At 60.8% G+C, this 57671-nt stretch carries 45 protein-coding genes and 2 tRNA genes (1 of these 47 only partly in view); 13 read left to right on the top strand and 34 right to left on the bottom strand.

Annotated elements, in window-relative coordinates; translation table 11 throughout:
- The first annotated feature begins 278 nt into the window (after window positions 1-278).
- Window positions 279-866: a TIGR00730 family Rossman fold protein gene (locus tag J2Y86_RS20655; RefSeq protein WP_253435602.1), complete on the top strand. Its 588-nt coding sequence runs from the start codon at window positions 279-281 to the stop codon at window positions 864-866.
- 68 nt (window positions 867-934) lie between these two features.
- Window positions 935-1126: a hypothetical protein gene (locus J2Y86_RS20650; protein WP_017336270.1), complete on the top strand. Its 192-nt coding sequence runs from the start codon at window positions 935-937 to the stop codon at window positions 1124-1126.
- A gap of 225 nt (window positions 1127-1351) precedes the next feature.
- Here J2Y86_RS20650 and J2Y86_RS20645 read toward each other — a convergent pair whose 3' ends face one another.
- The 11 genes from J2Y86_RS20645 to rnr all read right to left on the bottom strand — a co-directional run bounded on the left by J2Y86_RS20645 (window position 1352) and on the right by rnr (window position 18273).
- Entirely contained in the window at window positions 1352-2242 is an 891-nt protein-coding gene (locus tag J2Y86_RS20645; protein WP_253435599.1) for a transglutaminase family protein, read from the bottom strand.
- On the bottom strand, window positions 2242-4728 hold the full coding sequence (locus J2Y86_RS20640; RefSeq protein ID WP_253435595.1) for a circularly permuted type 2 ATP-grasp protein: 2487 nt from the start codon (window positions 4726-4728) through the stop codon (window positions 2242-2244). Before J2Y86_RS20640 ends, J2Y86_RS20645 begins: the two co-directional genes overlap by 1 nt.
- An 88-nt stretch (window positions 4729-4816) precedes the next feature.
- On the bottom strand, window positions 4817-8092 hold the full coding sequence (locus J2Y86_RS20635; protein WP_253435592.1) for a DUF2126 domain-containing protein: 3276 nt from the start codon (window positions 8090-8092) through the stop codon (window positions 4817-4819).
- A gap of 377 nt (window positions 8093-8469) precedes the next feature.
- Window positions 8470-10773: a YgiQ family radical SAM protein gene (locus J2Y86_RS20630; protein ID WP_253435589.1), complete on the bottom strand. Its 2304-nt coding sequence runs from the start codon at window positions 10771-10773 to the stop codon at window positions 8470-8472.
- 191 nt (window positions 10774-10964) lie between these two features.
- A complete protein-coding gene (gene dnaB, locus J2Y86_RS20625) occupies window positions 10965-12359 on the bottom strand; it encodes a replicative DNA helicase (protein ID WP_007947521.1) in 1395 nt (464 codons plus the stop codon).
- A gap of 120 nt (window positions 12360-12479) precedes the next feature.
- Window positions 12480-12926, bottom strand: coding sequence for a 50S ribosomal protein L9 (rplI, locus tag J2Y86_RS20620; protein ID WP_003197251.1), 447 nt, complete (start codon window positions 12924-12926; stop codon window positions 12480-12482).
- A gap of 19 nt (window positions 12927-12945) precedes the next feature.
- Window positions 12946-13839, bottom strand: coding sequence for a hypothetical protein (locus J2Y86_RS20615; RefSeq protein WP_253435585.1), 894 nt, complete (start codon window positions 13837-13839; stop codon window positions 12946-12948).
- A 36-nt stretch (window positions 13840-13875) separates the two neighbouring features.
- Window positions 13876-14106, bottom strand: coding sequence for a 30S ribosomal protein S18 (gene rpsR, locus J2Y86_RS20610; protein WP_002551829.1), 231 nt, complete (start codon window positions 14104-14106; stop codon window positions 13876-13878).
- 28 nt (window positions 14107-14134) lie between these two features.
- Window positions 14135-14557 carry a 30S ribosomal protein S6 gene (gene rpsF, locus J2Y86_RS20605; protein ID WP_003217491.1) on the bottom strand — a complete coding sequence of 141 codons (423 nt, stop codon included), beginning with the start codon at window positions 14555-14557 and terminating at the stop codon, window positions 14135-14137.
- Between the two features lie 318 nt (window positions 14558-14875).
- Window positions 14876-15643, bottom strand: a complete 768-nt coding sequence (gene rlmB, locus J2Y86_RS20600) for a 23S rRNA (guanosine(2251)-2'-O)-methyltransferase RlmB (protein ID WP_253435582.1) — start codon at window positions 15641-15643, stop codon at window positions 14876-14878.
- Entirely contained in the window at window positions 15640-18273 is a 2634-nt protein-coding gene (gene rnr / locus J2Y86_RS20595; protein WP_253435579.1) for a ribonuclease R, read from the bottom strand. Before rnr ends, rlmB begins: the two co-directional genes overlap by 4 nt.
- 226 nt (window positions 18274-18499) lie before the next feature.
- On the opposite strand from rnr, the gene J2Y86_RS20590 reads away from it, so the two are divergent.
- The 4 genes from J2Y86_RS20590 (at window position 18500) to J2Y86_RS20575 (ending at window position 21772) form a co-directional block, all read left to right on the top strand.
- Window positions 18500-18586, top strand: a tRNA-Leu gene (locus tag J2Y86_RS20590).
- A gap of 166 nt (window positions 18587-18752) precedes the next feature.
- Window positions 18753-18839 (top strand) — tRNA-Leu (locus J2Y86_RS20585).
- A 357-nt stretch (window positions 18840-19196) separates the two neighbouring features.
- On the top strand, window positions 19197-20207 hold the full coding sequence (locus J2Y86_RS20580) for an extracellular solute-binding protein (RefSeq protein ID WP_253435576.1): 1011 nt from the start codon (window positions 19197-19199) through the stop codon (window positions 20205-20207).
- Window positions 20207-21772 (top strand): ABC transporter permease, encoded by a 1566-nt coding sequence (locus J2Y86_RS20575; RefSeq protein WP_253435573.1) that lies wholly within the window; start codon window positions 20207-20209, stop codon window positions 21770-21772. The genes J2Y86_RS20580 and J2Y86_RS20575 overlap by 1 nt, the downstream gene beginning before the upstream one ends.
- Window positions 21773-21895: 123 nt before the next feature.
- Here J2Y86_RS20575 and J2Y86_RS20570 read toward each other — a convergent pair whose 3' ends face one another.
- The 12 genes from J2Y86_RS20570 to J2Y86_RS20515 form a co-directional block, all read right to left on the bottom strand.
- Window positions 21896-23830, bottom strand: coding sequence for a methyl-accepting chemotaxis protein (locus tag J2Y86_RS20570; RefSeq protein ID WP_253435570.1), 1935 nt, complete (start codon window positions 23828-23830; stop codon window positions 21896-21898).
- Window positions 23831-23980: 150 nt separating this feature from the next.
- On the bottom strand, window positions 23981-25270 hold the full coding sequence (locus J2Y86_RS20565; protein ID WP_253435567.1) for an adenylosuccinate synthase: 1290 nt from the start codon (window positions 25268-25270) through the stop codon (window positions 23981-23983).
- 55 nt (window positions 25271-25325) lie between these two features.
- Window positions 25326-26513 (bottom strand): ATP phosphoribosyltransferase regulatory subunit, encoded by a 1188-nt coding sequence (locus tag J2Y86_RS20560; protein WP_253435564.1) that lies wholly within the window; start codon window positions 26511-26513, stop codon window positions 25326-25328.
- A gap of 314 nt (window positions 26514-26827) precedes the next feature.
- On the bottom strand, window positions 26828-27697 hold the full coding sequence (gene hflC, locus J2Y86_RS20555; RefSeq protein WP_059405812.1) for a protease modulator HflC: 870 nt from the start codon (window positions 27695-27697) through the stop codon (window positions 26828-26830).
- Window positions 27697-28866, bottom strand: a complete 1170-nt coding sequence (hflK, locus tag J2Y86_RS20550; protein ID WP_253435561.1) for an FtsH protease activity modulator HflK — start codon at window positions 28864-28866, stop codon at window positions 27697-27699. Before hflK ends, hflC begins: the two co-directional genes overlap by 1 nt.
- 96 nt (window positions 28867-28962) lie before the next feature.
- A complete protein-coding gene (gene hflX / locus J2Y86_RS20545; protein WP_253435558.1) occupies window positions 28963-30264 on the bottom strand; it encodes a ribosome rescue GTPase HflX in 1302 nt (433 codons plus the stop codon).
- Between the two features lie 12 nt (window positions 30265-30276).
- Complete coding sequence (gene hfq, locus J2Y86_RS20540; RefSeq protein WP_007902656.1) at window positions 30277-30537, bottom strand: RNA chaperone Hfq; 261 nt, start codon at window positions 30535-30537, stop codon at window positions 30277-30279.
- A gap of 94 nt (window positions 30538-30631) precedes the next feature.
- A complete protein-coding gene (gene miaA, locus J2Y86_RS20535) occupies window positions 30632-31603 on the bottom strand; it encodes a tRNA (adenosine(37)-N6)-dimethylallyltransferase MiaA (RefSeq protein ID WP_084319340.1) in 972 nt (323 codons plus the stop codon).
- Window positions 31603-33513 (bottom strand): DNA mismatch repair endonuclease MutL, encoded by a 1911-nt coding sequence (gene mutL, locus J2Y86_RS20530; protein WP_301308769.1) that lies wholly within the window; start codon window positions 33511-33513, stop codon window positions 31603-31605. Before mutL ends, miaA begins: the two co-directional genes overlap by 1 nt.
- A complete protein-coding gene (locus J2Y86_RS20525; protein WP_437180691.1) occupies window positions 33510-34889 on the bottom strand; it encodes an N-acetylmuramoyl-L-alanine amidase in 1380 nt (459 codons plus the stop codon). Before J2Y86_RS20525 ends, mutL begins: the two co-directional genes overlap by 4 nt.
- Before the next feature lie 48 nt (window positions 34890-34937).
- Window positions 34938-35408: a tRNA (adenosine(37)-N6)-threonylcarbamoyltransferase complex ATPase subunit type 1 TsaE gene (gene tsaE, locus J2Y86_RS20520; protein WP_253435555.1), complete on the bottom strand. Its 471-nt coding sequence runs from the start codon at window positions 35406-35408 to the stop codon at window positions 34938-34940.
- Window positions 35396-36895: an NAD(P)H-hydrate dehydratase gene (locus tag J2Y86_RS20515; protein WP_253435535.1), complete on the bottom strand. Its 1500-nt coding sequence runs from the start codon at window positions 36893-36895 to the stop codon at window positions 35396-35398. The genes tsaE and J2Y86_RS20515 overlap by 13 nt, the downstream gene beginning before the upstream one ends.
- Window positions 36896-36958: 63 nt before the next feature.
- Between J2Y86_RS20515 and queG the strand changes: the two genes are divergently transcribed.
- On the top strand, window positions 36959-38038 hold the full coding sequence (gene queG, locus J2Y86_RS20510; RefSeq protein ID WP_253435532.1) for a tRNA epoxyqueuosine(34) reductase QueG: 1080 nt from the start codon (window positions 36959-36961) through the stop codon (window positions 38036-38038).
- On the opposite strand, the gene J2Y86_RS20505 is transcribed toward queG, so the two are convergent.
- Both J2Y86_RS20505 and orn read right to left on the bottom strand, forming a co-directional pair.
- Window positions 38020-38631, bottom strand: coding sequence for a trimeric intracellular cation channel family protein (locus J2Y86_RS20505; RefSeq protein WP_017336246.1), 612 nt, complete (start codon window positions 38629-38631; stop codon window positions 38020-38022). The two genes, queG and J2Y86_RS20505, sit on opposite strands and share 19 nt — an antisense overlap.
- A gap of 229 nt (window positions 38632-38860) precedes the next feature.
- The gene (orn, locus tag J2Y86_RS20500) at window positions 38861-39403 is read right to left on the bottom strand and encodes an oligoribonuclease (protein WP_008035288.1); all 543 of its coding nucleotides are present in this window, start codon (window positions 39401-39403) and stop codon (window positions 38861-38863) included.
- Between the two features lie 107 nt (window positions 39404-39510).
- On the opposite strand from orn, the gene rsgA reads away from it, so the two are divergent.
- Entirely contained in the window at window positions 39511-40542 is a 1032-nt protein-coding gene (gene rsgA, locus J2Y86_RS20495) for a small ribosomal subunit biogenesis GTPase RsgA (RefSeq protein WP_150632404.1), read from the top strand.
- Between the two features lie 158 nt (window positions 40543-40700).
- Here the strand turns inward: rsgA and motB are convergent, their stop codons facing one another.
- Both motB and motA read right to left on the bottom strand, forming a co-directional pair.
- Window positions 40701-41729: a flagellar motor protein MotB gene (gene motB, locus J2Y86_RS20485; protein WP_253435528.1), complete on the bottom strand. Its 1029-nt coding sequence runs from the start codon at window positions 41727-41729 to the stop codon at window positions 40701-40703.
- Between the two features lie 3 nt (window positions 41730-41732).
- Window positions 41733-42584, bottom strand: coding sequence for a flagellar motor stator protein MotA (gene motA, locus J2Y86_RS20480; protein ID WP_253435525.1), 852 nt, complete (start codon window positions 42582-42584; stop codon window positions 41733-41735).
- 166 nt (window positions 42585-42750) lie between these two features.
- On the opposite strand from motA, the gene J2Y86_RS20475 reads away from it, so the two are divergent.
- From J2Y86_RS20475 to asd, 3 genes are read left to right on the top strand one after another with little or no spacing between them, the layout of a single operon-like run.
- Entirely contained in the window at window positions 42751-44289 is a 1539-nt protein-coding gene (locus J2Y86_RS20475) for an HDOD domain-containing protein (RefSeq protein ID WP_253435521.1), read from the top strand.
- Window positions 44290-44328: 39 nt separating this feature from the next.
- Entirely contained in the window at window positions 44329-45144 is an 816-nt protein-coding gene (locus J2Y86_RS20470) for a rhodanese-like domain-containing protein (RefSeq protein ID WP_253435518.1), read from the top strand.
- Between the two features lie 18 nt (window positions 45145-45162).
- Window positions 45163-46023, top strand: coding sequence for an archaetidylserine decarboxylase (gene asd / locus J2Y86_RS20465; protein WP_027922000.1), 861 nt, complete (start codon window positions 45163-45165; stop codon window positions 46021-46023).
- Window positions 46024-46080: 57 nt separating this feature from the next.
- Here asd and J2Y86_RS20460 read toward each other — a convergent pair whose 3' ends face one another.
- Window positions 46081-46482 (bottom strand): lectin OAA family protein, encoded by a 402-nt coding sequence (locus tag J2Y86_RS20460; protein ID WP_031318316.1) that lies wholly within the window; start codon window positions 46480-46482, stop codon window positions 46081-46083.
- 199 nt (window positions 46483-46681) lie between these two features.
- On the opposite strand from J2Y86_RS20460, the gene J2Y86_RS20455 reads away from it, so the two are divergent.
- The gene (locus J2Y86_RS20455; RefSeq protein WP_253435515.1) at window positions 46682-48469 is read left to right on the top strand and encodes a molecular chaperone; all 1788 of its coding nucleotides are present in this window, start codon (window positions 46682-46684) and stop codon (window positions 48467-48469) included.
- A gap of 120 nt (window positions 48470-48589) precedes the next feature.
- Here the strand turns inward: J2Y86_RS20455 and serB are convergent, their stop codons facing one another.
- Window positions 48590-49804: a phosphoserine phosphatase SerB gene (gene serB / locus J2Y86_RS20450; protein WP_214380401.1), complete on the bottom strand. Its 1215-nt coding sequence runs from the start codon at window positions 49802-49804 to the stop codon at window positions 48590-48592.
- A gap of 135 nt (window positions 49805-49939) precedes the next feature.
- Between serB and J2Y86_RS20445 the strand changes: the two genes are divergently transcribed.
- The gene (locus J2Y86_RS20445) at window positions 49940-51472 is read left to right on the top strand and encodes an AhpA/YtjB family protein (protein WP_253435511.1); all 1533 of its coding nucleotides are present in this window, start codon (window positions 49940-49942) and stop codon (window positions 51470-51472) included.
- A 240-nt stretch (window positions 51473-51712) separates the two neighbouring features.
- Here J2Y86_RS20445 and J2Y86_RS20440 read toward each other — a convergent pair whose 3' ends face one another.
- The 5 genes from J2Y86_RS20440 to parE all read right to left on the bottom strand — a co-directional run.
- Window positions 51713-52426 carry a PqiC family protein gene (locus tag J2Y86_RS20440; protein WP_253435508.1) on the bottom strand — a complete coding sequence of 238 codons (714 nt, stop codon included), beginning with the start codon at window positions 52424-52426 and terminating at the stop codon, window positions 51713-51715.
- A 177-nt stretch (window positions 52427-52603) separates the two neighbouring features.
- A complete protein-coding gene (parC, locus tag J2Y86_RS20435; RefSeq protein WP_214380398.1) occupies window positions 52604-54871 on the bottom strand; it encodes a DNA topoisomerase IV subunit A in 2268 nt (755 codons plus the stop codon).
- A gap of 7 nt (window positions 54872-54878) precedes the next feature.
- Window positions 54879-55403 (bottom strand): retropepsin-like aspartic protease family protein, encoded by a 525-nt coding sequence (locus J2Y86_RS20430; protein ID WP_253435505.1) that lies wholly within the window; start codon window positions 55401-55403, stop codon window positions 54879-54881.
- A complete protein-coding gene (locus J2Y86_RS20425) occupies window positions 55400-56389 on the bottom strand; it encodes an esterase-like activity of phytase family protein (protein ID WP_253435502.1) in 990 nt (329 codons plus the stop codon). The genes J2Y86_RS20430 and J2Y86_RS20425 overlap by 4 nt, the downstream gene beginning before the upstream one ends.
- On the bottom strand, window positions 56389-57671 hold the 3' portion of the coding sequence (gene parE / locus J2Y86_RS20420; protein WP_253435498.1) for a DNA topoisomerase IV subunit B. The gene runs 622 nt beyond the window's last position; 1283 of the gene's 1905 nt are visible here — the last part of the coding sequence; the start codon falls outside the window, past its right edge — the gene reads right to left on this strand; the stop codon is at window positions 56389-56391. Before parE ends, J2Y86_RS20425 begins: the two co-directional genes overlap by 1 nt.

The raw sequence follows: 57671 nt of genomic DNA, 5'->3' as shown, positions 1-57671 counted from the left end.
AGTTCCTATGACCTGAATCAAAAATTGTATACAACTTTAGCGCTATGACACCAATCGAAACAATCTACCAGCCAGACGTCTAGGGCGGCCCTATCATCAGGTCGTCATCACTTATCCGGAGCGTCTGTCATGTCCATCAACAGCTTTTTGTGCAGTTTGCTCGCCGCTTACGCCTGCGGCGCCAGTGGCACCTGTGAAACGTCCCAGCGCGAAGTTTAGACCTTGGAGCGTCGCGCCTCTGCCTTTACTCTGTGGCCATCCTGACCCTGGAGCAAGGCATGTCTTTAGCATCCGTTTGTGTATTTTGCGGTGCCAGCACCGGCACCAACCCGGCTTATCGTGAAGCCGCTGTCGCCCTCGGGCGGGCATTGGCCGAGCGCAAGCTGACCCTGGTCTACGGCGGCGGCGCCGTCGGGCTGATGGGAATCGTCGCCGATGCCGCGCTGGCAGCCGGCGGTGAAGTGATCGGGATCATCCCGCAAAGCCTCAAGGACAAGGAAATCGGCCACAGCGGCCTGACTCGCCTGGAAGTGGTCGACGGCATGCACGCGCGCAAAGCGCGGATGGCCGAACTCAGCGACGCGTTCATCGCCCTGCCCGGCGGCCTGGGCACCCTGGAAGAACTGTTCGAAGTCTGGACATGGGGCCAGCTCGGCTACCACGGCAAACCGCTGGGGTTGCTGGAAGTGAACGGTTTCTACAGCAAATTGACCGGTTTTCTTGATCATATCGTCGGCGAAGGCTTCGTTCGAGAAGCACACCGTGACATGCTGCAAGTGAGCGAATCGCCGCAAACCCTGATCGATGCGCTGGATGCCTGGCAGCCGACCGTGGTGCCAAAGTGGACAGAGCAAAAACCCAGCTAACGGCTCGGCACCGATACAGGGCAGAATATGCGCCGCTCAACCTCACCTTCGACCCCAGAGGATCGCCCATGGCTAAACCTAATTATTCCTTCGCCAAACGTCAGAGAGACTTGGCCAAGGAGCAGAAGAAAGAGGAAAAGCTTCAGCGCAAGAAAGCTACAGCTGAAGAAGAAGCCGCCGCACTGAACCCGGAAACAGACGGTGAAGTGGCCGCAGAAAGTGATGTTGAAGCACCGAAAGATCAGGCGCCCGACGCCTGAGACCCTCAGGGCCCGATGATCTGATCAGGCCCACCGGATCTGTGTCCAGGGTCAGCAGTTACGCTGCTGACCCTCACAGTCCAGTCTGAAACACCCCCCATTCGAAAGTCCTTACACATGTCCCCTGTGGGAGCGGGCTTGCTCGCGAAAGCGGCGGCACATCCAACACCGCTGTGGCTGACAGACCGCTTTCGCGAGCAAGCCCGCTCCCACATTAGATCTGCGCTACTCCAGTGGCATCACGGTGACACGCACTTCCGGATCGTGATTACCTCCCCCCAAAATCACCCCCCGCAACGGCGAGACATCCGAAAAATCCCGACCCCAGGCCAAGGTGATGTGTTCGAGCGCCGGCTGCACGTTGTTGGTCGGATCGAAATCCACCCAGCCCAGCGCCGGGCAAAACACCGAAACCCAGGCGTGAGAGGCGTCGGCGCCGATCAGTCGCGGTTGACCCGGCGGTGGTTGGGTCAGCAGGTAGCCACTGATGTAACGAGCCGCCAACCCACGGGAACGCACGCAAGCGAGCATCAAGTGAGCGAAGTCCTGGCAAACCCCGCGCCGGCGCTCCAGCACTTCCACCAGCGGTGTCGCCACTTGGGTCGCTTCGGCGTCGAAGGTGAACTCGCTGAAGATTTTCTCCATCAGCGCCTGAACGCCGAGCAACAGCGGGCGGCCCGCCGGGAAACAGCTTTCCGAGAACTCGACGAAGTTGCGCTTCAAATGCACATAGGGCGATTCGAATCGGTAACGGCAAGCTTCCAGCAATTCAGAAGAAAGTGGCTGACTGCTGTAGGTCAGCGCGTTGCGGGTTTCCTCCCAGGCCAGTGATTGATTGAAATCGAGCATTGGCCGGGACAGCACCTCGACGGTGAGCCGGGCGTTGACCAATAACTCATCGTGTGGCCGCTCAAACGCCAGCCGGGTCAGCGGATTGCCAAACACATCCAGCTCATCCCGGCGCGACGTCGGGTCGGGACTGATGTGCAATTGCTGCTCGGTACAGCGCTGCCAGGCACAGGCCCGCGGCCAAAGATGCGCCAATTGCTGGGCGAGGGACACCGGGCTGTCGTAGTGATAATGGGTGTCGTGGAAAATCTGGTAACGGGCGCTCATCAGACGGACACCGTGCGCTGGCTGACATCGTCGACATGGGCGAAATGGCGCAACGCCAGTCGATCCGACACTTGTCCGCTGGCGTCGGCGATCTCCTGGAGCAGATCGGCCAGCCCATCAATGGCGGCACGAACGCTGGCGTCGCCGAACAGCGAATTCTCCAGGCACCCCAGGTCGAAGCGCGCCAGCCGCTCGACCAATTGCGGCAGACCCGCTTCGCGCGGCACACCGAAATCATCGTTCAAACGTTTAAGGGTGCGGGTCACCAGCTTCAATTGGAACAGCACCGCGTGCGGGTTCTGCTCGTCGAGCAGCAACAGGTCCAGCACCGGGATCAATTGCGCCACCGCCAGATACCGCGAACGGTAGGTGATGCTGCTGTTGCCCAGCTCCAGCAGCCATTCCAGTCCGGCCTGATCGAAGGCGCCGCTGCCGCGCAGGAACGCCGCCAGGCTGCCGCTGAGAAACTGCAGGCGCTCGATCCGCCGGCCGATCATCAGGAAGCGCCAGCCTTCGTCCCGGGTCATGTCGTCGAGGGCAAAACCGGACAGCGCCGCCAGCGACATCAACAGACGGTTGAGAAAATCCAGCAATTCGCCGAAATCCGGCTCCCCGGTTTCCAGCTCCATGGCCTCGCGCTGCAACTCCACCAGCGCCTGCCAGTTTTCCCGCGAGAGCTTGCCGCGCACCTGCGAAGCCGCCCACTGCAAGCGCTGCAGGTTGGAACGCAGGCTGAACGGCCAGTCATCGCCGAGCAACGCCGCCAGTAACCGCTCAGGCAATTCACCTTCATCCGGCAACAACATCAGCCGCTCGCCGAGATCGACCGCCGCTTCCAGGGCTTGCGGGTCGTCGCCATCGACATAGCGCGCCAGCATGATCCGCAACAAACGCGCGCTGTCATCACAGCGTTCGCAGTAACGGCCGAACCAGAACAGGTTTTCCACCACCCGCGACGGCAAATACGGATCGCGCCGCACCAGGTCGTGCACGCCGATGCTGCGCTGGGCTTTCCACTGTTCACCGCTGGGCGGCCGATCGCCGAGCACCCAAGTGTCCTTGCTCGCGCCACCGCGTTGCATCGAGACCACTTCAGCGTCAGCCTCCGCGGCCACGCGGGTCAAGCCACCGGGCAGCACTCGATAGCCGTCGCGACTGGCCACCGCATACATGCGCATGCCGATGGCCCGAGGCTGTAACTGACCGTCCTCAGCCTGCCAGATCGGCGCCTGGGACAATTGCGCCAGTTCTTGCGCCACATAGGCGTACGGTCGCGCCTGCATGCGCTCAGCGAGGCTCTGGCGCTGCTTTTCACTCAAATCACGGCCAAATACCGGCGCGAAGCTCTGCGAAGGGAACGCCGGTTTGATCAGCAACTCCGGCAACTTTTCCAACGCCTGTGCCAGCACCGGCGCTTCGCCGCACCACCACGTCGCAATAGAGGGCAGGGTCAGCTCTTCGCCGAACAGGAATTGGTTGATCCTCGGCAGGAAACCCAGCAATCCCGGCGACTCGAGAACGCCGCTGCCGAGTGCATTGGCCACCAGCACTCGCCCCTGCCGCACGGCTTCGAGCAGGCCCGGCACGCCAAGCGCAGAGTCGGTGCGCAACTCCAACGGGTCGCAGAAGTCGTCGTCGAGCCGGCGCATGATCGCGTGGACCCGCCGCAGGCCGCTCAAGGTTTTCAGGTAGACCGTGGCATCGCGCACCGTAAGGTCGCCACCCTCCACCAGTGGATAACCGAGCTGCCGTGCCAGGTACAAATGTTCGAAATAGCTTTCGTTGAAACGCCCCGGTGTCAGTAATACCACCAACGGCGCTTCATCATCGCTCGGTGCCTGGCGGGCCAGGGTTTCCTGCAGCGTGCGGAAGAACCCGGCCAGATGCTGCACCTTCAAATCACGGTACAACTCGGGAAAGGCCCGGGACACGATCGTGCGGTTTTCCAGAGCGTAACCCGCGCCGGACGGTGCCTGGGTCCGATCCGCCGTGACCCACCAGCGCCCGTCGGGCGTGCGCGCCAGATCCACGGCATACAGATGCAGAAAAGCCCCGTCAGGCGGCGTGATGCCCTGACAGGGCCAGAGGAAATTGTTGTGACCGAACACCAACTCGGCGGGCAGCAAGCCTTCCGCAATCAGCCGCTGCGGCCCGTACAAATCCGCGAGCACAGCATTCAACAGGCGCGCCCGCTGAGCGATCCCGGCTGACAACAACGCCCACTCATCAGCGGAGATCACATGCGGCAGCAGGTCCAGTTCCCACGGCCGGTCCGCGCCCTTGGGGTCGGCGTAGACGTTGTAGGTCACGCCGTTTTCCTGAATCTGCCGGGCCAGCAACGCCTGACGCTGTACCAGTTGCGCGGGCGTGCTGCGTTGCAACTGGTCGAACAGCCGACGCCAGTGCGGGCGCACCGCGCCGCTGTCGTTGAGCAGTTCGTGATAAGTGCCCGCGGTCAGCGGGTAGCGGTCTAGCAGGTCAGGCATGGAAAGCTCGGCAGACAGCAAGGAACGGTCAGACTAACGCAGGCTCATGACGCCCGGATATACGAAAAATCCGAGCGTCGCGTACGGTTTAGAAACGTCGCAAATCGAGAGTCATCGGCAGCTCGTCGTTAATTTCCAGAATCGGTATAGGAAGTTTCCCAGGGCTGTGTCCGATGCGGAAGAAACGCGCCATCCTCCGACTCTCGGCTTCATTGGCGTTCACCGGCAAACTGTCGTAATTGCGCCCGCCGGGATGGGCGACGTGGTACTGGCAGCCACCCAGAGACCGCTGCATCCAGGTGTCGAGCAGGTCGAACACCAGCGGCGCGTGGACGGGAATGGTCGGTTGCAGGCAGTTGGCGGGCTGCCAGGCGCGGAAACGCACACCGGCGACGAACTCGCCAACCCGCCCGGTGGGCTGCAAGGGCACCGGAACGCCATTGCAGGTCAGCAAATAACGTTGCGGTGGCAGGCCGGTGAGCTTGACCTGCAGGCGTTCAAGGGACGAATCCACATAGCGCACCGTGCCGCCGACGGCGCCCTCCTCGCCCAGCACATGCCACGGTTCCAGCGCCTGACGCACTTCCAGTTCAATGCCGCTGACGGCGTAATCGCCGACCTTGGGAAAACGGAATTCCAGATGTGCGGCAAACCATTCGGCCCGCACCGGATAACCCGAGGCGTTGAGATCCACGATGACGTCCGCGAAATCCTGCTCGATAAAGTGCGGCAACAGGAACCGGTCGTGCAATTCAGTGCCCCAGCGCGCCAGTTTCGGCGGCGCATATGGCTCGCGCCAGAATCGTGCGACCAGCGCTCGCAGCAACAACTGTTGCGCCAGACTCATGCGCGCATGCGGCGGCATTTCAAAGGCACGCAACTCCAGCAAGCCGAGGCGCCCCGTCGCGCCGTCCGGTGAATACAGCTTGTCGATGCAGAACTCGGCGCGGTGGGTGTTGCCGGTCACGTCGATCAGCAGGTTGCGCAACAACCGGTCCACCAGCCAAGGCGCGCATTCCTCACCGGGTTGGGGCATTTGGGCGAAGGCGATTTCCAGCTCGTACAACGCATCGTTGCGGGCTTCATCGACGCGCGGCGCCTGGGACGTCGGGCCGATGAACAATCCGGAAAACAGGTAGGACAAGGACGGATGGTTGTGCCAATAGCTGATCAGACTGCGCAACAGATCCGGACGGCGCAGAAAGGGTGAGTCAGCCGGTGTCGCGCCACCCAGTACGAAATGGTTACCGCCGCCAGTGCCCGTGTGTCGGCCATCAATCATGAATTTCTCGGTGGTCAGCCGGGTCTGGCGCGCTTCTTCGTAGAGAAACTCGGTGCGCTCGACCAGTTCGTCCCACGTGGCGGACGGCTGCACGTTGACCTCGATCACGCCCGGGTCTGGAGTGATACGGAAGTTGCTCAGGCGTGGATCGCTCGGCGGCTCATAGCCTTCCAGCAACACCGGGCAGCGCAACTCCTGCGCCGTGGCCTCGATTGCGGTGACCAGCTCCAGATAATCCTCGACCCGCTCCAGCGGCGGCATGAACAGGTACAACCGCCCTTCCCGCGCCTCGGCGCAGAACGCGGTACGGGTCAGCCAGTCGGCGGATTCGTCGACCTCCAGATCCCGCTCGACCGCGTCGGCAGGTGCTCCCGGGCTGTTTAATTGCTGCGTATCCGGCAGCGCAGGGAATTCCTGGTTGGGGTCATTGGGATAGATGAACGGAAACTCGGCGGCTTTCACCCACGGCTGCGAACCCAGTGGCAAGCGATAGCCCAGCGGCGAGTCCCCGGGCACCAGGCGGCAATGCTCGTCGCGCAGATACCAGCGACCGCTTTGCCACTGATCGCCCTTGGCGGTGCGCGCCAGCGGCAGGACCTGGCCAATCACTTTATCCAGGCCCTGACTGAAGACTTTCCGCAGACGGGCTCGTTCGAGCGGCTCTTCGAGACGTGAGTCTTCGGCGCTGACGTTCTGCGGCAACGTACCTTCGCGCCAGAGGTAATAGAAATTGTCTTCGTAGGCAGGGAACACAAAACGCGTCGGAATTTTCAAACGTTCGGCGACACTCGCCAGAAAGCGCCCGGCCAATTCACCATCGGCGCCGTAGTCTTCCTGCTCATCGGCAATCAGCGCGCTGTTGTGCCAGATCGGCACGCCGTCGCGGCGCCAGTAGCAGTTGAGCGACCAACGCGGCAGTTGCTCGCCGGGGTACCACTTGCCTTGACCGAAATGCACCAGGCCCTTGGGCGCGTAACGCTTGCGCATACGCTGGAACAGTTCGGCGGACAGGCGACGCTTGTCCGGCCCGAGCGCGGCGGTGTTCCATTCGTCGCCGTCCGGATCGTCGATGGAGACGAAGGTCGGCTCGCCGCCCATGGTCAGGCGTACGTCGCCTTCCAGCAGATCGGCATCGATCTGCCGGCCCAGTGCCTGGATCGCCAGCCATTGATCTTCGGTGTAGGGCTTGGTGACCCGCGGCGCCTCCCAAATCCGCTCCACGGACATTTCGTGGGTGAATTCGCACTCGCACGGTTCCACCAGGCCACTGATCGGTGCCGCAGAGCCCGGATCGGGACTACACGCCAACGGAATGTGTCCTTCGCCGGCAAACAGCCCTGACGTCGCGTCCAGGCCGATCCAGCCGGCACCCGGCAAATACACTTCGCACCAGGCGTGCAAATCGGTGAAGTCCACCTCGGTGCCAGAAGGGCCATCCAGACTTTTGACATCGGCGGTGAGTTGAATGAGATAGCCGGAGACGAAACGCGCCGCCAGTCCAAGGTTGCGCAGCAATTGCACCAGCAGCCATGCCGAGTCGCGGCAGGAACCGGAGGCGTGTTCGAGGGTGTGTTCAGGCATCTGCACGCCCGGTTCCATGCGGATCAGGTAGCCGATGTCTTCGCTCAGACGCTGGTTCAGCGCGACGAGGAAATCCACGCTCGGCAGCAGCGTGCGGTCGATGCCGTCCAGGTAGGCCTGGAACTTCGGCGTCAGGGGCAAGGTTTCCAGGTACGGCGCCAGCTCCTTGCGCTCGTCCGCGGCATAGGCGAACGGAATTTGTTCCGCGTAGGGCTCAAGGAAGAAGTCGAACGGATTGAACACCGCCATTTCGGCCAGCAGATCGACTTCGATCCGTAGTTCCTCGGTTTTCTCCGGGAACACCAACCGCGCCAGGTAATTGCCCTGGGGGTCTTGCTGCCAGTTGATGAAATGCTGCTCGGGCGAGACTTTCAGCGCGTACGACAATATCCGCGTGCGACTGTGGGCGGCCGGACGCAGACGAACGATCTGCGGCCCGAGCTCGACGGCGCGGTCGTAGCGGTAATGCGTGACGTGGTGCAATGCGACATGAATCGACACGGCGTGCCTCCTGCGAGCCATAAGCGTATTCGAAAGCGCGCAAGACTTATGCCATGCAGCAGCGCTGGCGCTTTCTCCGAGTGCTTGAGGCAGTACAGCACCAAAATCGGGCGATGCGGGGAATTGGTTTGGGGGAGTTGCACGTTAATGTGGCGGCGAGTGCTGTCAGGAAAGTTTTAGAGTGACGGTACTGGCCCCTTCGCGGGTAAGCCTCGCTCCTACAGGTTTTTCTGTGGACGCAGGATTTTGTGAACGACAGGGATCCCTGTAGGAGCGAGGCTTACCCGCGAAGGGGCCAGTCGCCCGGGCAAAACTTTCAAGCCTTAAACGCAAAACGCCAACCCGAAGGTTGGCGTTCTGTTATCAGCGGTCAACGTTTAGCGCGGTACAACCGGCTTGCGCGCAGGCTTCGGCCCTTTGCCCTTGGCCGCATCCTTGCGCTCCTTCGCCGCTTGCTGGTTTCGGGCGAATGCCGCTGCCTTGGCCTGTTCGCGCTTGTCCCACGGGTTCCCGCCATCGCTGGCGCGCGGTGGCAGTCCGGTGTGCTGGGTCAGGATCTTGGTGGTCTTTTCCCCTGCAACCTTGTGGCTGCCGGCCGGCGTCGAGTTCTTGCGACGGGCGCTCTGGTAACTGTCGGTCGCCGGTTGATGCAACGGGATCAACTGGTTCTTGCCCGGCCCGATCAGGTCGGCGCGGCCCATGCGGGTCAGCGCTTCACGCAATATCGGCCAGCCTTTCGGGTCGTGATAACGCAAGAACGCTTTGTGCAGACGACGCTGCTCTTCGCTCTTGACGATGGTCACGGCATCGCTCTTGTAAGTGACCTTGCGCAGCGGGTTCTTGCCCGAGTGGTACATCGCGGTGGCGGTGGCCATCGGCGACGGGTAGAACGCCTGCACCTGGTCGGCACGGAAACCGTTGCCCTTGAGCCACAGGGCCAGGTTCATCATGTCTTCGTCGGTGGTGCCCGGGTGGGCGGCGATGAAGTACGGAATCAGGTACTGCTCTTTCCCGGCTTCCTTGGAGTACTTCTCGAACATGCGCTTGAATTTGTCATAGCTGCCGATGCCCGGCTTCATCATCTGGTTGAGCGGACCTTCCTCGGTGTGTTCCGGGGCGATCTTCAGGTAGCCACCGACGTGGTGGGTCACCAGCTCCTTGACGTATTCCGGCGACTCGACCGCGAGGTCGTAACGCAGGCCGGAAGCGATCAAAATCTTCTTCACACCCGGCAAGGCACGGGCGCTGCGATACAGCTGAATCAGCGACGAGTGGTCGGTGTTCAGGTTCGGACAAATGCCAGGGAATACGCACGACGGTTTGCGGCACGCGGATTCGATTTCCGGGCTCTTGCAGGCGATGCGGTACATGTTCGCGGTCGGGCCGCCGAGGTCGGAAATGACGCCGGTGAAACCCGGAACCTTGTCGCGGATCTCTTCGATTTCGCGAATGATCGACTCTTCGGAACGGTTCTGGATGATCCGGCCTTCGTGCTCGGTGATCGAGCAGAACGTGCAGCCGCCGAAGCAGCCACGCATGATGTTCACCGAGAAGCGGATCATGTCGTAGGCCGGGATTTTTTCCTTGCCGTACGCCGGGTGCGGAATGCGCGCATAAGGCATGCCGAACACGTAGTCCATTTCTTCGGTGGTCATCGGAATCGGTGGCGGGTTGAACCAGACGTCGACTTCGCCGTGCTTCTGCACCAGCGCACGGGCGTTGCCCGGGTTGGTTTCGAGGTGAAGCACGCGGTTGGCGTGAGCGTAGAGAACGGCATCACCACGGACTTTCTCGACCGATGGCAGACGGATCACGGTCTTGTCGCGGGTCATTTTCGGGCTGGCCAGGATCTGCACGACCTTGGCTTCAGTCGGGTCTTCAACCGGCCCCTTTTCCTGCTCGATGGCGCAGGCCTGGGTGTCCTGGGTGTTGACGTACGGGTTGATGATCTTGTCGATCTTGCCCGGACGGTCGATACGCGTGGAATCGACTTCGTACCAGTCTTTCGGCGTGTCGCGACGGATGAACGCGGTGCCGCGCACGTCGGTGATGTCTTCGATCTTGTGACCGTAGGACAGACGCTGGGCGACTTCGACGATCGCACGCTCGGCGTTGCCGTAAAGCAGGATGTCGGCGCAGGCATCGATCAGGATCGAGTTGCGAACCCGGTCCTGCCAGTAATCGTAGTGGGCGATGCGGCGCAGGGACGCTTCGATGCCGCCAAGAACGATCGGCACGTTCTTGTAGGCTTCCTTGCAGCGCTGGCTGTAAACCAGGCTCGCGCGATCCGGACGTTTGCCCGCCAGGCCACCGGGGGTGTAGGCGTCATCGGAACGGATTTTCTTGTCGGCGGTGTAGCGGTTGATCATCGAGTCCATGTTGCCGGCCGCGACGCCGAAGAACAGGTTCGGCTCGCCGAGCTTCATGAAGTCGTCTTTTGACTGCCAGTTCGGCTGGGCAATGATCCCGACGCGGAAGCCTTGCGACTCCAACAGCCGGCCAATGATCGCCATGCCGAACGACGGATGGTCAACGTACGCATCACCGGTGACGATGATGATGTCGCATGAATCCCAGCCAAGCTGATCCATCTCCTCCCTGCTCATTGGCAGGAATGGCGCTGGACCGAAACATTCGGCCCAGTACTTGGGATAGTCAAATAACGGCTTGGCTGTTTGCATGACGATGACCGGTGTTGAGATGAAAAATCGCGGGCGCGGAATATAGCACAAAAAATAACCAATTCCGACGGCTATGGTCGGAAATAACGCGTAACCCATGTGAGAGCGGGCTTGCTCGCGAAAGCGGTGTGTCATTCAGCAATCAGGCTGAATGTACTACCGCATTCGCGAGCAAGCCCGCTCCCACAAGGTTACTCGTCGTCGAAGTTGTAGCTACCCGGCGCCAGGTTTTCGAAGCGGGTGTACTTGCCGATGAACGCCAGTCGCGACGTACCGATCGGGCCGTTCCGCTGTTTGCCGATGATGATCTCGGCGATGCCTTTGTGCTCGGTTTCCGGGTGATACACCTCGTCCCGGTACACGAACATGATGACGTCGGCATCCTGCTCGATCGCTCCGGATTCCCGGAGGTCGGAGTTGATTGGCCGTTTGTTCGGTCGTTGCTCCAGGGAGCGGTTGAGCTGTGACAGCGCCACCACCGGGCAGTTGAATTCCTTGGCCAGGGCCTTCAAGGAACGGGAGATTTCGGAAATCTCGTTGGTCCGGTTATCACCACCGGAACCCGGAATCTGCATCAATTGCAGGTAGTCGATCATGATCAGGGCGACGTCGCCGTGTTCACGCACCAGACGCCGGGTCCGCGCGCGCATTTCCGACGGGCTGATACCCGCCGTATCGTCGATGAACAACTTGCGATCGTTCAGCAGGTTGACGGCCGACGTCAGGCGCGGCCAGTCGTCGTCATCCAGGCGACCGGCACGAACCTTGGTCTGGTCGATACGGCCGAGGGACGACAACATACGCATGATCAGCGATTCACCTGGCATCTCGAGCGAGTACACCAGCACGCACTTGTCGCTGCGCAGCACGGCGTTTTCCACCAGGTTCATCGCAAAGGTGGTCTTACCCATGGATGGACGGCCGGCGACGATGATCAGGTCGGACGGCTGCAGGCCGCTGGTCTTCTCGTCGAGGTCGGTGTAACCGGTGGACAGGCCAGTGATGGCGTTGTCGGTGTTGAACAGGGTGTCGATGCGGTCGATGGCCTTGGTCAGCAGGTCATTCACGCTCACCGGGCCGCCGGTTTTAGGCCGGGCCTCGGCGATCTGGAAGATCTGACGTTCGGCTTCGTCGAGAATCTCTTCAGCGGTGCGGCCTTCCGGGTTGAAGGCGCTGTCGGCAATCTCGGTAGCGATGCCGATCAGCTGCCGCAGCGTCGCCCGTGCGCGGACGATCTGCGCATAGGCCTTGATGTTGGCGACGGACGGCGTGTTTTTCGCCAACTCGCCGAGGTAACCCAGGCCACCAACCTGTGAGGTCTGACCTTCCTTGTCCAATTGCTCGGCAAGGGTCACGACGTCGATCGGGGAGTTCTGGTCGGCGAGCTTGGCGATCGCGCGGAAGATCAGGCGGTGGTCATGCCGGTAGAAATCGCCGTCGGAGACTTGATCAAGCACGCGTTCCCAGGCGTTATTGTCCAGCATCAGACCACCGAGCACGGCCTGTTCGGCCTCGATGGAATGCGGTGGCACCTTCAGGGAAGCGGTTTGCAGATCGTATTGCTCGGGTGCGGAGATATCGTTCATGGCCACTTGGTTATTTTATGAAAAGCGGGGAGATCAGAAAGACAAAGGGCACGACCTGTAAACAGGATCGTGCCCGATGTTACCGGCAAGCACCCAAGGGTGCCAGCCGACAAGTGCTACTTAAGCTGCTACCACGACAACGCGTACGGTGGCTTCAACTTCGGCGTGCAGGTGCACGGCTACGTCGAATTCGCCTACGTTGCGGATGGTGCCGTTCGGCAGACGAACTTCGCTTTTTGCAACTTCAACGCCAGAGGCGGTCAGTGCATCAGCGATGTCGTGAGTACCGATCGAACCGAACAGCTTGCCTTCGTCACCAGCGGTGGCAGTGATAGTCACTTCCAGCTCAGCCAGTTGGGCGGCACGGCTTTCAGCCGAAGTTTTACGGTCTGCTGCGGCTTTTTCCAGCTCAGCGCGACGCTCTTCGAACGCAGCCAGGTTGGCAGCGGTCGCAGCGGTAGCTTTGCCGTAAGGCAGCAGGTAGTTACGACCGTAACCAGCCTTAACGTTCACTTTGTCACCCAGGTTGCCCAGGTTGGTGACTTTTTCCAGAAGGATCAGTTGCATGTGAAAATCCTCTTAACTTTTAACCTTCACCGTTCGCGCTATCGACGTCTTTCGGCGCCGAACGACCGCGAAAATCAATCAGGCTGTCGACGATGGCCAAGACCACCAGCAACGGATAGATCAGCTGCATGAACAGCAACAGCGTCACGTACAACCCCACCAGCCAGAATCGGCCCAGTCGCTTTTGCGCCACCAGACCGTGAATCAGGGCCAGCCCGGCGAACACCAGCGGTACGCTGCACAACGGCGTCAACATGGCCATCTGTGGACCGATGTTCGGCCCCAGAAGCATGCACGCCAGCAGCAACATCGCTGGTAAAAGCGGGAATCGGATGGCGCGAAACTCGCGACCAAAACCACCCGGGTTGTACAACAACGCCTGCCAGTAGCGCCCGACAATCAGGCTCAGCACACTGACGATTTGCAACAAGGCCGCAATCAGGCCGGTCAGGACCGGTGCAATCAGGGACGCAAAATGCGCTTGCTCATCTACCGACAACTTCTGGTAGACATCACCGAGTAGCGACGGCATGACCTTTATCAAGGCCTGCGCCAGCATCTCGATTTGGGGAGCAAAAGCTGTCCCCAGCACCACTGCAAACACCACTCCCATCGCTATGCTGACCAGCAGCACGCGGTTCCAGGACTCGCTTGCGCGCAAAACCAACGCAAGGCTCGAAGACCCCAGCAGCACCAGAAGTGCCCGTGGGTCGTCGGAGTAAAGCCACCAGATCAACGCCGGCAGCAGTCCCAGAGCAAGTACGCCAAGGGCGTCCTTCAATCCGCGCCGCAGGAGCACAAGGCATCCGGCGGCAGCACCCAACCAATACAACAACGGCAATGTTGCGCATCCAGCCACTACGAGAGTGGCCTGCATACGGCCGCGCATGATGAACTCAGCTAAGGCACGCATGCTTTCAATCCTTTGCTACGTGTCGACTGCCCGGTCTCAGCGGCCGTGGCTGTCGGTGTAGGCCAGCAGGGCCAGGAAGCGGGCGCGCTTGATAGCGGTGGCCAGCTGACGCTGATAACGTGCTTTGGTACCGGTGATACGGCTTGGAACGATTTTGCCGGTCTCGGATACGTAGGCTTTCAGAGTGTTGAGATCTTTGTAATCGATCTCTTTCACGTCTTCAGCGGTGAAGCGGCAGAATTTACGACGACGGAAGAAACGTGCCATTTGATAGGCTCCTTAAAAGGTCCGTGGATTACTCGTCAGCGTTATCGCTGTTGTCGCTGTCATCACTATCAGCGCTTTCAGCGCCTTCGTGCTCAGGACGGTCGCGACGCTCACGGCGCTCACTGCGGTTTTCTTCAGCCTTGAGCATCTCGGATTGGCCGGTAACGGCTTCTTCGCGACGGATGACCAGGTTACGGATCACTGCATCGTTGTAGCGGAAGTTGTCTTCCAGCTCGGCCAGGGCCTTGCCAGTGCACTCAACGTTCAGCATCACGTAGTGAGCCTTGTGAACATTGTTGATTGCGTAGGCCAGTTGACGACGGCCCCAATCTTCCAGACGGTGGATTTTGCCGCCGTCTTCTTCGATCAGCTTGGTGTAACGCTCAACCATGCCGCCGACTTGCTCGCTTTGATCCGGGTGGACCAAAAAGATGATTTCGTAATGACGCATGAATGCTCCTTACGGGTTGTAGCCTGCCGCTCAAAAGCGGTCAGACAAGGAGTGAATGACACTTATGGACTTGCCTGCGATAGACACATGCGTGCCTGCCGTCACAGCAAGGGGCGCAATTGTAGAGAAGGGACAGAAGAGGTGCAAGGCAATTGGTGATTATTTGAACAGTTCGTTCACGCCACCGATCTTGGCATTGGCACAGAACCAATGTGGGAGCGGGCTTGCTCGCGAAAGCCGGTATGTCATTCAGCAAAAATGTTGAATGCCAGACCGATTCGCGAGCAAGCCCGCTCGCACATTTGGATCGCGTACGGCTTAAGACTTTTTGCCGCCCGCAGCAGCCTTGACGCTGCGCTGACGCTGGGCTTCGAACAGACAAACGCCAGTCGCCACAGACACGTTGAGACTGCTGACGCTGCCGGTCATCGGCAGGTGCACCAGGTAGTCGCAAAGATCGCGAGTCAGGCGACGCATGCCGCTGCCTTCCGCGCCCATGATCAGGATGGTCGGGCCGGTCATGTCTTGCTGATACAGGCTCTGCTCAGCCTCGCCCGCCGTACCGACGACCCACAACCCGCGCTGCTTTAGCTTTTCCAAGGTGCGCGCCAGGTTGGTCACGGCGACCAGCGGAATCACTTCCGCCGCGCCACAGGCGACTTTTCGTACCGTCGGGGTCAGCGTGGCTGACTTGTCTTTCGGAACGATCACCGCCAACGCGCCGGCCGCATCGGCCGAACGCAGGCAAGCGCCAAGGTTGTGCGGATCGGTCACGCCGTCGAGCACCAGCAGCAACGGTGCGCCTTCGGTGCGATCGAGCAGTTCGTCGAGCATTGCCTCGCCCCAGACCTGGCTCGGGCTCACGTCTGCCACCACGCCCTGATGCACGCCTTCAACCCAAGCATCCAGCTCACGACGCTCGGCATTGCCAACGGCCACGCGATTTTCCGCAGCGAGCTGGATCAGCGTCTGAACCCGCGGATCACTGCGGCCTTCAGCCAGCCAGATCTGCTTGACGCGTTTCGGGTGGTGACGCAGCAATGCTTCTACCGCATGCACGCCGTAGATTTTTTCCAACTGACTCATGACTTGGCCTTAGGTTTACGCGCCCCGCCACTTTTGGCTGGAGCCGAGCCCGCTTTCGGCGGACCTTTACGGTGTTTGCTTGGCTTGCTGCTGCCGGGAGCCTTGTCAGGCGCCGACCGTCCGGTCTTTCCCCCAGACGCCGCTTTACCACCGCTTTTCGCTTCAGACAGCAACGCCTGTTTCAGTTCACGGCTTTTGCGCAGCTCAGCGTTTTTCGCCGCGGCATCGCTCGGGCGATAGGCTTCGACAACCTTTTCCTTGGCAGGACGACGACCGGTTTTCGCCGGTGCCGGCTCTGCTGCGGTTTTCGCCGTAGTTTTAGCGGCGGGCTCCGTCTTTTCAGTCCCGCGCTTCTTGCGGCCGATCGGCGCGCTGATGGTTTTTTCAGCCATCTCGAAGTCGATCTTGCGCTCGTCGAGGTCGACGCGCATCACGCGCACTTCCACGGTGTCGCCAAGGCGGAAGCTGCGACCGGTACGCTCACCGGCGAGGCGGTGATGCACAGGGTCGAAGTGGTAGTAATCACCCGGCAGCGCGGTGACGTGCACCAGGCCCTCGACGTAGATGTCGGTCAGTTCGACGAACAGACCAAAACCGGTCACGGCAGTGATCACACCCGGGAACGACTCGCCCACGCGGTCTTTCATGAACTCGCACTTGAGCCAGTTCACCACGTCGCGGGTCGCTTCGTCGGCACGGCGTTCGCTCATCGAGCATTGCTCGCCGAGCTGTTCCAGGGTCGCTTCGTCGTACGGATAGATGCGCGCTTTCGGAATGGTCATCGCACCGGCACGGCGAACGTGCGGCGTATCCTGCTTGGAATGGATGACGCTGCGGATCGCCCGGTGCGTGAGCAAGTCCGGGTAGCGGCGAATCGGCGAGGTGAAGTGGGTGTACGCCTCGTAATTCAGGCCGAAGTGGCCCTGGTTATCAGCGCTGTACACCGCCTGGCTCAACGAACGCAGCATGACGGTCTGGATCAGATGGAAATCCGGACGGTCCTTGATGCTGGCCAGCAAGGCCTGGTAATCCTTCGGCGACGGGCCGTCCTTGCCTTTGTGCAGGGACAGGCCGAGCTCACCGAGGAAGGCGCGCAGTTTTTCCAGGCGCTCCGGCGGCGGACCATCGTGGACGCGATACAGCGCAGGAATTTCGTGCTTTTTCAGGAATTCGGCGGTGGCCACGTTGGCCGCCAGCATGCATTCCTCGATCAGCTTGTGCGCATCATTGCGTACGGTCGGACGGATTTCGGCAATCTTGCGCTCGGAACCGAAGATGATCCGGGTTTCCTGCGTTTCGAAATCGATCGCGCCACGCACGTGGCGGGCCGCCAGCAGCACTTTGTACAGTGCGTAAAGCTGCTTCAGATGCGGCAGAACGTCGGTGTATTCGCCACGAAGCTGACGCGCTTCGGTGACTTTCGGCGTCTCCAGCATGGTGCTGACCTTGTTATAGGTCAGACGGGCATGGGAGTGAATCACCGCTTCATAGAAGCAGTAATCGGTCATCTCGCCGGATTTGGAGATGGTCATTTCGCAGACCATGGCCAGGCGATCAACGTGCGGGTTCAGCGAGCACAGGCCGTTGGACAGCTGCTCGGGCAGCATCGGCACTACGCGTTCCGGGAAGTAAACGGAGTTGCCGCGAACCTGGGATTCGTTGTCCAGCGCGGAACCGATCTTCACGTAACTGGAAACGTCGGCAATCGCCACGTACAACTTCCAGCCACCGGAGAACAGGCGCAGTTTGCCCGGCTTGGCTTCGCAGTAGACCGCGTCATCGAAGTCGCGCGCATCTTCACCGTCGATGGTCACGAACGGCAGATGACGCAGGTCGATGCGCTTCTCTTTGTCTTTCTCTTCGACTTCAGGTTTGAGCTTCGCGGCTTCTTTCAACACCGCTTCAGGCCAGACGTGCGGAATATCGTAGGTGCGCAGGGCAACATCGATTTCCATGCCCGGCGCCATGTAGTTGCCCACGACTTCAACCACGTCGCCTTGCGGCTGGAAGCGTGGCGTCGGCCAGTGAGTGATCTTCACTTCGACGAACTGACCGACCTTGGCGTTGGCATTGCGACCCGGCGTGACCAGCACTTCCTGCTGGATCTTCGGATTGTCCGCCACCACGAAGCCGATACCGCCTTCTTCGAAGTAACGGCCGACGATGGTTTCGTGAGCACGCGACACCACTTCGACGATCATGCCTTCACGGCGACCGCGACGGTCCAGGCCGGAAACACGCGCCAGCGCACGGTCGCCATCGAACACCAGACGCATTTGCGCCGGGCTCATGAACAGATCGTCACTGCCGTCGTCCGGGACCAGGAAGCCGAAGCCGTCACGGTGACCGCTGATGCGGCCCAGGATCAGGTCGAGCTTGTCCACCGGCGCATAGGTGCCGCGACGCGTGTAAATAAGCTGAGCATCGCGCTCCATGGCGCGCAGGCGGCGGCGCAGGGCTTCGATCTGGTCTTCTGTGGTCAGACCAAACTCTTCGACCAGCTGCTCGCGGTTAGCAGGCGAACCCCGATCAGCAAGGTGCTGAAGGATCAGTTCGCGGCTAGGAATAGGGTTATCGTATTTTTCCGCTTCACGAGCGGCCTCGGGATCGAGGGACTGCCAATCGGCCATTAGAGAGTTTTCACCTTGTCTATATGCGGGTTAGTTTGGCATAGGCGTAATGAAACGGGAAATTTCAGGCTGTGACAGCCCATCTAAAGCCCTTTATCGACACCGAAAAGCTTACTTGAATGCCACTGGTAATATTTTTCAGGTTTTTTTGATGCCGGGGGTTTACAGTTAAAAAGACGCTCCGTATAGTGCGCGCCATCGACGACGCACTAGCGCTGCCGATACTGCCCAGATGGTGAAATTGGTAGACACGCCAGCTTCAGGTGCTGGTGACCGCAAGGTCGTGGAAGTTCGAGTCTTCTTCTGGGCACCAATTTCGAGCTTGAGATTAGATCAATTTCAAGGCTCACACAAAAACCCGCGAAAGCGGGTTTTTTGCATTCTAAGCTTCAGATTTATTAAAACCAAATCAGGGGTTTACAGATCAAAACGCTCTCCGTATAGTGCGCCACATCAACAGCGGCAACGCTGAAGATTATGCCCAGATGGTGAAATTGGTAGACACGCCAGCTTCAGGTGCTGGTGACCGCAAGGTCGTGGAAGTTCGAGTCTTCTTCTGGGCACCAATTCAAATTTCAGAGCTCACTCTGAAATTTCACAGAAACCCGCGAAAGCGGGTTTTTGCGTTTCTGGCATCCTGAAAAACTCAAGAACAACATTGCACCTGCGGCGAGGGGGCTCGCCCCCATTCGGCTGCGAAGCAGTCGTCAAACCTGAAAATACGGTTTAGCAGAAAAAATGATGGGGCCGCTTCGCGACCCAGCGAGGGCAAGCCCCTCGCCACAAAAGCTCTTTACCCCACAAGAGCGGCGCAGGCCAGCCGCTCTAGCAAAGACATCCGCGCCCCGCAAGGCGCACATGAGAAACAATATCGTTTATCATTGTTGCAAGTTTTTGCAATGCGACAGTGAGGAACCCTGCGAATGATGTTTCGAAATACCCTGCGCCGCGGCCTGACCTTCACCCTGCTCGGCCTGGCACTCGCTACTCCCCTCACCCAGGCTGCTGATCCAGTTTCCCTGACACTCTACAACGGCCAACACAAGGAAGTCGGCGACGCGGTCGCCAAGGCCTTTGAGGCCAAGACCGGCATCCACGTCAATGTGCGCAAAGGCAGCAGCAACCAGCTCGCCAGCCAGGTCGTCGAAGAAGGCGATCGCTCCCCCGCCGACGTGATCTACACCGAAGAATCGCCACCGCTGAACAAACTTGGCGAACAAGGCCTGCTGGCACAAACCGATGCCGCGACCCTCGCCGTCCTGCCGAAAGACTACGTCGCCGGCAACGGCACCTGGATCGGCATCACTGCGCGGGTCCGCGTGGTGGCGTTCAATCCCAAGCTGATCGATGAAAAAGACCTGCCGAAATCGGTGATGGAATTCTCCGACCCGAAATGGCAAGGCAAGGTTGGCTTTGTGCCCACCAGCGGTGCGTTTCAGGAACAAGCCGTGGCGATCATCAAAGTGCATGGCATGGACGCAGCGGAAGAATGGCTGACCGGCCTGCGCGCATTCGGCAAGACCTACAGCAACAACATGGTTGCGCTGAAAGCCGTGGAAAACGGCGAAGTCGCTACCGTGCTGGTCAACAACTACTACTGGTTCGCCTTGCAGCGTGAAAAAGGCCAGCTCGATTCGAAACTGCATTACTTCACCGGCGGTGACGTCGGTGGGTTGATCACTGTTTCCAGTGCCGCCGTGCTGAAATCCAGCAAACACCCAAAGGAAGCCCAGCAATTCCTCGCCTACATGGCCAGCGAAGAAGGCCAGCGCGTGATCACCCAGACCACCGCCGAGTACCCGCTGCACAAAGGCATGCAATCGGATCGCGGCCTCAAGCCGTTCAGCGAGCTTGAAGCACCGAACGTCACGCCAGCCGACCTCGGCAACGCCGAAGAAGCCCTGGACCTGGAACGTGACGTTGGCCTGAACTGATGAGCGCATCGTTATCTGCCCCCGTCTTGCGCGGGGGTTATGTGCCACGGCGCAAGCGGCCATCGATCTGGCTGCTGCTGCCGGTCTTGCTGCTGGTGGTGCTCAGTCTTTTGCCGCTGGCGTACGTCGGACTCAAGACCTGGCAGGCGGGCTGGGCCGAAGCACTGCATCTGTTGTGGCGGCCTTACGTGTTCGGCCTGCTGCGCAACACCCTGGCGCTCATGGTCGGCGTGACGGTTGCCTGCGGAGTGATCGGCTTGTCGCTGGCCTGGCTGCTCGAGCGCAGCAACCTGCGGGGGCGGCGCTTGTGGGGCGTGATTCTGTGTTTGCCGTTCGCGGTCCCGGCCTTCGTCAGCAGCTTCACCTGGGTCTCGCTGAGTGCGCACTTCGAAGGTTTGGGCGGGGCGATTCTGGTGATGACCCTGTCCAAGTATCCGCTGATTTTTTTGCCGGTCGCGGCGACGCTACGCAATCTTGACCCTTCTCTCGAAGAGTCCGCACGGACACTTGGGCACAACCGCTGGGGCGTGTTTTTCAGAATTACGCTGCCGCTGCTTTGGCCGTCGTTGCTCGCCGGCTCGTTGCTGATTGCGTTGCACATGCTCGTGGAATTCGGGGCGCTGTCGATCATTGGCTTGCAGACGTTCACCACGGCGATCTATCAGCAATTCGAACTGGAATTCAGCAACGCCAACGCGGCGATGCTTTCGGCCGTGCTTCTGGCGCTTTGTCTGATGCTGCTGTGGCTGGAGCTGCGAGTGCGCGGCAAAGGTCGACATGTGCGCACCGGCCAGGGCGCCGCGCGCCACGCGGAACAGGTTCGATTAGGGCCCTGGGCTGTCGCCGGACAAGCCTACTGCCTGGCGCTGGCGATCATCGGTAGCGGGATTCCACTGGGAATGCTGGCGTACTGGCTGGCGGTCGGTTCGTCGGCGGCGTTTCCGGTGGCGGCGATCAGCGAGGCATTGTTTTCATCCTTGGCGTTGTCGCTGGGCGGTGCTGCGCTGTGTCTGATCCTGGCCGTGCCGGTAGGGTTGTTGGTCGTTCGCTACAAAGGTCAACTGGCGATCTGGGCCGAGCGATTGCCGTATCTGCTGCATGCGCTGCCAGGCTTGGTGATTGCACTGACGCTGGTGTATTTCGCGCTGCATTATGTGCCGATGCTGTACCAGACGTCGGCGTTGTTGCTGATCGCTTATGCACTGCTGTTTCTGCCACTGGCTCAGGCGCCGATTCGTACGGCGTTGAACAAGGCCGCGCCGCAGCTGGAGGAGGCGGCTCGAACACTGGGGGCGTCATCCTTCAGTGCGTTTTGCCGGGTGACGCTGCCGATCATTTTCCCTGCGCTGGGCGCGGCGTTTGCGTTGGTGTTTCTGGACGCCATGAAGGAACTGACAGCGACGCTGCTGCTGAGTCCGACCGGGCTGAATACGCTGGCGACAGAGGTCTGGGCGCATACCGCGAACGTGGAGTTCGCGGCGGCGGCGCCTTATGCGGCGTTGTTGATATTGGTGTCGGGGTTGCCTGTTTACCTGTTAACAACCCGGATGTATTTGAGCCGCTGAGAATGCCTTCGCGAGCAAGCCCGCTCCCACACTGGATCTGCTGTGGACTCACAATTGGTGAGCACCAGAGATCAAATGTGGGAGCGGGCTTGCTCGCGAAGGGGCCAGCACAGACACCGCATTTCAGGCCCTGAACTGCCCCAGGCTCGCCTTCAACTGCGCCGCCAAGCCATCCAGCACTTTGCCGCTGGCCGTGGTCTCCACCACCGCCTGAGCCGCTTTCTCAGCCTGTGCATGAATGGTTTCAACCCGACCCCGCACCGCCTGCGCGCCCTGCGCCTGATGCGCCGCAGCCTGCGTCGCCAGACCAATCGCCGCATGCACCTGCTCGACCGACACCTGCACCGACTGCTGCAACCGCGCACTGTCGCGCAACACCAGCAAACCTTCGCTGGCCTGACGCCCGGCCTGACCGATCGCGGCAACCGCCTCACGCGCACCTTGCTGCAACGCCACGATGTGCGCCTGAATGTCGCCCGTGGAGCTTTGAGTCTTGCTCGCCAGCGCTCGCACCTCGTCCGCCACCACGGCAAAGCCGCGACCAGTCTCGCCGGCACGCGCCGCTTCAATGGCCGCGTTCAGCGCCAGCAGGTTGGTTTGCTCGGCGATCCCGTGAATCACGGTCAACACCACTTCAATCTGCTCACTCTGCTGCGCCAGTCGCTCGATGACTTTCGCACCGGTATCGACCTGCCCGGCCAACGCTTCGATCAGGCTGCCGACTTTCGCCGAGGTCCGGGTGTTTTCATCGGTGGCCGAACGGATGTCCACCACCTGCTGCAAGGCCGCCTGCATCGCATGGCTTTCAGATTGCGCTTCATCAGCCATTTGCGACAACGCGCGCAGGCTCTCGGCAACCTCGTCACGCTGCATGCCCGCCGCCGCATCGGCACCGGCGTTACGCAGGGTCATGGCGCCAATTTCAACGCCCGTGCGCTGGGCCACATCGCCCGCTTCACGCACGATGGGCTGCAACTTATCCACAAAGCGATTGACCGCCGAGGCCATGTCGCCGATTTCATCCTTGCTGTTGATCTGCACGCGCTTGGTCAGATCACCCTCGCCTGCCGCCAGGTCGTCCATCGCGGCAATCAGCATCTTCAAGCGGTTAACCACTCGACGACCCAAGACCACCGCCAGCAACAGCAACACGCCGCAACCCACCAGCGCCAGGCCCATGCCGATACGCCAGCGCAAGGTCGCCGCGGCTTCCTGCACTGTGCTGGTGGTGTTGGCTTTCATTTCAGAGGCGGTGGACTGAGCAGAGGTCAGGCGCGCCCGCATCGCCGTGGCGCTGTCAGCGGCTGCGCCCTTGAGGCTGTCGCCGACCAGTTGATCACTGCTGGCGATCAGCGCCGAGAAGCGCTTGTCCAGCGCTGCCAGATCGGTTTCTACCGAGGCGGTGGAAACGCCCATCAGAACCTTGCCGATTTCCACGCCATTAGGGTTGATCGAGGCTTCGAGGTAGTAGACCGAAGGATCGTTCTTCGCTGCATCCAGCACTTTGTCCAGCGCGCGCTCGCCCTGGCCTTTCTCCAGAAGGGCCTTGTTGATCGGGTTTTCGCGATTGAGGTAGCGCGTCAGGTGCTGCCCCGTTGCGTCGTCATAGACGACGAACAGCACGCTGGGATTGCGCTGGGCCCGGCGGGCGAATTCGGAGAGGGTCGGGACGTCGCTGTCCCACATGGCGCGGGGCGCGACCGAGGCCAGAAGCTGCGCCATATCATTGGCGGAGTCCTTCAGGTCCTTCTCCAGCGTGGCACGCAGCTGTGCCTGTTCGTCCTTCAGTCGCGAGGTCAAACCGGCCGTGAGGCGCTGACGTGTGCTGGTGGAGAGGTTGTCGAGGCTCGACGAGACTTCACGCCCCGCCTGCTCAAGTTCACCAGAAAGTTTTTGGCTGTCCGCTCCCAGACGCACACCCAGATCGGCTTCCAATGCAGTCACTGTGCTCCGAGTCAGAGCGACAGCCACCAGCACCTGCACCAAAAGGGCGATACCAAGGGTAACGAACACGGGCCGTAATAGACGGCTTTGTAACAATGAGAGAACCGCCGACACTTGATATCCCTCTGCTTTAACGCCATTAAATTGATGGCACGCCAGAAGACATGCTCTTAATGAAGATCACAGCAAAGGTCATGCCGTCCAACAGGCATAAACGACAAAGGACCCGATTAAGGGCCCTTTGCTTTTTACATCAACGACTTATTAAGCGAACGGATGACGCAGAACGATGGTTTCGTTGCGGTCCGGACCCGTCGAAATAATGTCGATCGGCGCACCGATCAGCGCTTCGACGCGTTTGATGTAGGCACGAGCGTTGGCTGGCAGCTCTTCCAGGGTTTTGGCACCCACGGTCGACTCGGTCCAGCCCGGCACTTCTTCGTACACTGGCTGCAGACCCACGTAGCTGTCAGCGTCAGTCGGGGCAACATCGTTACCTTCTGCATCTTTGTAGCCGACGCAGATGTTGATGGTTTCCAGACCGTCGAGTACGTCCAGCTTGGTCAGGCAGATGCCCGAGATGCTGTTCACATCGATAGCGCGACGCAGGATGACAGCGTCGAACCAGCCACAGCGACGGGCACGGCCAGTCGTCGCGCCGAACTCGTGACCTTGTTTGGCCAGGTGCGCACCGACTTCGTCGAACAGTTCAGTCGGGAATGGACCCGAACCTACACGCGTGGTGTAAGCCTTGGTGATGCCCAGGATGTAGTCCAGGAACATCGGGCCAACACCCGAACCGGTAGCAACGCCGCCAGCGGTGGTGTTGGAGCTGGTCACGTACGGATAGGTACCGTGGTCGATGTCCAGCAACGAGCCTTGGGCGCCTTCGAACATGATGTCTTTGCCGGCGCGACGCAGGTCGTGCAACTCGGCCGTCACGTCCAGCATCAGCGGCTTGAGCAGCTCAGCGTATTCTTTGCATTCGGCCAGGGTCTTTTCGAACTCGATGGCAGGCTCTTTGTAGTAACCAACCAGCATGAAGTTGTGGTAATCCACCAGTTCACGCAGCTTGTCTTCAAAGCGCGGCATGTTGAGCAGGTCGCCAACACGCAGGCCACGACGCGCAACCTTGTCTTCGTAGGCCGGGCCGATGCCGCGACCGGTGGTACCGATCTTCAGCTCGCCACGGGCTTTTTCACGGGCCTGGTCCAGTGCAACGTGGAAGGACAGGATCAGCGGGCAGGACGGGCTGATACGCAGGCGCTCACGCACCGGTACGCCTTTCTCTTCCAGCTTGACGATCTCGCGCAGCAAGGCGTCCGGTGCAACCACCACGCCGTTGCCGATCAGGCACCGCACGCCTTCGCGCAGCACGCCCGACGGAATCAGGTGCAAGACGGTTTTTTCGCCATCGATCACCAGGGTGTGACCAGCGTTGTGGCCACCCTGGTAGCGCACTACGGCGGCAGCATGTTCGGTCAGCAGATCAACGATCTTGCCTTTGCCCTCATCACCCCATTGGGTGCCCAGGACTACGACATTCTTACCCATAACACTTGTCCTCATTCGCGCAAACTTGGTGCCGGCCACGGGCCGGCAGGAAAACTCAAGAAGCCAGTGGCGAGACTTGCCACAGCCCGTTCTGCTGAATCAATTGCCGGTCGCAGTCCGCTTCACGGGCGGCGGCCAAAGGTTGCCCAGGCAATGCCTGAACGACACGCTGACCCTCACTGCGCAACTGGCAAACCTGCTGCCAGAGTGCCGCATCCGTACTGTCAGGCATCCAGATACCGCCAGACGGTAGCTCGACTTCAGCACGCCCCAGGGTCACCAGGGTTTTCAAATCGGTAGAGAAACCGGTTGCCGGACGCGCGCGACCGAAGTCGGCGCCGATGTCGTCGTAACGACCGCCCTGGGCAATCGACTGGCCAACGCCCGGTACGAACACTGCGAACACCACACCCGTGTGGTAGTGGTAGCCGCGCAACTCGCCCAGGTCGAAATACAGCGGTAATTCCGGGAAACGCGTGGACAGACGCTCGGCAATCGCCAGCAAATCGTCCAGTGCCGCCAACACTGGCGCCGGCGCATTGGCCAGACGTACGCGCGCAGCCTCAAGGACTTCACGACCGCCACACAGGTCAACCAGCGCTCGCAGCATGCCCGACAGCTCGGCAGGCAAACCTTCGGTCAAGGTAATGACCTCGTCGATGGCTTTGCGTTGCAATGCGTCGAACAACTGTTGTTCAACTTCACCGGACAAACCGGCCGCACGGGCCAGGCCGCGGTAGATGCCGACATGACCGAGATCCATGTGCACATCCGGCACATCGGCGAGTTGCAGCATGGCCAGCATCAGGCTGATGACTTCCACGTCGCTGCTCGGGCTGGCATCGCCGTACAACTCGGCGCCCAGTTGAATCGGGCTGCGCGAGGACGACAAGGCACGCGGCTGAGCGTGCAGCACGCTGCCGGCATAGCACAGGCGGCTCGGACCTTCACGGCGCAGGGTGTGCGCATCGATGCGCGCCACTTGCGGCGTGATGTCGGCACGGAAACCCATTTGCCGGCCCGATTGCGGATCGATGACCTTGAAGGTACGCAGATCGAGGTCCTGGCCCGCGCCGGTCAGCAGGGATTCCAGGTACTCGATATGGGGAGTCACGACAAACTCGTAACCCCAGCTCTGGAACAGATCCAACACCTGACGACGCGCGACTTCAATGCGCGCCGCTTCCGGTGGCAGTACTTCTTCGATGCCATCTGGCAGCAGCCAGCGGTCTACCGTTGCCATTACGCCATTCCCCTATGGTCCGGGCGGCAAGCCTATGGGCGAGCCTTGAGTGAAGCAGAAAATGATCGGCTTTGTTACAAGCCACGCATAAACAACGCGGCGAGGAGCCTGAAAACAAGCTTCGCCAATCACTTTCCTCGAAAAACTGTCGAGTCATTCAACTCGGGCGCCTGCATAAACAACAGCAATCAAACGTGCAGACGCAAAAAAGCCGGGAATTTCCCGGCTGCCGCATCATACACACGTTTTCCCAAAGGATCACCCCGCCCGAGGCTTTAGCCGCCAGGCGGGGGATGATTCAGGTCAACGTCGTATCAAGGCTTGGCTTTTTCCAGGTAACGGAAGAAGTCGCTGCTTGGGTCGAGGACCATGACGTCGGATTTGTTCGCGAAGCTTTCACGGTAGGCGCGCAGGCTACGGTAGAAACCGTAGAACTCCTGATCCTGGCCGTAGGCCTTGGAGTAGATCGCAGCGGCCTGGGCGTCACCATCACCGCGAACCTCTTCGGATTCACGATAGGCTTCAGCCAGCAACACGCGGCGTTGACGATCGGCGTCGGCACGAATGCCTTCCGCCAGCTCGTTACCCTTGGCGCGGTGCTCGCGAGCTTCACGCTCACGCTCGGAACTCATGCGTTCGAAAACGCTGCGGTTCACTTCTTTCGGCAGATCGATGGCCTTGACCCGAACATCGACGACTTCGATGCCCAGCTCTTTTTCCGCCATCTTGTTCAGTGACGCCGTGATATCGGTCATCAGCGCATCGCGCTCACCGGACACCACTTCGTGCAGCGTGCGCTTACCAAACTGGTCACGCAGGCCCGACTCCAGACGACGGGAAAGACGCTCGTCAGCAATCTGCTTGAGGCCGGAGGTTGCGGTGTAGAAGCGCTCGGCATCTTTCACGCGCCACTTGGCGTAGGCATCGACCATGACGGCTTTCTTTTCCAGCGTCAGGAAGCGTTGTGTCGGTGCATCCAGCGTCATCAGGCGTGCGTCGAATTTGCGCACCTGGTTAACGTAAGGCACTTTCACATGCAGGCCCGGCTGAACATCGGCCTGAACCACGCGACCGAACTGCAGCAGCACCGCACGCTCGGTCTGAGCCACGATGTAGAAGCAGTTCCAGGCTGCGATCGCCACGACGACGCCGACAATAAGGGCGATCAGCGATTTATTGCTCATCAGCGACTCTCCCTGGTACGTGCTTGCTGTTGCTGCAGATCGGCTGCACGCACATTCGCTTCATTGCCGGTGGCTGTCGCGCCAGTCACTGTCGTGCTGGTGTTGCGACCACTTTCGACCATCTTGTCCAGCGGCAAGTACAGCAGATTGCTCTGGCCATTCTTGTTGCCGGTCACGAGAACCTTGCTGGTATTGCTGAAGACTTCCTGCATGGTGTCCAGGTACAGACGCTCACGGGTGACTTCAGGGGCCTTGCGGTACTCGCTGACCAATTTGGTGAAACGATCGGCCTCACCCTTGGCGCGCGAGACGGTTTCGTCACGGTAACCATTGGCATCTTCGATGATGCGCTGGGCCTGACCACGGGCTTCCGGCACGACGCCGTTGGCATAGGTTTCAGCCTGGTTGCGCGAACGCTGCTCGTCTTCACGGGCGCGGATCACGTCATCGAAGGCTTCCTGCACTTCACGCGGTGCGGCTGCGCTCTGAACGTTGACCTGGGTGACCGTGATACCGGTGCGATAGGTGTCCATGAAGCGTTGCAGACGCTCCTTGATCTCGCTGGCCATCAATTCACGACCTTCGGTCAGCACCTGATCCATCGCGGTGGAACCCACCACATGGCGCAAGGCACTTTCGGTCGCGTGCTGCAGGCTGATTTCCGGCTGATCAACGCTCAGCACGAAGTCCTGCAGGTTGCTGATCTTGTACTGCACGGTCAGCGGCACTTCGACGATGTTTTCGTCTTCAGTCAGCATTTGACCCTGCTTGGTGTAGGCACGCTCACGCGTGACGTTTTCCAGGTACTTGCGATCGAGCGGCGGGAAATAGATGTTCAGACCCGGGCCAACGGTTTCGTAGTACTTGCCGAAGCGCAGCACCACGGCTTGCTCCTGCTCGTCGACGACGTAGACCGCGCTGTACAGCCAAACGGCCGCCAGCACGACAAGGCCGATGCCGAGCAAGCCGCCGAAGCCGCCACTCCTGCCCGAACCACCGCCGTCATCACCGCGTTTCTTACCACCACCGAACAACCCGTTCAGGCTTTCCTGCAGCTTTCGGAAGGCCTCGTCGAGATCCGGTGGTCCCTTGCGGTCGCCGTTATTGCGGCGCTTGCCACCCCAAGGATCCTGATTATTCGAGTTGCCACCCGGCTCATTCCAAGCCATAGCGCTCTCCATCTGATAAAGCAAAGACGCACCCACGGCGCGCCGACCAATGCTACAGAATGCCTGTCACCACGGCACAACCGCTTTCTCAGGCTTTTATTGCAAAGTGTGTTGCTCGATGAACTCTGTCGGCACAACGCCTTCACGGCTGACCAGCCGATTGAGCTCCGAGCGCGGCAATCGAACGGCCAGCAAGCTGACACCTTCTTCGTCGTGTTCTTCTTTCTGCACCGCTCCGAGTTCGAAGAACTGCGCACGCAGTCGAGCGAATCGTTGCGGCAAGCGCAAGGTACCGATAAACAACTCACTGCCCAACAACTCGGCAATGGCTTGCTCAAGCAACTCCAGACCACTGCCATCACGCGCCGACAGCCAGACCCGTTGGGGCTTGCCGTCTGCGTCGCGCTGGATTTGCGGCTCAACACCTTCAAGCAAATCGAGTTTGTTATAGACCTCGAGGATCGGCAAGTCCTGGGCACCAATCTCGCCCAGCACCACCATCACCTGCTCGATCTGCAACATGCGATCCGGTTCGGCCGCATCGATCACGTGCAACAGCAGGTCGGAGTTGCTCGATTCTTCGAGGGTAGACCGGAATGCCTCGACCAGCTTGTGGGGCAAGTGGCGAATGAAACCCACCGTGTCAGCCAGGACAATCGGCCCCAGGTCGTCCAGTTCCAGACGGCGCAAGGTCGGGTCCAGCGTGGCAAACAACTGGTCAGCCGCGTACACGTCGGATTTCGTCACGTTATTGAAGAGTGTGGATTTACCGGCGTTGGTATACCCCACCAAAGACACGGTAGGGATATCCGCACGCGTACGACCACGTCGCGACTGTTCGCGCTGGCTGCGCACTTTTTCCAGCCGGCCCTTGATCTGTCGCAGGCGAACCCGCAGCAAGCGGCGGTCGGTTTCCAGCTGGGTTTCACCCGGGCCACGCATGCCGATACCGCCACCTTGACGCTCAAGGTGAGTCCAGCCACGAACCAGCCGGGTGCTCATGTGGTCAAGCTGGGCCAGTTCTACCTGGAGCTTGCCTTCATGGGTACGGGCGCGCTGGGCGAAAATATCGAGAATCAGACCGGTGCGGTCGATCACGCGACACTCGAAAACACGTTCGAGGTTACGTTCCTGACTGGGCGTGAGGATGTGATTGAAAATCACCAGATCTGCCTTTTCGGCATGGACCAGGTCGCGTAGCTCCTCGACCTTGCCGCTACCGATCAGGAATTTGGCGGTTGGCCGATGACGCGGCACGTTAAAAAACGCAACGGTCTCGGCGCCGGCCGAATTAGCCAATTCCTGAAACTCCTGCGGATCTTCGCGCGCCTCAGGGTCCTGTCCATCCAAGTGAACGAGGATCACTCGCTCACCACCACCGTGGCGCTCAAAGAACAAAGGAGACTCCTATCAGGCGTTACCTGGCTCAGCGTCGCCTGCCTCGGATTCGGTTGCGCTAGGCAGACGAATTGGACGAACCGGCACCACTGTAGAGATAGCGTGTTTGTAAACCATCTGGCTGACGGTGTTCTTCAGCAGGATAACGAACTGGTCGAAAGACTCGATCGTGCCTTGCAGCTTGATACCGTTGACCAGGTAGATGGAAACCCCCACTTTCTCTTTACGTAAAGTATTCAAGTAAGGGTCTTGTAGCGAATGCCCTTTTGACATGTGCCGCACTCCTTTAAGGATTCAATATAAAAAATAGGTAAACAGATGGCTTGTGGCCGTCACACCCCCAAGGATAGACGGCAATTGCAAGGACTCAGCTCAATATGGAGATGGTCCCCAGGTATTTCAAGGCGCGCGGCAGATTGTCGCAATCCAGGCTGTCCAACCAGTGTAAATCAGCCCAGCTGCGCAGCCAGGTGAACTGACGCTTTGCCAATTGGCGCGTGGCAATGATTCCACGCTCCTGCATCTCGGCTTGCGTCAGCTTGCCATCCAGGTAGTCCCAGACTTGTCGGTAGCCTACCGCACGTATAGACGGCAACCCTGAATGCAGGTCACTTCGCTCACGCAGGGCTACGACCTCGTCAATGAATCCCTGTTCCAACATTAAAGTGAATCTTTGTTTAATTCGCTCGTGCAGTACCTGGCGATTCGCCGGAGCAATGGCCAAGTTCGCGACAGTATAGGGCAATTGTTGCAGTCCCGAAGCGGCTGCTTCAGTACTTTGCGCACTTTGTCGCTGTCGCAGCTCGGTCATGCTCTGACCGCTGACGCGATAAACTTCCAGCGCTCGACTGAGGCGCTGGGGATCGTTCGGGTGAATACGCGCGGCAGATTGTGGGTCGATAATCGCCAGTTGGTCATGCAGGGCTTGCCAGCCAAGGCGTGCGGCCTCTTCTTCGATCTGCGCGCGGACTTCAGGATCGGCGGCCGGCATGTCCGCCAGACCTTCAACCAAAGCCTTGTAATAGAGCATTGTGCCGCCCACCAGCAGCGGAATTTTGCCGCGCGCGGTGATGTCGGCCATGGCCTCGAGGGCGTCACGGCGGAAATCCGCAGCGGAATAGCTCTCTGCCGGGTCGAGAATGTCGATCAGACGGTGGGGGAATTCGGCCAGAATCTCTTTCGAAGGCTTGGCGGTGCCGATGTCCATGCCGCGATAGACCAGCGCCGAATCGACACTGATCAACTCGCAAGGCAGGACTTTGGTGAGCTCGATGGCCAGGTCGGTCTTGCCCGCTGCGGTCGGGCCCATCAGGAAAATCGCAGGAGGGAGCTGGCTCATCAACGACCGCGCAGGAACAGTTTGTCCAGATCGTCCAGGCCCAATTGGGTCCAGGTCGGTCGGCCATGGTTGCATTGACCGCTGCGTTCGGTGTTTTCCATATCACGCAGCAGACCGTTCATTTCCGGCAGGGCCAGACGCCGATTCGCCCGAATCGCGCCGTGACAGGCCATGGTGCCGAGCAATTCGTTCAGGTGGGCCTGGATTCGGTCGCTGGTGCCGTATTCCATCAGATCGGCCAGCACATCGCTGACCAGCCGGTTGGCTTCCGCCTGCTTGAGCAAGGCTGGAATCTGCCGAATGGCCAGTGTTTCCGGGCCCAGACGCTGCAACTCAAAGCCCAGACGCTGGAACCATGCGACGTTTTCTTCGGCGCAATCGCCTTCGCGCTCGCTCACGGCCAAGGATTCCGGCACCAACAGCGGCTGGCCGCTCAGGCCTTCGCTGGCCATGGCGATTTTCAGGCGTTCGTACATGATCCGCTCGTGCGCCGCGTGCATGTCCACCAGCACCAGGCCCTGAGCGTTTTCCGAAAGAATGTAGATGCCTTTGAGCTGCGCCAGCGCATAACCCAGCGGGGGAATATCGTCCTGCCCGGCCGGAAGCGCGACCGCATTGGCTTCTGGCAACGGCGCAAAGAACTCACGATACGCGGCCTGGGCTTCAGCCGCAGGCACACCCGACTGAGGGCGCGGCGTGTACTGATACTGATAACCGGCGCCAGCGCCGGAACCCGCAGCGGTGTTGAACGACGGTTGTGCCTGAGGCTGCTCCAGCAGCGCATTGGCCGCCAGGCGCATTTCGCCTTGCGGACCGAACTCACCCGCATCAAGGCCGGTCGGTCGAACAATGGCCGTTGCCACCGGCGCCGCCAGATGATCATCCGGCCGCACATCGCCCAAGGCGCGGTGCAGGGTGCCGTAGAGGAAATCGTGGACCATGCGTCCGTCACGGAAGCGCACTTCGTGTTTGGTCGGGTGCACGTTGACGTCGACGCCTGCCGGGTCGACTTCGAAAAACAGCACGAACGTCGGATGCCGGCCGTTGAACAGCACGTCGCGATACGCCTGGCGTACCGCGTGGGCCACCAGTTTGTCGCGCACGGCACGGCCGTTCACGAAGAAATACTGCAAGTCCGCCTGACTGCGGTTGAACGTCGGCAAGCCAACCCAACCCCATAAATGCAGACCATTGCGTTCGATCTCGATCGGCAGCGCCTGCTCGAGAAAACCCGAACCGCAAATCGCCGCCACACGCCGGGCGCGGGCCGCATCATCGTGGGCTTCGTGCAGGCTGAGGATGGTTTTGCCGTTGTGGCGCAAATGGAACGCCACATCGAAGCGCGCCAACGCCAGACGCTTGATCACTTCTTGCAGGTGATCGAATTCGGTTTTTTCAGTCTTGAGGAATTTGCGTCGCGCCGGGGTGTTGAAGAACAGGTCGCGCACTTCCACCGATGTACCCACCGGATGCGCGGCTGGCTGCACGCGAGGCGCCATGTCCCGGCCTTCGGTTTCAACCTGCCACGCCTGATCGGCATCGCGGGTGCGGGACGTCAAGGTCAGGCGCGCCACCGAGCTGATCGAGGCGAGTGCTTCACCGCGAAACCCGAGGCTCATGACCTGTTCAAGATCTTCCAGGTTGCGGATCTTGCTGGTGGCGTGGCGCGCCAGGGCCAGCGGCAGGTCATCGGCAGAAATGCCGCTGCCGTCGTCGCGGACCCGCAGCAACTTGACGCCGCCCTGCTCGACATCGACATCGATACGTTTGGCACCGGAGTCGAGACTGTTTTCCAGCAGCTCCTTGATTACCGAAGCCGGGCGCTCAACCACCTCGCCGGCGGCAATCTGGTTCGCCAGTCGTGGGCTGAGCAGCTCGATGCGAGCGCTATTGATCACGGCCTGATTCATTCTTTGGACGCCAGTTCAGTGCCGGGAATGGTCAGGGTCTGACCGATCTTCAGTTCGTCACTCTTCAGGTTGTTGGCACTGCGCAAGGTGGCCGGGGACACCTGATAACGCACGGCAATCATCGCCAGGGTCTCGCCCGGGCTGACCCGGTGATCCCGTGGTCCCTGGGCGATCTTGCCGGAATCACGCAACCAGGCGATGTAAGTGCCCGGCGGAGGATTCTGCTGGAAGAACTGACGCACGCCGCTGCTGATCGAGCGTGCCAGCGCTTGCTGGTGGCTGGCCGCCGCGAGCTTCGACGCTTCGTTGGCGTTGGAGATGAACCCGGTTTCCACCAGGATCGACGGGATGTCCGGCGACTTCAACACCATGAACCCGGCTTGCTCCACCCGTTGTTTGTGCAGTGGCGTCACGCGACCAATGTTGCTCAGTACTTTTTGCCCAACGTTCAGGCTGGAGGTCAGGGACGCGGTCATCGACAGGTCGAGCAGAACGCCTGCGAGCATGCGGTCCTTGTCGTCGAGGCTGACGTTGCCGGCACCGCCGATCAAGTCGGAGCGGTTTTCACTGTCGGCCAGCCAACGGGCCGTTTCCGACGTGGCGCCGCGATCAGACAAGGCGAACACCGACGCACCGAACGCAGCCGCCGAAGGCGCGGCGTCGGCGTGGATCGAGACGAAGAGGTCGGCGCCCTTCTTGCGGGCGATTTCTGTACGGCCGCGCAACGGGATGAAGTAGTCACCGGTGCGGGTCAGTTCGGCACGGAAGCCTTTCATGCCGTTGACCTGACGCTGCAATTCTCGAGCGATGGCCAGCACCACGTCTTTTTCACGCTGGCCGCGCGAGCCGGAGGCGCCCGGGTCTTCACCGCCGTGGCCGGCATCGATGACCACGATGATGTCGCGCTTGCCGGCCGGAGCGGGCGGCAGCTTGACCGGTGGGTCTACCGGGGTGACCGGAACCGGGGCGACCGTCGCTACGTTGGTCGGTGGCGGGATCGGCGCGGCGTCGGCCGCGTTATCGAACAGATCGACCACCAGGCGATTGCCGTACTGGGCGTTTGGCGCCAGGGTAAAGCTTTTGGGCGTGACGGCTTTTTTCAGGTCGATGACCACGCGCAAGTCGGTCGGCGTGCGTTGGGCCGAGCGCATGGCGGTGATTGGCGTATTCGAAGCATTGACGTTCAAGGGTGCGCCGAGGGTCGCACCATTGATGTCGATCACCAGCCGGTCCGGGGATGTCAGGGTGAAAACGCTGTGTTGCACCGGCCCGGTCAGGTCGAACACCAACCGTGTGTTGTCCGGCGCCCGCCACAGGCGAACGCTGTTGACCTTTGTTTCAGCCACAGCGTCGACGGTCACCGCCAAAAACAACATCCCTACGGCAGCTACCATCGCGCGAAAGCGCATACCTGACCCCATCATCTAATTGGATTCCAATGCCAAAGCGGCACACCACGACTCGCCACGCGAGCCCTGGGACAAAATTTTCAGCGAACGCCCGCTGTCTTGCGGGCTAATGGTAATGGTCAGGTCGGGCTTTGGCAAAAAGCCTGCACCCTTTTCGGGCCACTCGATGAGGCATAACGCGTCATCTTCGAAGTAGTCGCGGATACCGAGGTACTCCAGCTCTTCCGGGTCGACCAAGCGATAGAGATCGAAATGGAAGGCGCGGATGTCGCCGATCTCGTAGGGTTCGACCAGTGTGAAGGTCGGACTTTTCACCGCGCCGACATGCCCCAGTCCGCGAATGATGCCCCGCGACAACGTGGTTTTCCCCGCCCCCAGATCCCCTTCCAGAAAAATCAGACCGTGCCCTTGAGTGGTTTTTGCGATGCGCTCGCCAAAGGCGGTCATCGCCTCTTCATCAGCCAGGTACAGGGTTACTTCAGACACGGCGCTTGCTCCTCCAACAACTGACGAATGGCTGGAATCAGATCACTGGCCGCCAGCCCACGGCCCGATTTACCTTGTTGCGCACCGGCATTGGCGTGTAGCCAGACCGCCAGGCAAGCGGCGTCGAAGGCATTCATGCCTTGCGCCAGCAATGCGCCAACCAGTCCCGCCAGCACATCGCCCAAACCGGCGGTGGCCATGGCCGGATGGCCTTGATGACACACCGCCAGGCGCCCGTCCGGACTGGCGATCAGGCTGCCGGCGCCTTTTAGAATCACTACGGCGGTGTATTTTTTGCTCAATGCGTGAGCGGCGGACGGACGGTCGGCCTGAACCTCAGCGGTACTTATCCCGAGCAGCCGCGCCGCCTCCCCCGGATGCGGGGTGATCACGCAGTCGCTGGGCAAGCTCACACGTTCTTCGGCCAGCATGTTCAGCGCGTCGGCATCCCAAACCTGCGGCAACGGTGCATTGGCCGCCGCCGACAACAGGCTGCGCCCCCACGAAGCCTGCCCGAGGCCCGGCCCCACTACCAGCACGGAAACCTTTTGCAGCAATCCCATCAACTGATTGGCTGACGAAGTGCCGAGTACCATGGCTTCGGGGATTCGCGCCAGTGCAGCCGGCACATGCTCGCTGCGGGTGGCGACCGACACCATGCCGGCGCCACTGCGCAGGGCACTTTGCGCGCTCAACAAAATGGCACCGCCGAAACCGCGATCCCCCCCGATCAGCAAGACATGGCCGAATTTGCCTTTATGGGCAGTCGGCGCGCGACCCGCCAGACGCGGCAAATTGACGGCCGTCAGGCGACGTGCACTGATGGCAACCCCGCTGAACGACTCGGGGGATGCCTGCAGATCATTGAAAACCAACTCACCCACCACGTCCGCCGCTTCGCCCGTGAACAGACCCAACTTCAAACCAATGAAAGTCACGGTCATATCCGCCCGAACGGCCACGCCCAGCACGCGTCCTGTATCGGCACACAGCCCCGAAGGAATATCCACGGCGGCAACCGGCAGGTCGCTGGCATTGATCGCGGCGATGACACTGGCGTAAGGCTCTCGCACCTCGCCTGTCAGACCGGTGCCCAGCAAGGCGTCCAGCACGACACCGCGCAACCCGGATTGCGCGCTCCAGGCTTGAATGGCGACGCCTTCGGACAGCGCCTCGGCGTGGGCCAGCCCGGCATCGCCCTGCAAACGCTGGGGATCCCCGGCCGCCAACACGCGCACATGCCAGCCGGCACGTCGGGCCAGAACCGCCACCAGATAGCCATCGCCGGCATTGTTACCGTGACCGGCGACCACCGTCAGTTCGTTGGCCGTCGGCCACTGCCGGACCAACGCACGCCAGGTCGCCCGCGCCGCACGCTGCATCAATTCGAAGCCCTGTGTACCCGCCGCAATCAGGCTCGCATCGAGGGCTCGCACTTGCGCGGCGCTGTACAGCGCGTCGGGTAAATCATCTTTAGTGTGCGGCATGCGTCTTCGGGCTCCGATGTCTGGCAGAATTATACGCACCTCAGCTCCGGTTTCTCTCGCCTCATGCCCGCAATTACCACAGACCTGCCCGCCCTCGCCCAATCCATCAAGGACTGGGGCCGCGAGCTGGGCTTTCAGCAAGTCGGCATCAGCGGCCTGGATCTGGCCGAGCATGAGCAGCACCTGGAGCGCTGGCTTGCGGCCGGCTACCACGGCGAAATGGACTACATGGGCGCGCATGGCAGCAAACGCTCGCACCCGGAAGAACTCGTCCCCGGCACCTTGCGCGTGGTTTCCCTGCGCATGGATTACCTGCCGGGCGACACTGAAATGGCCAAGCTCCTGGCTCAACCTGAAAAAGCCTACGTCTCGCGTTATGCCTTGGGCCGCGATTACCACAAATTGATCCGTAAACGCGTGCAACAACTCGCCGATAAAATTCAGGCCGAGATCGGGCCGTTCGGCTTTCGTGCGTTCGTCGACAGTGCGCCGGTGCTGGAAAAAGCCATCGCTGAACAGGCAGGCCTTGGATGGATCGGCAAAAACACGCTGGTCTTGAATCGCAAGGCCGGCAGTTACTTCTTCCTCAGCGAACTGTTTGTCGACCTGCCGCTGCCGGTTGACCCGCCACACAGCACCGAACATTGCGGGCGCTGCACCGCGTGCCTCGACATCTGTCCGACCAACGCCTTTGTCGGTCCTTATGTGCTGGATGCCCGGCGCTGCATTTCCTACCTGACCATCGAACTGAAAAGCGCGATTCCCGAAGACTTGCGTCCATTGATCGGCAATCGGGTCTTCGGCTGCGATGACTGCCAGATCGTCTGCCCATGGAACCGCTTCGCCCGCCCGTCCGGCGAAAGCGACTTCAAGCCACGACACAACCTGGACAACGCCGAACTGGCCGAATTGTTCATGTGGGATGAGGACAAATTCCTCAGCAGCACCGAGGGCTCGCCATTACGCCGCGCCGGTTACGAGCGCTGGTTGCGCAATCTGGCGGTGGGCCTGGGGAATGCGCCGTCGAGCATTCCGGTGCTGGAAGCGTTGAAGGCGCGACGCGAGTATCCGTCGGAGCTGGTTCGCGAGCATGTGGAATGGGCGTTGAAGCAACACGCCGAACGTCAGGCTTCGTCGTTATAAACGAACTTCGGCATTTCCCAGTGGAAACGGATCGCCAGCAACCGCAGCAGGAAGCCGCCGAACAGGGTGATCAGAATTGCCTGTTCTCCCGGCACGTTCAGGTACAGACACAGCATGTAACACCACGCCGCCGCGAACGACACACTGGCGTAGAGCTCGCGGCGGAAGATCAGCGGGATGTCGTTGCAGAAGATGTCACGCAGGATGCCGCCGAATACTCCGGTGATCACGCCGCTGACCGAGGCCACCAGCATGCCGTGGCCCATTTCCAGGGCAGTCATGCAGCCGATCAGGGTGAACGCCACCAGACCTACGGCGTCGAGCACCAGAAACAGTGAGCGCAAGTGACGCATCCAGCGCGCAGCGAAGACCGTGAACATGGCGGCAATCGATGTCAGCACCAGGTATTCCGGGTGTTTGACCCACGTCAGCGGGTAGTGACCGAGCAGTACGTCACGCACCGAACCACCGCCCAACGCCGTGATGCAGGCGATCAGCACCACACCGAACCAGTCCATGCCACGACGGCCGGCGGACAGTGCGCCGGTCATGGCTTCGGCGGTAATGGCGATCAGGTAAAGCATCAGCAACATGGTGGCGGTCCTTGCAGGAAGGCGCGCAGTCTAGCCATTTAGTTCCGGCACCAAAAGAGGGCAAGAGAAAGCACTGATACCCTGTGGCGAGGGGATTTATCCCCCTTCGGCTGCGCAGCAGTCGTAAAACCATGGCCTGCGGTACGCCTGACACACCGCGGCCACCGGTTTTGGGACCGCTATGCGATCCAACGGGGATAAATCCCCTCGCCACAAAGGCCCGGCAACATCAGAACTTGATGAAATGCTTGCGGTAATGCTGCAGCTCGGCGATCGATTCGCGGATGTCGTCCAGGGCCAGGTGGGTGCTGCCTTTTTTGAAGCTGTCGCGCACGTCCGGCGCCCAGCGAGCGGCCAGTTCTTTCAGGGTCGAGACGTCGAGGTTGCGGTAGTGGAAGAAGCTTTCCAGGGATTTCATGTGCGTATAAAGGAAGCGACGGTCCTGGCAGATGCTGTTGCCACAGATCGGCGACTTGCCCTTCGGCACCCACTTCTCCAGGAAGGCAATGGTCTCGGCTTCCGCTTCGGCCATGCTGATGCGGCTGTCGCGAACGCGCTGGGTCAGGCCCGAGCCGCCGTGTTGACGGGTGTTCCACTCGTCCATGCCGGCGAGGATTTCATCGCTGTGATGGATCGCGATCACCGGCCCTTCGGCCAAAGTGTTCAGATCACTGTCGGTGACGATAGTGGCCATTTCGATGATGACGTCGGTATCAGGGTTCAGACCGGTCATTTCCAGGTCGATCCAGATCAGATTCTGCGGGTTTTGCATGTGTCGGCTCCTAGGCAATGCTGCGCAGTTTAGCCTAGGCAAGTGGCGGGGCGTGCTAAACTCGCGGCCGTTTTACCTAATCGCTGCATTCTTGATACGGAACACCCATGGCCAAACGCCAACTCAATCGTCGTCAAAACTGGCGCATCGAAAAGATTCAGGGCGAACGCGCTGCCCGCGCCGCCAAACGCGAGTCCTCGGCTGTCGAGGCACTTGAGGGTGGCGACCTGGGCCCGGAACAGACCGGCCTGGTGATCGCGCACTTCGGTGTGCAGGTCGAAGTCGAAGCGCTCGATGGCGATTTGGCCGGCCAGGTGTTCCGCTGCCACTTGCGCGCCAACCTGCCAGCGCTGGTGACCGGCGATCAGGTGGTCTGGCGTGCCGGCAACCAGGGCATCGGTGTGATCGTGGCGCAACTGCCGCGCAAGACCGAACTCTGCCGTCCGGACAGCCGTGGCCAGCTCAAGCCCGTAGCCGCCAACGTCGACATGATCGTCATCGTCTTCGCGCCGCTGCCCGAGCCTCACGCCAACCTGATCGACCGCTACCTGGTCGCGGCGGAGCACGCCGGCATTCGGCCGCTGCTGCTGCTGAACAAATTCGACCTGATCGACGAACAAAACGCCCCGGCACTGAATGCCCTGCTCGCGGTTTACCGCACGCTGGGTTATCCGGTTCTGGAAGTGTCGGCGCACCATGGCAATGGCATGGAGCAACTGCAGGAACAACTGGACGGTCGCATCAGCGTGTTCGTCGGCCAGTCCGGCGTCGGCAAGTCGTCGCTGGTCAACAGCCTGCTGCCGGAAGTCGAAACCCGCGTCGGCCCGCTGTCCGAGCTGTCCGGCCAGGGCACTCACACCACCACGACCGCGCGGTTGTTCCACTTCCCCGGTGGCGGTGAGCTGATCGACTCCCCGGGTATCCGTGAATTCGGCCTGGGCCACGTCAGCCGCGCCGACGTCGAAGCCGGCTTCATCGAGTTCAACGACCTGATCGGCACCTGCCGTTTCCGCGACTGCAAGCACGACCGCGAACCCGGTTGCGCATTGCTCAAGGCATTGGAAGAAGGCCGCGTGCAGCAGCAACGGATGAACAGCTACCGCTCGATCATCGCGAGTCTGCCGGAGAGCAGTTACTAGACCGGCACGAAACCTGTGGGAGCGGGCTTGCTCGCGAAAGCGGCATGTCAGTCAACATTGATGTTGAAGCTGATGGCCCCTTCGCGAGCAAGCTCGCTCCCACAGGGTTTAAGTGATGTCACAAAAAAGCCGCGAGATGATCGCGGCTTTTTTGTGGATCACTGCTTCGCGGGTCCGCCCGGTTTCGGCGCCGGGTCATCAAACAGATTCAAACGCTCGCGAAGCTCATGCGCCGGCAGTGGTTCTTTATCGGCCGGCAATGCGTTCGGGTCGGCTGGCGTGGCCGGCACTTCACCCGGGCCGCCCTGCCCTTGCGTCGGTTCTGGTGCCGGTTCCGCACCTTGCGAACCTTCGATGGCACGCTGGGCTCGCTTGGTCAGCACGACAATGTCGATTCGACGGTTGACCGGGTTGAGCGGGTTCTCGCGATCGAACAAGGCCGACGAGGCATAACCGACGACGCGAGCGACTTGCTGATCCGGATAACTACCCGCCACCAGCGCACGGCGTGCGGCGTTGGCACGGTTGGCCGAAAGCTCCCAGTTACCGAAATCGCCGGTGCCCGAGTACGGCTTGGCATCGGTGTGACCACTGATGCTGATCTTGTTCGGCACCGCTTTGATGGTGTCGGCCATGGCCAGCAGGATGTCTTCGAAGTACGGCTTCAGACGCGCACTGCCGGAGTCGAACATCGGGCGGTTTTCGGCGTCCACGATCTGGATGCGCAAACCGTCCGTAGTGATCTCGAACAGAATCTGGTCCTTGAACTTCTGCAGCTGCGGGTTCTCTTCGACCTTGTTCTGCAGTTCTTGCAGCAACAGCTCGAGGCGTTCCTTCTCGACCATCTCGGCCATGCCTTCGACCTGTTCGGCGTCGACAGTCACCTTGTCCGGTTGCGGCTGGGATTTCACTTCGGGGTTGAGGGTGTTTTCCGGCGCCAGGGTCGGCGTGCCGCCCAAGTCGATGATGTACGGCGTGCCGCTTTCGGAAAAGCCGACCGGGTCCTTGAAGTAACCGGCGATGGCGATCTTCTGTTCTGGCGTTGCGGTGGACAGCAGCCACAACACCAGGAAGAACGCCATCATCGCCGTCGCGAAGTCCGCGAAGGCGATTTTCCAGGAGCCCCCGTGATGCCCGCCCGCGTACTTTTTTACGCGCTTGATGATTATCGGCTGGTTGTTTTCCATGACTTAACGACCGCGAACCGCTTGTTCCAGCTCAGCGAAGCTAGGACGGTGCGCCGGGTACAGAACCTTGCGCCCGAACTCTACCGCCAGCGATGGCGGCATGCCGGAGGCCGAAGCGACCAGCGAAGCCTTGATGGCTTCGTAGACGTTCAGTTCTTCCTTGGCATCGTGACCCAGTGCGTGCGCCAGCGGACCAAAGAAACCGTAGGCCGCGAGAATACCGAAGAAGGTACCGACCAGTGCCGCACCTACGTGCAGACCGATCATTTTCTGGTCGCTTTCACCCAGCGAAGCCATGGTCACCACAATACCCAGTACCGCCGCGACGATACCGAAACCCGGCATGGCATCGGCAATGCCGTTGACCGCGTGGGAAGGGTGATCCAGGTCTTCCTTGAGGCTGGTCAGCTCCATGTCGAACAAGCCTTCAAGCTCATGGGGAGCCATGTTGCCGGAGGACATGATGCGCAAGTAATCGCAAATGTACGCGGTCATGCGCTCATCTTTCAGGACCGCCGGGTACTTGGCGAAGATCGGGCTCGCGGCGGCATCTTCGATGTCGCCTTCAATCGCCATCATGCCTTCGCGACGACTCTTGTTGAGGATCTCGTAGATCAGGCCCAGCACTTCCAGATAGAACGTGTGATTGAAGCGCGAGCTGAACATTCCCAAGGACTTCTTGAGAACGTGCATCGTCATGTAACCGGGGTTGGCCTGCAGGAATGCACCGAGGGCCGCACCACCGATGATCATCACCTCGAAGGGTTGAATCAGGGCGGCAATCTTGCCGTGGGAGAGCACGTATCCGCCGAGCACGCTCGCGAATACGACGATGATGCCGATTATTTTAGCCATAGGTAGGAGAGCACTTACTGAGTCGGGTTCAAGGTCATATTCGGAAGTTAAAAAATCTCTTCTTCTACTTATCGGCAAAACTGCGCCAGACTATAGCCAGTTCAGGCGAAAAGCCAATTTGGCCCGCTCCGGGCATAGGTAATGCAGACGGTGATCGCGTCCAACCATGGCTAACGAAACGAACGTTCCAACTCCAAAACCGACCACACTCGAAGGCTGGGTCAAGCTTCTCGATGGCGTGCGCCTGCCGGTTCCACAGGCCAGTCATGACCGGGTCTGCCACGCCATCGCCGACAATCGCAGCTCGCTGCGCGATATCGCCGAACTGATGCAGGACAGCCCCGCCCTGGCCTTGAGCGTGATTCGCGAGGCCAACCGGCACACCCACGGCAGCATGACGGAGCCTGCGGAAAACCTTGAGGTGGCGATCAATCGCCTCGGTTTGAAGCGCACCGAAGAACTGCTCGCCCGCCTGCCTGCGCAAGCGCAATCGGACATTCCCGTGGCCCTGCGCCAGTTGCAGATGATCAGCCAGCACGCGACGCAACAGGCCAACGGTTTTTTCGCCGCTCGCCTGGCGCGCCTGTGGCAGGACATCCACTGGGGCAGCCTGTTGTTTCTTTCGCCGCTGTGGCCCATGGCGTTGACCCATCCGCAGTTACTCGAAGAATGGGAGCTGCGGGTCATCCATAAAGGCGAGCCGGCGCGCAACGTCGAGAAACAATTGTTCGGCGTCCGTCTGCTCGACATCTGCCAGACACTGGTGGAGATCTGGCACCTGCCGAACTGGGTGCAGCAAGGTTACAAGCTGTTGCTCAACGAGCAGCGGGAACTGGTGAAAGTCCTGCGTATTGCCCGCGACAGCGATCATCCATTGCGCCAGCAGAACCGTCTTGATGACGATCCAACGCTGCGCCGCTGGCTCAATCAACCGGCCAATACCGTGTTGCTGGCCAACGGTCTGGCGCTGTCGGCGCAACAGGCCTGGGACAGTCCACACAGCGAGCGCTGGCAGTACCTGACCAGCCTTTACCTGCAAATGCCGATGGACGAGGTGCAGCAGCAATTGCACCAGCAGGCCGCCAACAGTGCGCGCCAACACGCCATGCCGGACCTCTGGCACCCCGCCGTTGCGCTGCTCTGGCCGTGGGGCATGAACCGCGTTCACGCTGGTTTGCTGCCCGCCCCGGCGCCGACCGCCGAAGACCTGGCCAAGTGGCGCAAACAATGCGCCGAGCTGCTGGTAGAGCCGAGTCGTTTCACCAATGCCATGCACTTGACCAACTCCGCCCGCGATGCGCTGGTCGCGTGTGGCATGCGCCGGGTGATGATCCTGATGGCCGACCGCACGCACGCCAATCTGCGCGTGCATCAGATTGCCGGGTTGCCGAAGGAAACGGCTGGGCTGAATTTTCTGACGAGCCAGAGCACGGTGCTGCAACGCCTGCTGTCGCAACAGGCCCAGGTGCGCCTGACACCGGCCAACAACGCGCAATTTTCGGCGCTGCTGCCGGCCGGCCTGCGTTCGCAGTTCGGTGGCGAACACCTGCTGTTGCGCTCGCTGGTCAACAACGGCCGCGTAATCATGATCGTGGTGGCGGATCAGGGCGGCGGGCCATTCTCTGAAATCACCGTGCAGGCCTTTGGCAAAACCGCGCAGTGCATCGAGAAAGCCCTGCACAGCTTTAGCCATCGCGGCCAATGACCCGCTACAATCCCCCCCTTTGTGCTCTGGAGACCTCACATGTCTGACTTCTCTGGCTTGCCGCTGGTGATCGAGCCGAGCGACTTGCTCCCTCGCCTCGACGCCCGCGATCTGATTCTGGTGGACCTGACCCGCAGTGCCCGCTATGCCGAAGGGCATATTCCCGGTGCGCGTTTTGTCGATCCGAAACGTACGCAACTCGGCCAACCGCCGGCGCCAGGCCTGATGCCGCCGCACGCGGCACTCGAAACGTTGTTCGGCGAACTGGGCCACAACCCCGATGCGGTCTACGTCGTGTATGACGACGAAGGCGGCGGTTGGGCCGGGCGCTTTATCTGGCTGCTGGACGTCATCGGCCACAGCAAATACCACTATGTCGACGGTGGCCTGACGGCGTGGCTGGCAGAAGGCTCGCCCATGTCGATCCAGATCCCGCCCGCGGCCGGCGGCCCGGTTGCACTGACCCTGCACGACGAACCCACCGCCACCCGCGAGTACCTGCAAAGCCGTCTCGGCGCCGCCGACCTGGCGATCTGGGACGCGCGCGGGCCGCTGGAATACTCCGGCGAGAAAGTCCTCGCAGCCAAGGGCGGACACATTCCCGGCGCGGTCAATTTCGAATGGACCGCGGGCATGGACCGCACGCGCAACCTGCGCATCCGCACGGACATGCCGCAGATCCTCGAACAACTCGGGATCAGCAAAGACAAAGAAGTGATTACCCACTGCCAGACTCACCACCGTTCTGGCTTCACCTATCTGGTGGCCAAGTCCCTCGGTTATCCGCGGGTCAAAGGCTACGCCGGCTCCTGGGGCGAATGGGGCAACCATCCCGATACGCCTGTAGAGATTTAAGGTTTTTAAGGACAGTTAATGAATAAGCGTTTGTTTATCCTCAGCCAATACCTGCTGCCCCACCACTTGCTCTCGCGACTGGCCGGCTGCATCGCCGAATGCCGTGTGCGCTGGTTCAAGAATGCGTTCACCGCGTGGTTCGCCAAGCGTTATCAGGTGGACATGTCCCAGGCCCTGGTCGAAGACCTGACCGCCTACGAGCACTTCAACGCGTTTTTCACGCGTGCATTGAAAGACGGCGCTCGTCCGCTGGACGAAACCCCTGGCGCGATCCTCAGCCCGGCCGACGGCGCCGTCAGCCAGCTCGGCCCGATCGAGCACGGTCGCGTTTTCCAGGCCAAGGGCCACAGTTTCAGCGTACTGGAGTTGCTCGGCGGTGACGCGGCCAACGCAGCGCCGTTCATGGGCGGTGATTTCGCGACGATTTACCTGTCGCCGAAGGACTACCACCGCGTGCACATGCCGCTGGCCGGCACATTGCGCGAGATGGTCTACATTCCGGGGCGAATTTTCTCGGTCAACCAGACCACCGCAGAAAACGTTCCGGAACTGTTCGCCCGCAACGAGCGTGTGGCGTGCATTTTCGACACCGAGCGCGGGCCGATGGCCGTGGTGCTGGTGGGCGCGATGATCGTCGCATCGATCGAAACCGTTTGGGCCGGTTTGGTGACACCACCGAAGCGCGAACTGAAAACCTTCCGCTACGACGAAGCGGCTCGTGCGCCGATCCATTTGGAGAAAGGTGCAGAACTGGGTCGCTTCAAGCTGGGTTCGACGGCTGTCGTGCTGTTCGGGCCTGATCAAGTGAAGTGGGCTGAAGAACTGGCGGCCGGTTCGCCGGTGCAGATGGGCCAGGGTATGGGCCTGCCAAAAGCCTGATCCCCTGATCCGAACCCCACGAACGTCTTCGTGGGGTCGGACATTTCGGTGGTGCCGTTACTCTATCTGTCCACGGAAGCCGATCGGCCCTTCGTTGGCGTAGGTATTGGTGCCACTGAGGTTTTTCCCTCCATCACTGGAGGTCACGCTCAACGCGACAACGTTCTGATTGTCCCGGCCTCCGATGACCCATTTGCCACCCGGATGCCATGGAGCGTCATTGCCGCCCCACTGGTTTTCAACGTTGTACTGGTTCTGGCCCGTGCGCTGAGCCTTGAAGCCAATGGGACCTTCACCCGCGTACGTCATGGTGCCGGTGAAACTCTTGCCGCCATCGCTCGACTTGATCTCGATCGCGACAACCTTCTGGTTGTCCCGCGCGCCTAGCGTCCAGTCTCCGCCCGGATGCCAGGGTGCAGAACTACCGCCCCATTGATTTGCCACTACGTATCTAGACATAAACTTCATCTCCTTGAAGTTAAGAGAGACCTGCCCGGCATAGGCAGCAGGCCGTACGACCGTGCGTATCCAGTCGCACGTCTGTCAGATTAGTAGCACGCCCGAACCTCACTCGACTGACAGACAAACGGTCGCCGACAAGAACTGCTACAGTCAGGTCATTCACTGCCCATTTTCCCGGTTGGAGTTTGTTCACGGCATGAATGAGACCAGTCCTCACCTTCTGCTACGCGCCCCGATTCCTGCGCAGTTGCGCCTGTCGTTCTGCGAAGCCACCCCGCGCGACCTCAAGCGCTGGATCGCCGATCTGCCCAAGGCCAACATCGGCGAAACCGCTCGCCAGCTCTATCAAGGCTTGAGCGAACTGAACCAACTGCTGACACCCAGCGACAATCGCCTGCAATTACTCGAGTTACTGCGGCCCGAGGTGTATTACGTCTGCAAGCACCTGGAGCGGCATTTCCTGTACCAGTCGATTGTCCTCGACGAGCGTTCGCGCAAGATCGCCAACCTCTGCCAGGCGCTGCAAAGTCATTTGGCGATTGGCTATAAACAGATCGTCATGCGCGTCTCGCCGCGCTTCAGCAAGGACCGCGCACCGCTGCTGGCCCAGGCATTGCAGCGAGCGATCCATGGCCTCAACGGACCACTGATCCGCGCGACCGAGCTCTATTGCCCGGTGCCGGAAGGCGTGTGGCTGGAACTGCATCAGCTGTATCGGATTGCCTGTTCCCATCGGCTCCAGCACCTGAGCCTGCGCGACGAACTGGCCAGCCAGACGCAAACCCTGAGCATCGAACAGACGTACGTGGTCGCCCTGCTGCTGGGCGCCGCACGCTGCAATCAACTGCGCCAGAACCAGATCGCGCGACTCGCCGAAGTGCTGGAACCGTGGAGCAAACTGATCAAGCTGCAACCGGAACACCCGGCTGACGGACTGTTCGCCGTCGCGCCGGAGCTCGACATCGGGCCGCGTTACCGATCGAAATTCCGGCCCGAGCAGCAGGAGCGTTTGCTGGGGTTCGATGCGCAACCACTGGTCGCCGCCATTGAAGCCCATCTGCAAAAAACCGACAGTCCGGTGCCACTGCCCGTGCCGGCAGGACTCAATCTGGACACGCTGCAACACCTGAATGCCGCCTGGGGCCAAGCGGTCGAGCGCAGTTTCCAGCGCACGGCCAGCCAAGGCACCTTGACCTTGTGCGTAGGCATGAGCGCGCTGCACTTCTATCTGGGTGGCCAACGCCCGTTCAGCGAGATCCTGAAACATCCCGGGGCCGGCCGCGCCCAGTTCGCGGCGACTTCACCCTCCGCCCGGGAAAAAGATCAATGGCACCATGCCTTCGACGCGGCACCACAGGGCACCGCCGACACGCTGCTGCCCTACGAAGAAATCGAATACCCGCAACTTCAGAACGACGACAGTCACGAAGCCTCCGACCGCAACCGTCACTTTCCGACCTACGCCTTGCCGGTGATCAATCACAGTCCGGGCGGTTATTGCCTGGCCTGGCCCGGCGAGGTGCCGGCCGAGCTACAGGCGGGCGAGATGGTCGGCATCGAAGATACGGCGGGGTCGGGCTGGAGCATCGCGGTAGTGCGCTGGATCCGCCAGGTTCGCGGCGGCGGCACGCAAATGGGCATTGAGCAGGTCGCGCCCTACGCCGAGCCTTGCGGCCTGCAACTGGTGCGCACCCGTGACGACCACAGCCACTATTTGCGAGGCTTGCTTTTGCCTGCCATCAGCGCGATAGACCTGCCGGCCACCCTGCTCGCCCCGCGATTGCCCTTTGAGGAAGGCAACAAGGTGATGATCAACACCAACGGCGAGGAACGCCGGGCCGGACTGGATCGACGGGTGGCGAGTACCAACAGTTTTAATCAGTTTGCCTATCGTTCGCTGGAGGTCGCCAGAAACGAAAACGCCGCAGGGAGCGGCGTGGTCGGAAACGAGGAGGAGTTTGATTCGTTGTGGAAGACGCTTTGAGTGCCTGACGTTAAATCGGTGGTGACGCCTTCGCGGGCAAGCCTCGCTCCTACAGAGGTTCGCGATCACCTGTGGGAGCGAGGCTTGCCCGCGAAGAGGCCCGATCAGGCAGCCGAGATTTCAGAGCTGCCCGTCACGATCCCGAAAGCCCAACAGGTACAGCACGCCATCCAGCCCCAGCGTTGAAATTGCCTGCTTCGCCGACTGCTTGACCAGCGGCTTGGCACGGAATGCCACACCCAGCCCGGCAATCGCCAGCATCGGCAAGTCGTTGGCGCCGTCGCCGACCGCAATGGTCTGCTCCAGACGCAAACCTTCCTTGTGCGCCAGCTCCTTCAGCAGATCCGCCTTGCGCTGCGCATCGACGATCGGCTCGACCGCTACGCCGGTGACCTTGCCATCAACCACTTCCAGCTCGTTGGCGAACACGTAGTCGATGCCCAGCTTGGCCTGCAATTGCTTGGCGAAGTAAGTGAAGCCACCCGACAGAATCGCGGTCTTGTAGCCCAGACGCTTGAGTTCGGCGAACAGGGTTTCAGCGCCTTCGGTCAGGCGCAGGGAGGCGCCGATCGAATCCAGCACGCTGACGTCCAGACCTTTGAGCAAAGCCAGACGCTCCTTGAAGCTGGCGCGGAAGTCGAGCTCACCGGCCATCGCCCGCTCGGTGATTTCCGAAACCTGGTCGCCGACGCCCGCGGCCTTGGCCAATTCGTCGATGACTTCGGCTTCGATCAGTGTCGAGTCCATGTCGAACACCGCGAGACGACGGTTGCGGCGGAACAGCGAATCTTCCTGGAAGGCGATGTCGACGTTCAATTCCTGGGCGACGCTGAGGAATTCGGCCCGCAGCGCTTGCGGATCCGCCGCTTCGCCACGCACCGAAAACTCGATGCAGCCCTTGCCCTTGTCAGCCGGCGTGTCCAGCGGCATGCGCCCGGACAGACGATCGATGTGGTCGATGTTCAGGCCATATTTGGCGGTGATCGAGCTCACGGCCTGCAATTGCCCGGCGGTCACTTTGCGGGTCAACAGCGTCACGATGTGGCGCTTTTTGCCCTGATTGCCGACCCATTGCTGGTAATCCTCTTCGGACACCGGCGTGAAACGCACCTGCTGGTCGAGCTTGTAGGCCGTGAACAGAATGTCCTTGAGCACCGACTTGCCTTGCTCGGTGTCAGGAATTTCAACCAGGATGCCGAACGACAGGGTGTCGTGAATCACCGCCTGACCGATGTCGAGAATGTTCACACCACCCTGGGCCAGAACGCCGGTAATGGCCGCAGTCAGACCCGGTCGGTCGACTCCCGTGATGTTTATCAGGACGATTTCGCGCAAGGCGCACCCCCGCAGGTGGAAAAAAACCGCATTCTACCCACTTTCAGTGACCATCGGGCACCGTGAGCGCTTTGCCGGTCTAGGGCCTGTCGCTATACTGCGCGTCAACTTCACGGACAAAAGAGCCGAGCTCAAGTGAACCGGCCCACGCCAGTAAAAACCGACAACTTCTTTCTGCTGATCTTCCGTGCACTGCGCCACCGCCGTGTACCGATTGCATTGCGCATCGCCAGCCATAACGTGATCCTGGTCGCTCTGGCCCTGGTGATCTACGCCTGCGTGATGGGTTTGCAGTTCAAGCAGGCCATGCACGAGCAGGCGGATGCGCTGGGCGAAAGCCTGACCACGCAGACCGCTACGTCCGCCACGGAGCTGCTGGTGTCCAACGACATCCTCAGCCTCAACGTGCTGCTCAACAACCTGACCAAGAACAAGCTGGTGGCCCACGCCGCCATCTACAGCGTGGATAACCGCATCCTCGCCGAAGCCGGTCAGCGCCCCAAGCACAGCCTGTTGGGCGAAGCCGAGGGCATGTATCAGAGCAAGATCACCTTCCAGGACGTGACTGCCGGGCAACTGCGCATCAGCCTGGACATGGATCAGTTCCAGCAGCCGATGACCATCAGCCTGCAAAGCATGGGCATTCTGAGTGCGATTCTGCTGGCCCTGTCCCTGGCCTTGAGCCTGCGCCTGGGTCGGCACATCTCCACGCCGCTGCTGCAATTGCGGGTGTGGCTGCGCAATATCGACGAATACACCCCGGGCACTGATCGTCAGGACGAAATCGGCGACCTGGCTCGCCAGCTGCACGCCAACTTCGCGCCGGAACCGGCCGAACCCGAGCCTGAGCCGGAACCCGAATACGACGAAAGCGATTACGAAGACGCCGACGACAGCGAGCCGTCCTTCGAGGTACGCAATCTGCGCGACCCGAGCTTCGATGAAACCAAGCCTGTTGCAGGCCTCAAACCTGCGCCACGGCACATCGTCAGCACCGTTGAAGATGACGACGACGATGATGCGTTTGCCGATCTGCGTGACGAGTCGGTAGCGAGCGCACCGAAGCCGGTGGTCAAACCGCAGGTATCGAACGTGCCGCAGCACAGCGCGGTGCTGGCCGTGCAACTGGGGGCCCAGGATCAGCTGCGTCGCCTGCCGCGCGCGCGCCTGGAAGAATTGTTGAAACGCTATCGCGACTGCCTCGACCAGGCCGCATCGCTCTATGAGGGCGAACTGCATAGCCTGAACGATGGCAGCACGCTGATGGTGTTCCACACCGAAGACAGCGGCGACGACTACCTGACCAACGCCATTTGCTGCGGCGAGTTGCTGCGGGCGCTGGGCCATCAGTTGCAGATCGAAGTCGCGGACAGCGGCATTACCCTGCAATTGCAGCTGGGCCTGACTTTGGGCGACGAGTTGTTTGGCTTGAGCCAGATTGACCTGCTGCTGACCGAAACCGCCCAGGACGCCCTGGCCCTGTCGCAACACAGCCGCAACCTGCTGCTGGTGGAGCGCAAGATCAGCGACGACGCGCTGATTCGCCAGCGTGCGCGGATCCGTCCGATTGCCAGTCCTGAAGGCGCGTGCTGTGTAGAGCGGTTGATGGAGCCTTATCCGTCGATGCTGGAGCGGCAACTGGCGCGGATGCATGAGCGCCGGGCGTAAGCCTTAGGTCCTGATGTGAAGAAGCCCGCAGACGAGTGATCGTCTGCGGGCTTTTTTGTTGCCTGTGCTGACGCCTTCGCGGGCAAGCCTCGCTCCTACGGGTATTATCGCGCGAACCACTCGCCCCCCCCTGTAGGAGCGAGGCTTGCCCGCGAAGAGGCCGGAACAGCCAATGGAGATCCTACCCGCAAAAACAACAAAGCCCGCACATGGCGGGCTTTGCTTTGGATCAATCCAGGCTTAGAACCTGAACACTTCCATATCAGTGCGGATCGGCGAAGCCATCGGAATCTTCGGCTGCTTTTCCTGTTCCGCCGCCGGTGCCGCAGGCTTGGCAGCCGGCTTTTTCGGCGCTTCGGCAATCGGTGGCTGGTTAGCCAATGGCTTCAGCGCGGTCGACAGCTGTTCGGCGAGTTTCTGCAACAACACACCTTGTGCCTGAACCTGCGCGGCCGTGCCGCCAGCGTGTTGTTCCTGCAAATGAATGATGCGGTTATCGCGAACCTGACCGCGACGGTCGATCAAACGCCATTGCGCATCAAGGATCGCCGGTTGCGACTTACCCGAGTCCAGACGCGTGATGGTCAGCAGCACCTGGACGTCCGGCGTGAAGCCTAGGGTCGCAGGCGCCAGCACCACGCGCTGACTGTCCAGATGCCCCGCTACCTGACGCAGCAACAGCTGATCGATATCGGAAGACAGGCTACCCGCCCAACGACCATCGGTCGAAGCCTGCAGGCTGCCATCCGGCTGACGCTGCAGCAATGTTTCACGTTGCAGGTAGTCGGCAACCGTTACGGGGCCGAGCAATACCGCCATGCCCGCGCTTTGCGCAGGCTGAGCCGGACTTCCGCTGTCCAGCTGATACAGCGACACCGGTTGGTGAGTGCTGCAGCCCGCCAGGCCAAGAACGCCGGCGAGCATCAAAATAAAAGGAAGGCGCAGAGCAGTCATCGTCCCATCCAGGTGGTTGCCACAAGGCTCACCACAGTGAAAATACTCAATAAATATGAAGAACGCTCGGCCACGCCGGCGCTTGGAAAGGCCATATCATCCGTGAATATGCGTTCCGACTCCAGCGGCAAAGCGTCGATCTACGCGTTAAATCGTAGATCGAGCGCTCTAGGACGCTTAATTGAGGTTTTCGACGAGCAGTGCATCTACCCTCTGGAAGCCCCGTGGAAGTTTGTTACCACGACGCCCACGCTCACCTTTGTAGTGTTCGAGGTCGTCCGCTTTCAGTGACAAGGTACGTTTTCCGGCCTGTAGCACCAGGGTGGCACCTTCCGGCAACACAGCGATGTCCGTGACATATTCTTCGCGACTGGCCACGCGTTCACCGGAAATCCCGATGATCTTGTTGCCTTTGCCCTTACCTAATTGTGGCAGATCGCTGATTTTGAAGATCAGCAGGCGACCTTCGGTGGTCACCGAGGCCAGCCAGTTGTTCTCACGATCAGCTACCGGGCGCGGCAGAATGACCTTCGAGTTGTTCGGCAAGCTCAGCAGCGCTTTACCCGCCTTGTTCTTGGCCTGGAAGTCCTCACCCTTGACCACGAAACCGTAACCGGCGTCGGAAGCGATCACGTACAGCGAATCGTCTTCCGGCATCAGCACGCATTCAAACGTCGCGCCGGGCGGCGGTGTCAGACGACCGGTCAACGGTTCGCCCTGGCCACGGGCCGATGGCAATGTGTGCGAGGCCACCGAATAGCTGCGACCGGTGGAGTCGATAAACACTGCAAACTGGTTGGAGCGGCCGGGCGCCAGGGCCTTGAAACCGTCCCCGGCCTTGTACGAAAGCCCGGTCGCGTCGATTTCATGCCCCTTGGCGGAGCGAACCCAGCCTTTTTCCGACAGCACGACCGTTACTTTTTCGTTCGGCAGCAGATCGTGTTCGGTCAGGGCCTTGGCTTCGGTGCGCTCGACGATCGGCGAACGACGGTCGTCGCCGTAGGTTTCGGCGTCTTTGATCAGCTCGGTGCGCACCAGTTTTTTCAACTTGGCTTCGCTGCCCAGCAGGGCTTGCAGCTTGGCTTGTTCCTTGAGCAGTTCATCCTGCTCGGAGCGCAGCTTCATTTCTTCCAGTCGCGCCAACTGACGCAAACGGGTGTCGAGAATGTACTCGGCCTGGATTTCGCTCAGGGCGAAACGCGCAATCAGGGCGGCTTTCGGGTGCTCCTCGGTGCGGATGATGTGGATCACTTCATCCAGGTTGAGGTAGGCAATCAACAAACCGTCCAACAGGTGCAGGCGACGCTCGACCTTGTCGAGGCGGAATTGCAGGCGACGACGCACGGTCTGTACGCGGAACTCCAGCCACTCGACCAGCAGCGCACGCAGGTTTTTCAGCTGCGGCTTGCCGTCCAGGCCGATGATGTTGATGTTGACGCGGTAGCTCGACTCCAGCTCGGTGCTGGCGAACAGGTGCTGCATCAGCGCGTCGTGGTCAAAATTCTTGCGTGCACCCGGAATGATCACGATCCGGCACGGGTTTTCGTGATCGGATTCGTCGCGCAGGTCAGCGATCTGTGGAGCCTTGGACGGCTTGGCCTGCATCATGGCCGCGATCTGTTCCAGCACCTTGGCACCGGACACCTGATGTGGCAGCGCGGTGACGATGATGTCGCCGTCTTCGATGTGGTACACGGCGCGCATGCGCACCGAGCCCTTGCCGGTTTCGTACATCTTCAGCAGGTCGGCGCGCGGAGTGATGATTTCCGCTTCGGTCGGGTAATCCGGGCCCTGGATGTGTTCGCAGAGCTGTTCGACCGTGGCTTTCGGCTCATCGAGCAAACGCACGCACGCCGTCGCGACTTCCCGCAGGTTGTGCGGCGGTACGTCGGTGGCCATGCCCACGGCGATGCCGGTGGTGCCGTTGAGCAGGATGTTCGGCAAACGTGCCGGCAACACCAGCGGTTCGTCGAGGGTGCCGTCGAAGTTCGGGCCCCAGTCCGCCGTGCCCTGGCCCAGTTCGCTGAGCAGCACTTCGGAATAACGCGACAGCCGCGCTTCGGTGTAACGCATGGCGGCGAAGGACTTGGGATCATCCGGCGCACCCCAGTTACCCTGACCGTCGACCAGCGTGTAGCGGTAGCTGAACGGCTGGGCCATCAGGACCATGGCTTCGTAGCACGCTGAATCGCCGTGCGGGTGGAACTTGCCGAGCACGTCACCGACGGTACGCGCCGATTTCTTGTGCTTGGAATCGGCGTCCAGCCCCAACTCGCTCATCGCATAGATGATGCGCCGCTGTACCGGTTTCAGGCCGTCGCCGATATGCGGCAAGGCACGGTCCATGATCACGTACATGGAGTAGTTGAGGTAGGCATTTTCGGTGAAGTCAGCCAGTGACCGGCGTTCTACACCGTCCAGGCTGAGATCAAGGGAGTCGCTCATGCGGGCCTCATCGGTTCGTTGTCTGGCGCAGCAGCATGGTGCCACCGCGCTGGGTAAATTCAAGTTTGTTCAGCGCGCTCATACCGAGCAGCACTTGCTTGCCATCCAGGCCTGGCACGACGATGGCGCGCACATCACGCAGCACGATGTCGCCCAGTTGCAGCCGGTCGACACGGGTTCGATAACCCTCGGTACGACCGTTGGCGGTGCTCAGGGTCACCCCAAAGCCTTCTTCAAGTTTCAGCCGTTCGGCCATTTCTGCCGGGATCGCCACATCGGTTGCCCCGGTATCCAGCATGAAATCCACCGGCTGGCCGTTGATCTGGCCGCTGGCGACGAAGTGCCCCTGGGTGTTGCTGGCCAGTTTCACTTCGATAAAACCTTCGCCCTGTTCCGAGCTGACGACCACATTGGGATTTTGCTGACGCGCCTCCCATTGGCCGAAAAACCGCGTCGCCAGAAACAGCGCCGCGCACCAGGCCAGCACCATGAACACGCGACCGGCGCGTTTGCCTGGCGTCTGCGGGGTCATGGCTTGGCGCTCCAGCCACCTTCAGGCGCGGCGAAGCGCCAGACGATCGGGCGGTACTCGCCATCGGCACGGGCACCGTCGTTGTTGTCGATGCCGACCCAGGCGCCCTCGGCGTCGACGATCAGCGCTTCCGTCAGGCCATATCCCTGTGGATAACGGCGGTTCTTCTGCAACGCCTCGTCGGCAAACGACCAGCAACGCTCGACCTTGGCCGTCACTGCGTCACGGCGGCAAATCTCGAACGCATTGCGCTCAAGGGTAAACAGCTTGCCGTTGAACAAGGACAGATCGGCAAAATCCCGCGACACCGCTCTGGCCTTGGGAAATTTCGCCGGCTGCATTTCCATCCCGGCTTCGCTCAGTAACACGCAGCCGCCGTCGCAATCCCAGACCGTCTGCTGGCGCTTGATCAACAGCAGGCCACGGCGTTCACGCTCGGCGGCCAGCCACAACTGATCGCCGGCCGGGTTGATCGCCAGGCCTTCGAACAGCGCATTGAAATGCAGCAGCATGCCACTGGCCCTGGCCTCGCGAACCAGCATCGGCGAGATCTTCAGCCAGGCCGTCGGCCCAACGAGCGGCACTTGCAGCACCGCAGCGTGGGACTCGCTGACGATGTAGCGATTGCCGGCGCTGTCGCAGGTGATGCCTTCGAAGTCCAGGTCTCCGCCGCGCACGAAAGAGGCTGCCCAGGCCCGCGAACGCAGGCCCCAGGGCAAACCGCTGTCCGGCACAGGCGGCACACCGATGCGCACGGTTTCAGCCTGCCAGACCGTGTCGCGGGTCTCGAGTCGGTAGATCTGATCGTCGTCGCGATCAGAAATCGTCCACAAGCCCTTGCCACACTGGGCCAACCCCGACAGGTTGCCGCCGCGCATGCCCTCGACGGGATGCTCGGACAACAGGCGCAACTCCGGTGCCGGTTCGGCAAACGCCGAAACGGAAGTCAGGAGTAACGCACACGCCAGGGCAAAGCCAACCCGCATCAGCCAAGAACCTCGGCCAGGTTGCCTTTGGATTCGAGCCAGGATTTACGATCGCCGGCGCGTTTCTTCGCCAGCAACATGTCCATCATTTCCGAAGTCGCTTCGAAATCGTCCAGGGTCAGCTGCACCAGGCGCCGGGTGTTCGGGTCCATGGTGGTTTCACGCAGTTGCGGCGGGTTCATTTCACCCAGACCTTTGAATCGGGTGACCTGCGGCTTGCCGCGTTTTTTCTCGGCCACCAGACGGTCGAGAATGCCGTCACGTTCAGCCTCGTCCAACGCGTAGTAAATCTCTTTGCCGAGGTCGATACGGTACAGCGGCGGCATGGCGACGTAGACGTGACCGGCATCCACCAACGGGCGGAAATGCTGGACGAACAGCGCACACAGCAGCGTGGCGATGTGCAGACCGTCGGAGTCGGCGTCGGCGAGGATGCAGATCTTGCCGTAACGCAGCTGGCTCATGTCCGCCGCACCCGGATCGACACCGATCGCCACGGCAATGTTGTGCACTTCCTGGCTGGCCAGCACTTCGCTGCCGTCGACTTCCCAGGTGTTCAGGATCTTGCCGCGCAACGGCAGGATGGCTTGAAACTCTTTGTCCCGCGCTTGTTTGGCGGAACCACCGGCGGAGTCACCTTCCACCAGGAACAGCTCGGAACGCATCGGATCCTGCCCGGCACAGTCGGCGAGTTTGCCTGGCAGTGCCGGCCCCGCCGTAATGCGCTTGCGCTCGACCTTCTTGCTGGCCTTCAGGCGACGGCCGGCGTTGTTGATCGCCAGTTCCGCCAGGAGCATGCCGGTTTCCGGGTGCGCGTTGAGCCACAGGCTGAACGCGTCCTTGACCACGCCCGACACGAATGCCGCGGCTTCGCGGGACGACAGGCGTTCCTTGGTCTGGCCAGAGAATTGCGGCTCCTGCATCTTCATCGACAGGACGAAGGCGATGCGTTCCCAGACGTCTTCCGGCGCCAGCTTTACGCCGCGCGGCAGCAGGCTGCGGAATTCACAGAACTCGCGCATGGCATCGAGCAGGCCCTGACGCAAACCGTTGACGTGGGTACCGCCCTGGGCCGTCGGGATCAGGTTGACGTAGCTTTCCTGCACGCTGTCGCCACCTTCCGGCAACCACAGCAGCGCCCAGTCGACCGCTTCCTTGTTACCGGCCAGGCTGCCGCAGAACGGCTCGTCCGGAAGGCGTTCGAATTCGCTGACCGCGTCTACCAGGTAGGAGCGCAGACCGTCTTCATAATGCCATTCGACTTTCTCGCCGGTGGCCTTGT

Origin of the sequence: Pseudomonas migulae, assembly GCF_024169315.1 — a bacterium.
GTDB classification, from domain to species: domain Bacteria; phylum Pseudomonadota; class Gammaproteobacteria; order Pseudomonadales; family Pseudomonadaceae; genus Aquipseudomonas; species Aquipseudomonas migulae_B.
The sequence above is the reverse complement of the archived record's forward strand: the minus strand, read 5'-3'. Positions and strand labels throughout refer to the sequence as shown.

Excerpts from the sequence above, each read along its gene's own strand:
- J2Y86_RS20655 (WP_253435602.1), top strand. The coding sequence starts at position 279 with ATGTCTTTAGCATCCGTTTGTGTATTTTGCGGTGCCAGCACCGGCACC.
- J2Y86_RS20650 (WP_017336270.1), top strand. The coding sequence starts at position 935 with ATGGCTAAACCTAATTATTCCTTCGCCAAACGTCAGAGAGACTTGGCC.
- J2Y86_RS20645 (WP_253435599.1), bottom strand. The coding sequence starts at position 2,242 with ATGAGCGCCCGTTACCAGATTTTCCACGACACCCATTATCACTACGAC.
- J2Y86_RS20640 (WP_253435595.1), bottom strand. The coding sequence starts at position 4,728 with ATGCCTGACCTGCTAGACCGCTACCCGCTGACCGCGGGCACTTATCAC.
- J2Y86_RS20630 (WP_253435589.1), bottom strand. The coding sequence starts at position 10,773 with ATGCAAACAGCCAAGCCGTTATTTGACTATCCCAAGTACTGGGCCGAA.
- dnaB (WP_007947521.1), bottom strand. The coding sequence starts at position 12,359 with ATGAACGATATCTCCGCACCCGAGCAATACGATCTGCAAACCGCTTCC.
- rplI (WP_003197251.1), bottom strand. The coding sequence starts at position 12,926 with ATGCAACTGATCCTTCTGGAAAAAGTCACCAACCTGGGCAACCTGGGT.
- J2Y86_RS20615 (WP_253435585.1), bottom strand. The coding sequence starts at position 13,839 with ATGCGTGCCTTAGCTGAGTTCATCATGCGCGGCCGTATGCAGGCCACT.
- rpsR (WP_002551829.1), bottom strand. The coding sequence starts at position 14,106 with ATGGCACGTTTCTTCCGTCGTCGTAAATTCTGCCGCTTCACCGCTGAA.
- rpsF (WP_003217491.1), bottom strand. The coding sequence starts at position 14,557 with ATGCGTCATTACGAAATCATCTTTTTGGTCCACCCGGATCAAAGCGAG.
- rlmB (WP_253435582.1), bottom strand. The coding sequence starts at position 15,643 with ATGAGTCAGTTGGAAAAAATCTACGGCGTGCATGCGGTAGAAGCATTG.
- rnr (WP_253435579.1), bottom strand. The coding sequence starts at position 18,273 with ATGGCCGATTGGCAGTCCCTCGATCCCGAGGCCGCTCGTGAAGCGGAA.
- J2Y86_RS20580 (WP_253435576.1), top strand. The coding sequence starts at position 19,197 with ATGATGTTTCGAAATACCCTGCGCCGCGGCCTGACCTTCACCCTGCTC.
- J2Y86_RS20575 (WP_253435573.1), top strand. The coding sequence starts at position 20,207 with ATGAGCGCATCGTTATCTGCCCCCGTCTTGCGCGGGGGTTATGTGCCA.
- J2Y86_RS20565 (WP_253435567.1), bottom strand. The coding sequence starts at position 25,270 with ATGGGTAAGAATGTCGTAGTCCTGGGCACCCAATGGGGTGATGAGGGC.
- J2Y86_RS20560 (WP_253435564.1), bottom strand. The coding sequence starts at position 26,513 with ATGGCAACGGTAGACCGCTGGCTGCTGCCAGATGGCATCGAAGAAGTA.
- hflC (WP_059405812.1), bottom strand. The coding sequence starts at position 27,697 with ATGAGCAATAAATCGCTGATCGCCCTTATTGTCGGCGTCGTCGTGGCG.
- hflK (WP_253435561.1), bottom strand. The coding sequence starts at position 28,866 with ATGGCTTGGAATGAGCCGGGTGGCAACTCGAATAATCAGGATCCTTGG.
- hfq (WP_007902656.1), bottom strand. The coding sequence starts at position 30,537 with ATGTCAAAAGGGCATTCGCTACAAGACCCTTACTTGAATACTTTACGT.
- miaA (WP_084319340.1), bottom strand. The coding sequence starts at position 31,603 with ATGAGCCAGCTCCCTCCTGCGATTTTCCTGATGGGCCCGACCGCAGCG.
- mutL (WP_301308769.1), bottom strand. The coding sequence starts at position 33,513 with ATGAATCAGGCCGTGATCAATAGCGCTCGCATCGAGCTGCTCAGCCCA.
- J2Y86_RS20525 (WP_437180691.1), bottom strand. The coding sequence starts at position 34,889 with ATGTTGTTTTTGGCGGTGACCGTCGACGCTGTGGCTGAAACAAAGGTC.
- J2Y86_RS20515 (WP_253435535.1), bottom strand. The coding sequence starts at position 36,895 with ATGCCGCACACTAAAGATGATTTACCCGACGCGCTGTACAGCGCCGCG.
- queG (WP_253435532.1), top strand. The coding sequence starts at position 36,959 with ATGCCCGCAATTACCACAGACCTGCCCGCCCTCGCCCAATCCATCAAG.
- J2Y86_RS20505 (WP_017336246.1), bottom strand. The coding sequence starts at position 38,631 with ATGTTGCTGATGCTTTACCTGATCGCCATTACCGCCGAAGCCATGACC.
- orn (WP_008035288.1), bottom strand. The coding sequence starts at position 39,403 with ATGCAAAACCCGCAGAATCTGATCTGGATCGACCTGGAAATGACCGGT.
- rsgA (WP_150632404.1), top strand. The coding sequence starts at position 39,511 with ATGGCCAAACGCCAACTCAATCGTCGTCAAAACTGGCGCATCGAAAAG.
- motB (WP_253435528.1), bottom strand. The coding sequence starts at position 41,729 with ATGGAAAACAACCAGCCGATAATCATCAAGCGCGTAAAAAAGTACGCG.
- motA (WP_253435525.1), bottom strand. The coding sequence starts at position 42,584 with ATGGCTAAAATAATCGGCATCATCGTCGTATTCGCGAGCGTGCTCGGC.
- J2Y86_RS20475 (WP_253435521.1), top strand. The coding sequence starts at position 42,751 with ATGGCTAACGAAACGAACGTTCCAACTCCAAAACCGACCACACTCGAA.
- J2Y86_RS20470 (WP_253435518.1), top strand. The coding sequence starts at position 44,329 with ATGTCTGACTTCTCTGGCTTGCCGCTGGTGATCGAGCCGAGCGACTTG.
- asd (WP_027922000.1), top strand. The coding sequence starts at position 45,163 with ATGAATAAGCGTTTGTTTATCCTCAGCCAATACCTGCTGCCCCACCAC.
- J2Y86_RS20460 (WP_031318316.1), bottom strand. The coding sequence starts at position 46,482 with ATGTCTAGATACGTAGTGGCAAATCAATGGGGCGGTAGTTCTGCACCC.
- J2Y86_RS20455 (WP_253435515.1), top strand. The coding sequence starts at position 46,682 with ATGAATGAGACCAGTCCTCACCTTCTGCTACGCGCCCCGATTCCTGCG.
- J2Y86_RS20440 (WP_253435508.1), bottom strand. The coding sequence starts at position 52,426 with ATGACTGCTCTGCGCCTTCCTTTTATTTTGATGCTCGCCGGCGTTCTT.
- parC (WP_214380398.1), bottom strand. The coding sequence starts at position 54,871 with ATGAGCGACTCCCTTGATCTCAGCCTGGACGGTGTAGAACGCCGGTCA.
- J2Y86_RS20430 (WP_253435505.1), bottom strand. The coding sequence starts at position 55,403 with ATGACCCCGCAGACGCCAGGCAAACGCGCCGGTCGCGTGTTCATGGTG.
- J2Y86_RS20425 (WP_253435502.1), bottom strand. The coding sequence starts at position 56,389 with ATGCGGGTTGGCTTTGCCCTGGCGTGTGCGTTACTCCTGACTTCCGTT.